General features: G+C 44.1%; 65 protein-coding genes and 1 pseudogene (1 of these 66 running past the window's edge). 12 read left to right on the forward strand and 54 right to left on the reverse strand.

All coding sequences use genetic code 11. The annotated features are described in order from the left end of the window. Positions 1-165: 165 nt before the first annotated feature. From CS921_RS08320 to CS921_RS08330, 3 genes are all read right to left on the reverse strand, one after another. Entirely contained in the window at positions 166-1,197 is a 1,032-nt protein-coding gene (locus CS921_RS08320; protein WP_099222837.1) for an Mrp/NBP35 family ATP-binding protein, read from the reverse strand. A gap of 159 nt (positions 1,198-1,356) precedes the next feature. Continuing rightward, positions 1,357-1,845: a DUF5067 domain-containing protein gene (locus CS921_RS08325; protein WP_099222838.1), complete on the reverse strand. Its 489-nt coding sequence runs from the start codon at positions 1,843-1,845 to the stop codon at positions 1,357-1,359. 78 nt (positions 1,846-1,923) lie between these two features. Further along, positions 1,924-3,039 carry a serine/threonine protein kinase gene (locus CS921_RS08330; protein WP_162921725.1) on the reverse strand — a complete coding sequence of 372 codons (1,116 nt, stop codon included), beginning with the start codon at positions 3,037-3,039 and terminating at the stop codon, positions 1,924-1,926. Between the two features lie 104 nt (positions 3,040-3,143). Between CS921_RS08330 and CS921_RS08335 the strand changes: the two genes are divergently transcribed. Next, positions 3,144-3,584 (forward strand): hypothetical protein, encoded by a 441-nt coding sequence (locus tag CS921_RS08335; protein ID WP_099222840.1) that lies wholly within the window; start codon positions 3,144-3,146, stop codon positions 3,582-3,584. Between the two features lie 301 nt (positions 3,585-3,885). Continuing rightward, complete coding sequence (locus CS921_RS08340; RefSeq protein WP_099222842.1) at positions 3,886-4,587, forward strand: DUF554 domain-containing protein; 702 nt, start codon at positions 3,886-3,888, stop codon at positions 4,585-4,587. A 62-nt stretch (positions 4,588-4,649) separates the two neighbouring features. On the opposite strand, the gene CS921_RS08345 is transcribed toward CS921_RS08340, so the two are convergent. From CS921_RS08345 to CS921_RS08365, 5 genes are all read right to left on the reverse strand, one after another. After that, positions 4,650-5,561, reverse strand: a complete 912-nt coding sequence (locus CS921_RS08345) for a cation diffusion facilitator family transporter (protein ID WP_099222844.1) — start codon at positions 5,559-5,561, stop codon at positions 4,650-4,652. A gap of 139 nt (positions 5,562-5,700) precedes the next feature. Continuing rightward, complete coding sequence (locus CS921_RS08350) at positions 5,701-7,251, reverse strand: hydantoinase/oxoprolinase N-terminal domain-containing protein (protein WP_099222846.1); 1,551 nt, start codon at positions 7,249-7,251, stop codon at positions 5,701-5,703. After that, positions 7,252-8,352, reverse strand: a complete 1,101-nt coding sequence (locus CS921_RS08355; protein WP_099222848.1) for a DUF917 domain-containing protein — start codon at positions 8,350-8,352, stop codon at positions 7,252-7,254. An 18-nt stretch (positions 8,353-8,370) separates the two neighbouring features. Beyond that, a complete protein-coding gene (locus CS921_RS08360) occupies positions 8,371-9,648 on the reverse strand; it encodes a cytosine permease (protein ID WP_099222850.1) in 1,278 nt (425 codons plus the stop codon). Between the two features lie 140 nt (positions 9,649-9,788). Further along, positions 9,789-11,375: a PucR family transcriptional regulator gene (locus tag CS921_RS08365; protein ID WP_099222852.1), complete on the reverse strand. Its 1,587-nt coding sequence runs from the start codon at positions 11,373-11,375 to the stop codon at positions 9,789-9,791. Positions 11,376-11,508: 133 nt separating this feature from the next. Between CS921_RS08365 and CS921_RS08370 the strand changes: the two genes are divergently transcribed. Continuing rightward, positions 11,509-13,851, forward strand: coding sequence for a purple acid phosphatase family protein (locus CS921_RS08370; RefSeq protein WP_099222854.1), 2,343 nt, complete (start codon positions 11,509-11,511; stop codon positions 13,849-13,851). Positions 13,852-13,901: 50 nt separating this feature from the next. Here CS921_RS08370 and xylB read toward each other — a convergent pair whose 3' ends face one another. Both xylB and xylA read right to left on the reverse strand, forming a co-directional pair. Then, positions 13,902-15,386, reverse strand: coding sequence for a xylulokinase (xylB, locus tag CS921_RS08375; RefSeq protein WP_099222856.1), 1,485 nt, complete (start codon positions 15,384-15,386; stop codon positions 13,902-13,904). 14 nt (positions 15,387-15,400) lie between these two features. Further along, entirely contained in the window at positions 15,401-16,708 is a 1,308-nt protein-coding gene (gene xylA / locus CS921_RS08380; protein WP_099222858.1) for a xylose isomerase, read from the reverse strand. A 192-nt stretch (positions 16,709-16,900) separates the two neighbouring features. On the opposite strand from xylA, the gene CS921_RS08385 reads away from it, so the two are divergent. Beyond that, positions 16,901-18,043, forward strand: coding sequence for an ROK family protein (locus tag CS921_RS08385; protein ID WP_099222860.1), 1,143 nt, complete (start codon positions 16,901-16,903; stop codon positions 18,041-18,043). Between the two features lie 335 nt (positions 18,044-18,378). Here CS921_RS08385 and CS921_RS08390 read toward each other — a convergent pair whose 3' ends face one another. Further along, complete coding sequence (locus CS921_RS08390) at positions 18,379-19,143, reverse strand: MurR/RpiR family transcriptional regulator (protein WP_099222862.1); 765 nt, start codon at positions 19,141-19,143, stop codon at positions 18,379-18,381. Between the two features lie 91 nt (positions 19,144-19,234). Between CS921_RS08390 and argF the strand changes: the two genes are divergently transcribed. Continuing rightward, positions 19,235-20,290, forward strand: coding sequence for an ornithine carbamoyltransferase (argF, locus tag CS921_RS08395; RefSeq protein WP_099222864.1), 1,056 nt, complete (start codon positions 19,235-19,237; stop codon positions 20,288-20,290). A 14-nt stretch (positions 20,291-20,304) separates the two neighbouring features. Beyond that, the gene (locus CS921_RS08400; RefSeq protein ID WP_099222866.1) at positions 20,305-21,666 is read left to right on the forward strand and encodes an APC family permease; all 1,362 of its coding nucleotides are present in this window, start codon (positions 20,305-20,307) and stop codon (positions 21,664-21,666) included. Positions 21,667-21,776: 110 nt separating this feature from the next. On the opposite strand, the gene rpsI is transcribed toward CS921_RS08400, so the two are convergent. From rpsI to CS921_RS08440, 8 genes are all read right to left on the reverse strand, one after another. Beyond that, on the reverse strand, positions 21,777-22,169 hold the full coding sequence (gene rpsI, locus CS921_RS08405) for a 30S ribosomal protein S9 (RefSeq protein ID WP_099222868.1): 393 nt from the start codon (positions 22,167-22,169) through the stop codon (positions 21,777-21,779). Between the two features lie 22 nt (positions 22,170-22,191). Beyond that, positions 22,192-22,629, reverse strand: coding sequence for a 50S ribosomal protein L13 (rplM, locus tag CS921_RS08410; protein ID WP_099222870.1), 438 nt, complete (start codon positions 22,627-22,629; stop codon positions 22,192-22,194). A gap of 235 nt (positions 22,630-22,864) precedes the next feature. Continuing rightward, positions 22,865-23,551: a Crp/Fnr family transcriptional regulator gene (locus CS921_RS08415; RefSeq protein ID WP_099222872.1), complete on the reverse strand. Its 687-nt coding sequence runs from the start codon at positions 23,549-23,551 to the stop codon at positions 22,865-22,867. Positions 23,552-23,574: 23 nt separating this feature from the next. Next, the gene (locus CS921_RS08420) at positions 23,575-24,204 is read right to left on the reverse strand and encodes a GntR family transcriptional regulator (RefSeq protein WP_162921726.1); all 630 of its coding nucleotides are present in this window, start codon (positions 24,202-24,204) and stop codon (positions 23,575-23,577) included. Between the two features lie 306 nt (positions 24,205-24,510). After that, entirely contained in the window at positions 24,511-25,272 is a 762-nt protein-coding gene (gene truA, locus CS921_RS08425; RefSeq protein ID WP_099222876.1) for a tRNA pseudouridine(38-40) synthase TruA, read from the reverse strand. 12 nt (positions 25,273-25,284) lie between these two features. Then, complete coding sequence (locus CS921_RS08430) at positions 25,285-26,082, reverse strand: energy-coupling factor transporter transmembrane component T family protein (protein ID WP_099222878.1); 798 nt, start codon at positions 26,080-26,082, stop codon at positions 25,285-25,287. Beyond that, entirely contained in the window at positions 26,079-26,951 is an 873-nt protein-coding gene (locus CS921_RS08435) for an energy-coupling factor ABC transporter ATP-binding protein (protein WP_099222880.1), read from the reverse strand. Before CS921_RS08435 ends, CS921_RS08430 begins: the two co-directional genes overlap by 4 nt. Continuing rightward, positions 26,927-27,766: an energy-coupling factor ABC transporter ATP-binding protein gene (locus CS921_RS08440; RefSeq protein WP_099222882.1), complete on the reverse strand. Its 840-nt coding sequence runs from the start codon at positions 27,764-27,766 to the stop codon at positions 26,927-26,929. The genes CS921_RS08435 and CS921_RS08440 overlap by 25 nt, the downstream gene beginning before the upstream one ends. 134 nt (positions 27,767-27,900) lie before the next feature. Between CS921_RS08440 and CS921_RS08445 the strand changes: the two genes are divergently transcribed. After that, positions 27,901-28,563: an MgtC/SapB family protein gene (locus CS921_RS08445; RefSeq protein WP_099222884.1), complete on the forward strand. Its 663-nt coding sequence runs from the start codon at positions 27,901-27,903 to the stop codon at positions 28,561-28,563. A gap of 874 nt (positions 28,564-29,437) precedes the next feature. Here the strand turns inward: CS921_RS08445 and CS921_RS08455 are convergent. From CS921_RS08455 to rpsJ, 30 genes are all read right to left on the reverse strand, one after another. Beyond that, the gene (locus CS921_RS08455; protein ID WP_162921727.1) at positions 29,438-30,508 is read right to left on the reverse strand and encodes a winged helix DNA-binding domain-containing protein; all 1,071 of its coding nucleotides are present in this window, start codon (positions 30,506-30,508) and stop codon (positions 29,438-29,440) included. A gap of 222 nt (positions 30,509-30,730) precedes the next feature. Further along, positions 30,731-31,138: a 50S ribosomal protein L17 gene (gene rplQ / locus CS921_RS08460; RefSeq protein ID WP_099222890.1), complete on the reverse strand. Its 408-nt coding sequence runs from the start codon at positions 31,136-31,138 to the stop codon at positions 30,731-30,733. Positions 31,139-31,161: 23 nt separating this feature from the next. Beyond that, positions 31,162-32,106 (reverse strand): DNA-directed RNA polymerase subunit alpha, encoded by a 945-nt coding sequence (locus CS921_RS08465; RefSeq protein WP_099222892.1) that lies wholly within the window; start codon positions 32,104-32,106, stop codon positions 31,162-31,164. 108 nt (positions 32,107-32,214) lie between these two features. Next, positions 32,215-32,604, reverse strand: coding sequence for a 30S ribosomal protein S11 (rpsK, locus tag CS921_RS08470; RefSeq protein WP_099222894.1), 390 nt, complete (start codon positions 32,602-32,604; stop codon positions 32,215-32,217). 27 nt (positions 32,605-32,631) lie between these two features. After that, positions 32,632-32,997 (reverse strand): 30S ribosomal protein S13, encoded by a 366-nt coding sequence (gene rpsM / locus CS921_RS08475; RefSeq protein WP_099222896.1) that lies wholly within the window; start codon positions 32,995-32,997, stop codon positions 32,632-32,634. Positions 32,998-33,016: 19 nt separating this feature from the next. Further along, on the reverse strand, positions 33,017-33,130 hold the full coding sequence (gene rpmJ / locus CS921_RS08480) for a 50S ribosomal protein L36 (RefSeq protein ID WP_003156543.1): 114 nt from the start codon (positions 33,128-33,130) through the stop codon (positions 33,017-33,019). A gap of 101 nt (positions 33,131-33,231) precedes the next feature. Next, positions 33,232-33,450, reverse strand: coding sequence for a translation initiation factor IF-1 (infA, locus tag CS921_RS08485; RefSeq protein WP_099222898.1), 219 nt, complete (start codon positions 33,448-33,450; stop codon positions 33,232-33,234). Between the two features lie 356 nt (positions 33,451-33,806). Continuing rightward, on the reverse strand, positions 33,807-34,454 hold the full coding sequence (locus tag CS921_RS08490; protein WP_099222900.1) for an adenylate kinase: 648 nt from the start codon (positions 34,452-34,454) through the stop codon (positions 33,807-33,809). A 63-nt stretch (positions 34,455-34,517) separates the two neighbouring features. Further along, positions 34,518-35,813 carry a preprotein translocase subunit SecY gene (gene secY, locus CS921_RS08495; RefSeq protein WP_099222902.1) on the reverse strand — a complete coding sequence of 432 codons (1,296 nt, stop codon included), beginning with the start codon at positions 35,811-35,813 and terminating at the stop codon, positions 34,518-34,520. After that, on the reverse strand, positions 35,813-36,253 hold the full coding sequence (gene rplO / locus CS921_RS08500) for a 50S ribosomal protein L15 (protein ID WP_099222904.1): 441 nt from the start codon (positions 36,251-36,253) through the stop codon (positions 35,813-35,815). Before rplO ends, secY begins: the two co-directional genes overlap by 1 nt. Positions 36,254-36,305: 52 nt before the next feature. Then, positions 36,306-36,485: a 50S ribosomal protein L30 gene (rpmD, locus tag CS921_RS08505; protein WP_099222906.1), complete on the reverse strand. Its 180-nt coding sequence runs from the start codon at positions 36,483-36,485 to the stop codon at positions 36,306-36,308. A 16-nt stretch (positions 36,486-36,501) separates the two neighbouring features. Beyond that, positions 36,502-37,005 carry a 30S ribosomal protein S5 gene (gene rpsE / locus CS921_RS08510; RefSeq protein ID WP_099222908.1) on the reverse strand — a complete coding sequence of 168 codons (504 nt, stop codon included), beginning with the start codon at positions 37,003-37,005 and terminating at the stop codon, positions 36,502-36,504. 20 nt (positions 37,006-37,025) lie between these two features. After that, positions 37,026-37,385 carry a 50S ribosomal protein L18 gene (rplR, locus tag CS921_RS08515; RefSeq protein WP_099222909.1) on the reverse strand — a complete coding sequence of 120 codons (360 nt, stop codon included), beginning with the start codon at positions 37,383-37,385 and terminating at the stop codon, positions 37,026-37,028. Positions 37,386-37,419: 34 nt separating this feature from the next. Continuing rightward, complete coding sequence (gene rplF / locus CS921_RS08520; RefSeq protein WP_099222911.1) at positions 37,420-37,956, reverse strand: 50S ribosomal protein L6; 537 nt, start codon at positions 37,954-37,956, stop codon at positions 37,420-37,422. A 30-nt stretch (positions 37,957-37,986) separates the two neighbouring features. Next, complete coding sequence (gene rpsH / locus CS921_RS08525) at positions 37,987-38,385, reverse strand: 30S ribosomal protein S8 (protein WP_099222913.1); 399 nt, start codon at positions 38,383-38,385, stop codon at positions 37,987-37,989. Positions 38,386-38,416: 31 nt separating this feature from the next. Next, a complete protein-coding gene (locus CS921_RS08530; protein ID WP_099222915.1) occupies positions 38,417-38,602 on the reverse strand; it encodes a type Z 30S ribosomal protein S14 in 186 nt (61 codons plus the stop codon). A 27-nt stretch (positions 38,603-38,629) separates the two neighbouring features. Beyond that, positions 38,630-39,169, reverse strand: coding sequence for a 50S ribosomal protein L5 (rplE, locus tag CS921_RS08535; protein WP_099222917.1), 540 nt, complete (start codon positions 39,167-39,169; stop codon positions 38,630-38,632). 26 nt (positions 39,170-39,195) lie between these two features. Then, positions 39,196-39,507, reverse strand: a complete 312-nt coding sequence (gene rplX, locus CS921_RS08540) for a 50S ribosomal protein L24 (RefSeq protein ID WP_099222919.1) — start codon at positions 39,505-39,507, stop codon at positions 39,196-39,198. 33 nt (positions 39,508-39,540) lie between these two features. Continuing rightward, positions 39,541-39,909, reverse strand: coding sequence for a 50S ribosomal protein L14 (gene rplN / locus CS921_RS08545; protein WP_036095852.1), 369 nt, complete (start codon positions 39,907-39,909; stop codon positions 39,541-39,543). 56 nt (positions 39,910-39,965) lie between these two features. Beyond that, positions 39,966-40,229: a 30S ribosomal protein S17 gene (gene rpsQ / locus CS921_RS08550; RefSeq protein WP_099222921.1), complete on the reverse strand. Its 264-nt coding sequence runs from the start codon at positions 40,227-40,229 to the stop codon at positions 39,966-39,968. Between the two features lie 26 nt (positions 40,230-40,255). After that, positions 40,256-40,447, reverse strand: a complete 192-nt coding sequence (rpmC, locus tag CS921_RS08555; protein WP_099222923.1) for a 50S ribosomal protein L29 — start codon at positions 40,445-40,447, stop codon at positions 40,256-40,258. Further along, positions 40,437-40,871: a 50S ribosomal protein L16 gene (gene rplP, locus CS921_RS08560; RefSeq protein WP_099222925.1), complete on the reverse strand. Its 435-nt coding sequence runs from the start codon at positions 40,869-40,871 to the stop codon at positions 40,437-40,439. Before rplP ends, rpmC begins: the two co-directional genes overlap by 11 nt. Before the next feature lie 2 nt (positions 40,872-40,873). After that, entirely contained in the window at positions 40,874-41,530 is a 657-nt protein-coding gene (gene rpsC, locus CS921_RS08565) for a 30S ribosomal protein S3 (protein WP_099222927.1), read from the reverse strand. Positions 41,531-41,533: 3 nt separating this feature from the next. Then, positions 41,534-41,890, reverse strand: a complete 357-nt coding sequence (rplV, locus tag CS921_RS08570; RefSeq protein ID WP_099222929.1) for a 50S ribosomal protein L22 — start codon at positions 41,888-41,890, stop codon at positions 41,534-41,536. Between the two features lie 22 nt (positions 41,891-41,912). After that, positions 41,913-42,191, reverse strand: coding sequence for a 30S ribosomal protein S19 (rpsS, locus tag CS921_RS08575; RefSeq protein WP_099222931.1), 279 nt, complete (start codon positions 42,189-42,191; stop codon positions 41,913-41,915). A gap of 92 nt (positions 42,192-42,283) precedes the next feature. Further along, entirely contained in the window at positions 42,284-43,117 is an 834-nt protein-coding gene (gene rplB / locus CS921_RS08580) for a 50S ribosomal protein L2 (protein ID WP_099222933.1), read from the reverse strand. A gap of 40 nt (positions 43,118-43,157) precedes the next feature. After that, positions 43,158-43,442, reverse strand: a complete 285-nt coding sequence (rplW, locus tag CS921_RS08585; RefSeq protein WP_099222935.1) for a 50S ribosomal protein L23 — start codon at positions 43,440-43,442, stop codon at positions 43,158-43,160. Next, positions 43,442-44,065 (reverse strand): 50S ribosomal protein L4, encoded by a 624-nt coding sequence (gene rplD, locus CS921_RS08590; protein WP_099222937.1) that lies wholly within the window; start codon positions 44,063-44,065, stop codon positions 43,442-43,444. The genes rplW and rplD overlap by 1 nt, the downstream gene beginning before the upstream one ends. A gap of 25 nt (positions 44,066-44,090) precedes the next feature. Continuing rightward, a complete protein-coding gene (gene rplC / locus CS921_RS08595; protein ID WP_099222939.1) occupies positions 44,091-44,720 on the reverse strand; it encodes a 50S ribosomal protein L3 in 630 nt (209 codons plus the stop codon). 57 nt (positions 44,721-44,777) lie between these two features. Then, on the reverse strand, positions 44,778-45,086 hold the full coding sequence (rpsJ, locus tag CS921_RS08600) for a 30S ribosomal protein S10 (RefSeq protein ID WP_025729837.1): 309 nt from the start codon (positions 45,084-45,086) through the stop codon (positions 44,778-44,780). A gap of 418 nt (positions 45,087-45,504) precedes the next feature. On the opposite strand from rpsJ, the pseudogene CS921_RS15865 reads away from it, so the two are divergent. Further along, positions 45,505-46,503 (forward strand): annotated as a pseudogene (locus tag CS921_RS15865) (HAMP domain-containing protein); the annotation flags it as partial. After that, a complete protein-coding gene (locus tag CS921_RS15870) occupies positions 46,498-47,463 on the forward strand; it encodes a methyl-accepting chemotaxis protein (protein WP_420843750.1) in 966 nt (321 codons plus the stop codon). The pseudogene CS921_RS15865 and the gene CS921_RS15870, both read left to right, overlap by 6 nt. A 78-nt stretch (positions 47,464-47,541) precedes the next feature. Here the strand turns inward: CS921_RS15870 and CS921_RS08610 are convergent, their stop codons facing one another. The 5 genes from CS921_RS08610 to pplA all read right to left on the reverse strand — a co-directional run bounded on the left by CS921_RS08610 (position 47,542) and on the right by pplA (position 53,020). Continuing rightward, positions 47,542-48,888, reverse strand: coding sequence for an Nramp family divalent metal transporter (locus CS921_RS08610; RefSeq protein WP_099222943.1), 1,347 nt, complete (start codon positions 48,886-48,888; stop codon positions 47,542-47,544). A gap of 175 nt (positions 48,889-49,063) precedes the next feature. Continuing rightward, a complete protein-coding gene (gene fmnA / locus CS921_RS08615) occupies positions 49,064-49,861 on the reverse strand; it encodes an FAD export ECF transporter transmembrane subunit FmnA (RefSeq protein ID WP_099223070.1) in 798 nt (265 codons plus the stop codon). A 24-nt stretch (positions 49,862-49,885) separates the two neighbouring features. Continuing rightward, positions 49,886-50,845 carry a 1,4-dihydroxy-2-naphthoate polyprenyltransferase gene (gene menA / locus CS921_RS08620; RefSeq protein WP_099222945.1) on the reverse strand — a complete coding sequence of 320 codons (960 nt, stop codon included), beginning with the start codon at positions 50,843-50,845 and terminating at the stop codon, positions 49,886-49,888. Positions 50,846-50,861: 16 nt separating this feature from the next. Beyond that, on the reverse strand, positions 50,862-51,947 hold the full coding sequence (locus CS921_RS08625; RefSeq protein ID WP_099222947.1) for an FAD:protein FMN transferase: 1,086 nt from the start codon (positions 51,945-51,947) through the stop codon (positions 50,862-50,864). 173 nt (positions 51,948-52,120) lie between these two features. Beyond that, positions 52,121-53,020 carry an extracellular electron transfer flavoprotein PplA gene (pplA, locus tag CS921_RS08630; protein ID WP_099222949.1) on the reverse strand — a complete coding sequence of 300 codons (900 nt, stop codon included), beginning with the start codon at positions 53,018-53,020 and terminating at the stop codon, positions 52,121-52,123. Between the two features lie 450 nt (positions 53,021-53,470). Between pplA and CS921_RS08635 the strand changes: the two genes are divergently transcribed. The 3 genes from CS921_RS08635 to eetB form a co-directional block, all read left to right on the forward strand. Further along, a complete protein-coding gene (locus CS921_RS08635) occupies positions 53,471-55,357 on the forward strand; it encodes an FAD-dependent oxidoreductase (RefSeq protein ID WP_099222951.1) in 1,887 nt (628 codons plus the stop codon). 158 nt (positions 55,358-55,515) lie between these two features. Next, positions 55,516-55,959: a NusG domain II-containing protein gene (locus CS921_RS08640; protein WP_099223072.1), complete on the forward strand. Its 444-nt coding sequence runs from the start codon at positions 55,516-55,518 to the stop codon at positions 55,957-55,959. 37 nt (positions 55,960-55,996) lie between these two features. Continuing rightward, positions 55,997-56,102 carry the 5' end (the start) of a flavinylation system FAD exporter subunit EetB gene (gene eetB, locus CS921_RS08645; RefSeq protein WP_099222953.1) on the forward strand. The gene runs 437 nt beyond the window's last position, so only the first 106 of its 543 coding nucleotides appear in the window; it begins with the start codon at positions 55,997-55,999; its stop codon lies off the right edge, out of view.

Here is a 56,102-nt window from a genome sequence, read left to right on the forward strand (position 1 = left end):
TTTTATGCATTCGTCAATAGGTTTTTAAAAGTTTTTCAGAAATTATTTTCATGTTGCGTTCTTTTCAACTTTTATTTTAATGACATCCCTTGATAACACACGTTTTTTGGCACAACTGCTTATTTGCATAATTATTACAAAAAAAATCTCTTACATGCTTTCTTACTACACACTGAATCGCTCCGTTAAATTTTCAGCTAGCTTTCTATAGGCTTTTCCTAGTGGTTCATCGTCTTGATAGATCGCGTCGACAAAATGGGGGGCGTTTTGGTTGGGCTGAGCAATTTCAAGTTGGGCGATCAACGGGATGGCTAATTTATCGGCAACTGTTCGACCGCCGCCGGTGCCGAATATTTCTAACCGCTCGCCGTGGATTGGCAAATAGGCCATGTTTTCAATGACGCCTAGGAGTGGGTGACCGTTTTTGCGGGCCATATAGCCGGCTCGCAGGGCAACCTGGGCGGCTGCTTGGTGGGGTGTCGTGACGATGATTTCGTGGCAGCTTGGCAGAAGGGCATGCATATCCAGGGCTACATCTCCGGTTCCTGGGGGCAGGTCGATGAGGAGGTAGTCCAGGTCGCCCCAATCGACTTCTTCAAGGAACATTTTGATCATTTTGCCTAGCATGGGGCCGCGCCAGATGACGGGCTCGTCTTGACCGATGAAATAGTCCATGGAGATGGTTTTGATGCCGTGCGCACTTGCCGGGATGATTCGGCCGCCTGCTTTTTGGGGCGGTTCCGTCAGTCCTAATAGAAATGGGATGCTGAAACCGTAGATATCTGCATCGAGCAGGCCGACGTTTTGGCCCTGTTTAGCTAAGGCGACCGCTAGATTGGCTGCTACTGTGGATTTGCCGACACCGCCTTTTCCACTGGCGATTGCGATGAATGTTGTTTCTTTATTTTCTGATAGGATGTTGTCATGCAGGTGTTCGATGCGGTCAATTACTTCCTGCGGCAAATAACTAAGCTCTAATTCGATATGCTGAAAACCGAATTCGCCTACCATTTCTTTTAGATTTTTGGTGAAGGCTTCCGTTTGATATTCTGGATCTGCCAATGCTAGATGGATGAAGGCCTTGTCCGGCGGTAAAACTTGGATGGCGATAATCCCTTCTGTTTCTTCCAGTGTGACTTCAAGTGTTGGGTCGACTAAACGGTAAATCAGGCGGCTGAGCTGTTGTTCATTCAGCATTTTTGACACTCCCTTTTTGTATTGCAATCGTTTTCTAGTATAACATGTTCAGTTGAGTAGTAGGAAAGGGATTGCTTGGGCGCTTTCTTTTATGAATAAAAAAAATCGCACAGATCTGCTCTGCACGATTTTTCTTCTATCTATCATCCCTGGTATTACTTATTTAAGTTCAAATGTTTTGCTGACTTTGGCATCATCTAGGCTGACTAATTCTGATGCTTCTACATCTACTGGATTTTCTGTATCTTGTAAAAGGTAAAGTGTGGTTACGTCAATGCTTGCGCCTGGTTGGACATCTTTGTCGCTATTTCCTAAGTCCATATTTTCACCCAAAGTTGTTTCCAGTTCCACGCCATTTTGGAAAGCTTTTTGTGTAACGGCAGCCATATAAGAAATGGCTTTATCACTATTATTAGTAAATTTGCTGACGACGGTCAATGTATTTTTACCATCATAGCTTTGAGATAATTCGCCACTGACAAGTTCCACTTGATAGTCGCCTAATTTGGTTGGATTTTTTTCTTTTTTCTCGGCTTTGGCTGTTTCTTTTTTACTGCTATCATCTTCTGTACTGCTACCGCATGCTGCAAGTGAGAATACTGTCATTAAAGCTGCAAACAGTAGAAATATGTTTTTAAATTTTTTCATTTCCTTCTCTCCTTTTTGTTGGTAGCTTTATTAGAACATATCTGCATAAAAAAAGTCCTATGCTCGCTGCATAAGACTTTATTTCGTAAACATGGCCCATATGCCAAATAGGATAAAGGTTAGTAATGCATATAGGAATATACCCGTTATTTTTAGCAGTAGATTCGATGATTTTAATAGTGGGAACTTTTGCCAGACGTGCCCGATATTCGTCAAAATAATATAAAACGGCAGCAGTAAAATCACAAAATCAAGTAAGGTTATTATGCCTATCGGACCTTTTGTAAAAATTTCTACTATACAACCGCTGATGTAAAATATGACCACTGCATAAAACAAACTGGCTGGAATGATTTTCCATGGTTTCATTGTTCGGAAGCCTGGAATGTGTTGATACCACAAGCGGTTGGGTTCAGCTTCTGCTATTGTGGTAGCTTTGGCTGGTGGTGTTTTTGGCTGTCTCACTGGGGGACGGGTGGTTTGCTCGGCTAGTGCCATTTGTAGCTGGGTGATTGTTTGGTAACGCTGGGCAGGATCAAAGGCGGCCGCTTTAAAGGCTATTTTTTTGAGTGGTGTGTTGGCGGCTTCGGAATCGATGAGCGACTGGCCTGTCAGCATTTCCCACATGACGATGCCGCAACTGTAGACGTCTGAACGCATGTCTGTTTGTGCAAAGCCGAATTGTTCTGGGGCCGCATAACCGATTGTGCCTAGATTGATGGTGTCTCGTTCTTTTTGAGCCTGATACTTTCTGGATGCGTCAAAGTCGATCAACTTTAATATGCCATCTGCGGAAATCATGATATTGGACGGCTTGATGTCGCGATGGATAATGCCCTGATCATGGAGTTCCCCTAGAGCGGCTGTCAGCATGGTCATGACTTTAAGCACGCGGCTTTCGGGGAATGGGCCAACACTCGTCAACTCTTTGGCCAGGTCCGTGCCATGAATAAATTCTTCATAGACGATTAGATCGGTGTCTGTTTGGCAGATTACTTCGATCTTGGGCAGATATTGACTGGAAATCTGCTTGATTTTTTCTAAAATGGGCAGATAATTCAGCGGGAGGTGCTTTTTAACGGCAAATTGGCCGGTCAATTTATTCTTGACCAGCTCGACTTTTTTCTCATTATCACTCAAGATGTCGAGGATTTGATATTGATCTTCTAGAAATGCTACCGTTAAATTTCCCATACTTCTGCTCCTTCTTTTTCTTAAAATTATAGCATGCTGCATAAAAGTAAGATAGTAGGTTGTGCTATAATTTATTGGAATGATGGGAAAAGGAGAGAGTTTGCATGAGCGACGCAAAGAAAACGAGTGAATTATTAAATGAACTGAAAAATGCAACCGACCTCAAAACGGTTTTATCGGAAAATGAAGCAGAGTTTCAAGCGAATGAACTGGTGAGCTATCTGAAGGAGCTTCTGGCCGAAAAAAAGGTAACCAAAGCAAGCGTGATTCGTGCTGCACGGCTTCATGAAACTTATGGCTATCAAATTTTCAGCGGTGTACGGAGACCTTCCAGAGACCGCGCCATCGCACTTGCTTTCGGCTTTCGCTTGAATGCTGAAGAAACGGACAAATTGCTAGCAATGACGGAATATCCGAAGCTCTATGCGAAAAACAAACGGGATGCGATCATGATTTTTGCCCTTGATCGCGGTTTTTCATTAGATGAAACGAATGATACACTCTATGAGATGGAAGAAGCACTAATCGAAACTTTTAAGGAATAAAAGAAGCTTAGAAACAAATGGCTTAGCGTCACAGCCTTGTTTCTAAGCTTTTTATTTGCTTTCCATTTCTAGAACGCATTGTGGGATTTTCATTGTGCGGCAATGGCGTGTCGGCTTGTCCGGATTTTTCCAAGGAGTCGGGTCGACTTATTCAAAATGACGCAACAAGGAATTGCACCTTGAGCATTCTCTTCTAACGATGTGAACGGTTGCCTCTAGGCTGCGCCAGTGGTTTATTTACCCTGTCTGGTTTTAGCTAAAACATTTTTCGTGTATACTAGTGGCAGGGAGTTGAATATTTATGATTTTATTTGGCGCTTTGGTCAACGGAATTGGTATTTTGGTGGGGGCGCTTTTAGGGATGCGGCTTCATAAAATTCCCGAGCGTGCCAAAGATACATTGATGAAAGGGATGGGGCTGTGTGTGTCCGTTTTAGGCGTACAGATGGCTTTTGAAACGCAAAACTCTTTGGTGATGATTTTGAGTATCTGTATTGGCGCGGCATTGGGTGAATTTTGGCAATTGGAAGAAAAGTTAAATCAGCTAGGGCACTGGGTGGAGCGCAAAATTGGCGGCCGCTCAGAAAGCAGTGTTTCACAAGGGTTCGTGACGGCTACATTAATTTTCGTCATTGGGGCAATGGGCATTATTGGGGCGCTCGACAGTGGGATTCGTGGCAATCATGAGGTCCTTTTGACAAAAGCGGTCATGGATGGTTTCGTGGCACTGCTTTTGAGCACGACGCTTGGTTTTGGGGTGGCGCTTTCGGCTATTCCGGTGTTTCTTTATGAAGGGGCGATTGCTTTATTTGCTACACAGATCGATCGCTTGGTTCCGGATGCTTTGATGACTGCCATGATTACTGAGATTACTTCGGCTGGCGGAATTATGATTTTGGCAATCGGGCTAAATCTGCTCGGGTTAACAAAAATTCGTGTGGCCAATCTTGTGCCGGGTATACTTGTGGCTGCTCTTTTAGCTACCGGATTATTTTTCTTATAAAAAAGAACCAGAACTCATGGCAGAAATGCTGGGTTTTGGTTCTTTTATAATTCTTGATTCTATTAATTGCAATGATGGTGATGTGCATGACGCTCCATCTGAATGGTCACATGGCCTAAATGATAATGGTCGGCTAGATAATGCTCTATTTCTTCTAGCAAAGCATCACGATCGACTTTTTCTTCGACTTGGATATGGGCAGTCAGTGCCTGAAAATCAGAGGTGATGGACCAGACGTGCAGATCGTGGACGGACTCTACACCTGAAAGTGAAAGAAAATATTTCCGGATTGCTCCGACATCAAGGCTGGCTGGTTTTCCTTCCATTAGTACATGAACTGATTCTCTCAGCACGCGGAATCCGCTGACAAGAATTAAAGCCGAAACAATGACACTGGCAATCGGGTCGGCAATATTCCAACCGAAAAAGATGATCAGCAGTGCGGCAATAATCGCCCCAACCGAGCCGAGCAGGTCGCCGATGACATGGAGAAAGGCGCTACGCATGTTGAGATTGCCGCTTGTGTCCCCTCGCATTAAAATCCATGCGACAAGAATATTGACGATTAATCCCAATACAGAAATCGTCATCATGCCGCTGCCAATCACTGCGGGTGGTGCGAAAAAGCGATGATAGGCTTCATAGAAAATGTACAAAGAGATGATGATCAGTGCCAGTCCGTTTAGGAAAGCGGCTAAAATTTCAAATCGCTTATAACCGTAAGTTTTATCATCATTCGCCGCTTTTTCACCAAATTTAAAAGCCAACAAGCTTAGTCCCAGCGCAACGGCATCGCTGAACATGTGACCTGCATCGGATAGCAGCGCAAGGCTGTTCGTCATGATTCCTCCGATAATTTCTGCAACCATGAAAGAAGCAATCAGTAAAAAACTGATGAATAGTGATTTCTTATTGGCGTTATGTGTATGACTGTGAGAATGCCCGTGCTCATGATGATGATCGTGTCCGCTCATTATTTTCACGTCCCTTTTCAAAGTGTATATGTTTATATTAGCATATAAGCACAGAAAAGGCGACCCTCATTTTGATAAAAGTCAGTGTACCGCCGCGCCGATCGCTGGATGGGCATGCGGCGGTGAATACTGGATTCTTTTAAACTAAATTACCTACTACTTTTACTCGTAGACGTGTGGCATTATCTGGATGATACGCTAATGGGATTTCTTCTACTTCCACCACTTCGATTGTCCGCTCGATTGCACCGGCAAGAATGGCTTGCCTGCGCGCTTTCATTTCAGCGTCGCGCAAAGCTTCGTCGCGTGGTTTCTGTGAATAAATATAAATCTGTTCGTATTGACCGCTGATTTGGGAGATGGAGGCTCCGATGGCATTGGCTACTGCGCCATTTTCATTGCGGATGATTTCTGCCACGCCCTTTAACTCGGCTGGAATAATGACGCTTCCACCGCCTACTAGAACGAGTGTGACATCCTCCGCGCTTGTTTTCATTTTATCGATGGCTTCTTCTGTCATGGCTGCGATTTTTTGGTACGCTTTTTCGGCAAAAGACTGGTCGATATGGGCCACTTTCTCGGGATCCCCAATTTGGGCGTGCCCCAGCCGGACGGCAATATCCGTTGTGGTCAGTGTATCGCCGCCAAAAACGAGCGCTTTTTCTGAAATCAGATAGCCGACACTGTCAGGCCCGATTGTCATTTCCCCGCCCTGTTCGCGCACGATACTGCCACCGCCAAGACCGATTGAGATGATGTCTGGCATGCGGAAATTGGTGCGAACGCCGCCAACATCCACAGCGAGAGAAGATTCGCGCGGGAAACCGCCTGTCAGAACGCCAATATCGGAGGTTGTGCCGCCGACATCCAGGACGACCGCGTTTTCGAGGCCTGCCAGATAGGAGGCACCGCGAATGCTGTTGGTCGGGCCGCAAGCGATGGTCAGAATTGGGAACTCGCGGGCATAGTCGAGCGACATCAGGGTGCCGTCATTTTGGCAGAGATAGACGTCTGCTTTTGTGATGCCTTCTTCTGCAAGTGCCTTTTCAAAACCATTGCTCGTGGCTGCCATGACTTTGAAAAGGGCGGCATTTAGAATCGTGGCATTTTCCCGCTCGATCAAGCCGACTGATCCGATGGTGGAAGAAATCGAAACGGGGACTTGATCGCCAAGAACTTCTTCGGCCAGCTCCTTGACGCGATACTCCTGTTCATTTTTTAAGGAGGAGAAAACTCCCACAACTGCGACCGATTCGACGTGGCCTGCCCACTTCTCTAAAAGGGAACGAATTTCTGCTTCTGAAAAAGTCGAAAGGTGGCTGCCGTCGTATTCAAAGCCGCCATGTGCCAGCTCATACTGACCGGACAGTGCTGCTACCATATCTTCCGGCCATGCTGTATAGGGCAGAACGGAAGCTGTCGCCGGATAGCCCAGCCGGATGACGCCTACTTGGGCCAGCTTTTTCCGCTCGACAATGGCATTTGTGCATTGGGTTGTGCCTAGCATGGCGTGTGTGACAGCCGCTTTGTCAATGGCGGATTCAGCCAGGACTTTATGCAGGGCAGCGCGAATCCCGCTTTCGATGTCCTCGCTGGTTGGATGCTTGACACTGTGAATCAAATTCAATTTTTCATCTAGGATAACGGCATCTGTGTTGGTACCGCCGACATCTATACCGATTTTATACATTTAACGCGCCTCCTTTTGCACAAGTTCTTCAACTGGTACATATTCCAAATCATAGCCAAAATAATGCGGCCCAACGGTTTCCAAGCCTTTCGCTGTGCGCCACTGTGGATCACACGGCAGGGCGAGCACTCGGACACGTTTGCCATATTTCAAGCCTTCTGTTGTCACTGGGGTTAGCGTCTCCAGATCGACGAGGCAAATCAGATCTGGTGTGAGTGCGATTGGCTGTCCATTCTTTTTGGCAATTAAATTTTCATTTTGGAAGAAAACCTGCACCTGCTCGTCGGCAGTTTCGCCCAATCCGTCGATCGTCACGCAACCACGGTTGAAGCCGCCCGTCGTGCCGCGTTCCACGTCGACAATTTTCCCGCTAAAAAGATGATGCCCATTTGTGGCTGCCAATAAGTCTCCCAGCTTGGCCGCATTGGCCGCATCGTCCTGTTCATTCGAGCGGATGATCTGACCGATTTTTTCAGAAAGTGTCACAATGTTGCGCACGCTTGCTGTTTGCAGTTCTTTGCCGGTGCATGGATAAATGCTGACCAGGCTGCTGGCGCCCATTTCAACGGTTGCCACACGCGCCAGCCGTTCTGTCCACCGATTGTCGATCGTTTCCATGATGCCGATGTTGCCTTTTTCATCCGTGATGGCCATTGGTGTGGAGGAAATGCCGTTTAAGTGGAACGTGACCATTTGCAATTCTGGGAAGGCGCGGCCCATTCCGTCACAATCGATTAGCGGAAGTCCCAGCTGAGCGGCTACGACGATTGGAATCATCGAATTGACACCGCCCGCCTCCATGGGAAATGTTCCTTTGACTTCTTTTCCTAGATAGCGCCCGAGTTTTTGAAAGACGCGTACGAATTCGTCGCCTTTTGGAAATTTTTCTACTAGAACGCTTGGTGCCCCCATCATGGCTGCCGGAATGAAAAAGTCATCCTCGTCGATTTCATCTGTTGATAGAAGCTGTACGGGGCCGTGTTCCTTGATAGCCGATAAAGCCATCATCTTGCCGATATACGGGTCGCCCCCTCCGCCAGTGCCTAAAAAAGCGGCTCCAACGGCTATATTTTCAATTGCTTGTTCATCTAAGTAACGCATGATAATCCCCCATCTACTTTAGTAATCTTCATTAAATCGCTTCGTCTTGCTTCTGTCCGTCATTTTACGGCCGATCAAATAAATCGCCAGTGCCAGAACGATCCCGATTAGCGGCTGATTTGGCAGCTGTGGCAGGTTCGGGAAAAAGCTCATGATAACTGGGACGCAGGCAATGACCGCACCGATCAGCCAGGAAAGAACACCCAGCCAATTGATGCCTCGCGTTTCATGCCACTTTGACGGATCGCCTTTTTGGACGAGCCAGTAAGAAGCGATCATGACGCCGGCTACAGGTGGTACCATGGCCGAAAGAACCGACATAATGGGCACAAAATGATTTAAGATGCCAATGACCGCAAGTAGGGTACCCGCTCCACCAGCAATCGCGACGGCTAATTTTTCTTTCTCTTGGGAAATATTGAAAACGTTGACGATCGCAATTCCACCTGAGAAGGCATTGACTGCATTGGTCGTCCATGTTGCCAGAATCAGTGCAATCACGCCTAGGACTGGCAGGCCGAGTTTGGTAAAGACGCTGGTGATGTCGGCTGTTCCGGCGGTAACTGTCAGAATCGCGCCCACTGCAATCATCAATACACCGGATGGCAAAATGCCCAGAATGGCTGCTTTTACAACGCCGGCTCTACTTTTTGTGTACTGCGAATAGTCGCCCGCTATCACTGCCCCAAGCGCAAATGACCCAATCGTGACAGACAGCCCTGTGAGGAATGGCAGCGGTGTTTCCGGTCGATATGCTGCGACTTGCTGCAGCCCGCCATCTCGGAGCGAGACAATCAGCGCGTAAATACACACCAGTAGTAAAATCGGAACAGCCACGTAATTTAAAATATTAAGAATTTTTATTCCATAAATTGCTGAAAGAAGCATGATCACGCCCCAAACGAGCGATGACAGCCACACTGGAAAATCAATGCCATATAATGCCAAAAACTGAGAAAAGGCCACGCCGCAGACATTGGCTTGAATGCCAAACCAGCCGAGGCAGGAAATGGCCAGAATGATTGAAATAATTTTTTTCGAGCCTTGTTCGCCAAAAACTTGTGATGCCACTTTAACGGTTGGACGCTGCAAATCACTGCTCTGCATGCCTTGATAAATCATAAAAACGACAATGATGCCATAGCCGATAAAGGCTGTCAAAAGCGCCTCCCACAGCGGCATTCCTGCAATAAGTGTCCCGCCGATCAATAAGCTGGGAACGCAAATCATCGCACCGGTCCATACAAATGCCAGACTTGCCCACGACTGTGCTTGTTCTTTTTTTACTTCCGCCATTTAAAAGCCCCCTTGTTTTTTGTAATGGGTCTATTATATAAAAAAGGCTTCTTTGTTGTAATTAGCAGAATAGCAAAATAAAAAGGACAATTCTTGTTAAAATAAACAAAAATCATCCTTCTGTCTGCCTTTTTGCCCAATCAGTCGCGCTGTTCCATTTGCTCGAGCAAGCGCCAAATCGCAATAGCCCGGTAATAATGATAGCTTTCTGGCATTTTGGAAACCGGATAAGGGAGCAGTTCATTGATCCGCGAAATCCGATATTTGATGGTGTTGGCATGTAAAAATAGTTTTTTGGCCGTCAGCGGATAATTCATTTCGGCATCCAGCAAAAAAACAGCCAAGGTTTCAAGCAAGTCCTGATTCGCCTTCCGTTCCTTTAAAAGTGGGGCGAGCGGTTTTAAATGCTCGATAATGGCCAGCTCGCCGCTGCTGATCACCTCGTAGCAATGGGCGGCAAATTCGATCCGCTGCAAGGTATAGAGCTGCTTGTCAGGGTACACTTTTTTCGCCTGCGTCAGGTAACTGTCAACTGTCGTGTAGGCCTCCTGCACATCTGTCGTATTTTCCATTCCCAGACATTGCACGATCGTCGCTTCAATATTTCTCGCCTGCGTTTCTGCATAGAAATATTCTGCCAGACTGTCAAAATCTTCCTGCTTGCCGCCTGCATCAAGAAGCACGACGATAAACGCCTCATACATATCCACCAGTGACACTTGAAAACGGCGGGCAACCTCCAGTCGAAGCAGCTTCAACACGTCCGTTTTGTGTACGGGACTTTTCGCCTCGACCAGCCACATATTGGAAATCCGTGCCACATCCACTCCTAGAATTTTGGCTAAGCGGCGCATTTTCACACTTTCATCATTCATAATGGCCTTCACAAGCTCGGCGGTGCTGATTTCCTCGTAGTTGCGCCCCCATAGATTCATGAAAACCTGCACCACTTCCCACATTTGCTGGGCCATTTCTTCCGTCAAAGGTTTCTTTTCCTTGATCAGATAGAGCTGCATGGTGGGGATGCCGTCCTGCGTGATCACCCGCCTAGTCGACCAGATCTCGCTAGACTGATGAATCTCTTCGTCCACCGTCAAGTCAATCTGCTTCTGTACATCGAGCGTGCTAATCCGCGGCCAGGTGACCGCATTGATGATCTGCCCACTTTGATCAGTCAAGAGTGCAGAGGCGCGCGTCCGGTCGGTCAGTATTTTCAGCATCGTGTCGACATTCCGCTGATTGACCGGTACCGCCGAAATCTGTTCCAGCAAGCCTGTCGCAAAATGGGTCTCGCTCATTTCCTGCTTCACAATCGCCTCGACCACTTCATAAATCACCTCGCTGTACCGAAGTGTGGTTTCATTTTCCGGCATGATAATCAGTGTAAAATCCAGCTCATTTGCAAGTTGCACCAGCCGCGTGTCTACCCGGGGCACAAAAACACCCACGTAGTATAAAATCAGACCGATTTCCCCCACCTTGTGCAGCCTGCGAATCATATCACACTGCGCGTCCAGATTATCCTTCACATTGATAAGACCGGAAATGACGATCTCACTGCCATAAAATTCATCATTTTCAAACAAACCATCTTCTAGCGCCTCGACATCCGTATGCTCTAGGACAGAAATCGAGGAAACCTGTTTTTCCAATCCGCCAAAGCCGGCAACAACTTTGGCATCACGAAGCGAGGGCAGCTGCAACAGTTCACGTAATTTTACACTCATTTTTCACACCTCCTTCTGTTAGTATAACAAAGTTTTTTACCATATTTTCACTTATTTTATACAAAAACTCGATTATTCCTTAACAACTTTTGTTTACACTGAATCTGATGTTAAAAATAGGGAGAGTGATTTTGTGAATTGGAAAAAAGTCGGGCTGTTGTGGCTCGCATGTTTGCTTCTCGTTCAGTCGCTTCAATTTTTTATTCCCCATCACGTTCAGGCAGAAGAAAGCGGTACGACACTTCTTGCAACCGAAAGCACTTGGAAATACTTAGACACAGGTACATATCCGGGTGATGGTTGGAACAGCGCGAATTTTGACGATACCACGTGGAAATCTGGTAAAGGCGCGTTCGGCTATAACCCCAAAAATGCGCAAGTTGGCATCAACACGACCCTCTCATACGGAGAAGATGCGCAGAAAAAATATCCCGTTTCTTTTTTCAGAACCCAGTTTGATACGACACATGCAGACACTTATAAACGGCTAAGCTTGAAGCTGAAAGCAGATGACAGTGCGGTTATTTACTTGAACGGCCAGGAAATCAAGCGCGTTCGGCTGGCAGAAGGCACAATCAATTTCACGGATTATTCTGGAGAACTGGGACCGGATGCCGCTGAATATGAAAGTTTTCATATTCCGCTTGCTGACGGGTTACTCAAAAACGGCACAAACACCTTGGCCGTGGCAGTCTTTCAGCAAAAAGGCTCGAGCTCAGATCTGACTTTCGATGCTGGCTTATCCGCCTACACGACCGACGCCCCCGAACAAGAAACCAATATCGTACCGAAAAAAATTGCCGTCACGTTTTACGGGGACACTTTTACCCAGAAAGGCTTTTCTTGGCACACCGAAACCGAAGCCCGTTCTGATTTGGAATATGTGAAAGCGGTGGGCAACACGCCTGATTTCAGCCAGGCACAAACCGTTTCCGGTCAAATGGAAGCAAATGATCCCGCGATCGGCGGCTTTTCCCATCAGGTGGCCGCCAAGTATCTAGAACCCGGCACCACCTACTTTTACCGTGTGGGCGACAAGAGCCAAAATGTGTGGAGCGAGCCAGCCAAGTTCACCACACAGGCACGCGGCACCAACTCCTTTGACTTTCTTTACGTCACCGACTCACAAGGCAGCTCCGAGGAAGAATACACCTGGACAGACGCCACCCTCAACAAAGGCTTTTCCTTATATCCAGAAGCCAAATTTATTTTGCAAACCGGCGACTTAGTGAACACATCCTCCAGCAAAAATGAATGGAACTGGCTTTTCAGCACCTCGCAAAATCTGCTCAGCAATACGACCATCGCAGCCGCTGCTGGCAATCATGATGCATATAACAATACGTTCCGACAACATTTCATGCTTGAAAAGCAGCCGAATGCGAACCATTTGAACAAGGGTGTCTACTATTCCTTCGATTACGGTCCGGCTCATTTCATGATTTTAAATACGAATGATCAGGATCCGCGGCCGCTTGATGCGAACCAGCTAGCTTGGCTGAAACAAGATGCCAAAGCCGCCCGTGCAAATGGAGCCAAATGGCTGGTCGTTGCGTTCCATAAAGGCATCTATTCTGTCGCCAGCCACATGGAAGACGCGGAAATCAAGGACCTGCGGGCACAACTGGCACCAACTTTTGACGAATTAGGCATTGATGTAGTGCTGCAAGGCCATGACCACGTCTACTTCCGTTCCGAGCAAATGAACGGCACTGAGAAAGCGGACGACAGCCAGATTCAAACGATTTCGGAAAACGGCATTGAAACAGATGTTGACCCCGGCGGCCAAAGCTACCATATCATCAATACAAGCGGCTATAAATTTTACCAGCCAAAATCCGCTGACCGAATTGCCGCAGCAAAAGTTTATCCAGCCAAGTACGCCCAGCCCCTGCTGCAAATGTTTGCCGGTATTTCCTTCACACAAGATCGATTTACATTTAAGGCCTACACCTATGATGCCAAAAATAGCGGCGAAGCAACTCCATTTGATTCCTACGCCATTCTAAAGACTGATCGTGCGAAAGCCGTCGAACAGCTAATTGCCGCGATCCCTGCAAAAATCCAACTTTCTGATGAAGCAGCGATCCTTTCCGCTCGAAAAGCCGCTGACCAGCTAGACAGCACCCTACGCGGCTACGTCGGAAACCTCGACTTACTGGCACAGCATGAAGCCACTCTTGCCAAGCTAAAAGAAGAAGCCAATCAGCCACCTGCCCCTAAGCCAGTTCCCGATGTGCAGCCAACGCCAGCCCCGACACCACAGCCTGAAAAGGAATCTGACCATAGCCAGCAACCAGCTGATGCCAGCGCCCAGCCAGAGAAATCTATTTCCGTCACGGCTGACAAAGCGGATCAAAAAATGCCTAAAACTGGCGATCAGGAAATCCCCACCAGCATTTTGGTTATCGGGATTGCCCTGCTTCTATTGGGCACCACCTTGCTAATCGTCCAGCGGCGCAAACGGAAAATCTAAACACGAGAAAAGCCTGACAAGCAGCGCCAAACTGCCAATCAGGCTTTCTTTTATTTCCTCAATTGATGGGATAGCGCGCGGGTGGCAGGATAAATTTGCCGATAAAGCGCATAAACTCGCTGATATTCTTGCACGGCCGCCGCATTAGGCGTGTAGACCTCTGCGTAGGCAACCAACCGTTCCGCCGCCTCTTCCAAAGTTTCATATAGCCCAGCGCCAACAGCCGCAATCATCGCCGCCCCCATTGCAGGACCCTGCTCACTTTTTAGCGTCCGAATTGGCACATTAAAAATATCCGCTTGCATTTGCAGCCAGTCCGAATTTTTAGCCCCGCCACCGACCGAAATGATTTCCGAAAAATGGGCATCCGTGTGCTGCTCCATTAATGCCATCGAATCCCGCAACGAAAACGTGATCCCTTCCAGCACCGCCTTCGCAAAATGGCGACGTGTATGACGACCATCAATGCCAATAAAACTGCCGCGAATCTGGCTGTCTGGATATGGCGTCCGCTCACCCATGATGTATGGCGCAAAAAGCAGCCCATCTGACCCTGGAGCCAGCTCACTCGTATCGGCAAGCAGTTCCTCATAGGTTGATTCTTTGGCAAACTGCTCTTTGAACCAAGATAAACTGTGACCAGCCGCAAGCGTGACGCCCATCGCGTAGAACCGGTCTGCCGCCGCATGGGCAAACAGATGCAGCTTGCCTTGATAAGCCTGTTCAGCACATTTAGCAACCGTTAAAAACACACCGGAAGTCCCGATACTCAGCATGGCACTGCCTTCAGCCAAAATGCCCGCTCCAACAGCCGCGCACGCATTGTCAGCCCCGCCAGCAAAGACTGCGATTCCCTCTGGAAGCCCCCATTCAGCCGCCAGCTCAGGCAAAACAGTCCCAATTCTATCCGTTGACGCCACAAGCCTCGGACAAAGTGTGACCGGCAAGTCGAAGCGCTCCAGCATTTCAGCACTCCATTCCCGCCGTGCCAAATCAAGCAGCAGCGTTCCGGCCGCATCCGAAAAATCCATCTGCTGCTGGCCCGTCATCCGGAACCCCAGATAGTCCTTCGGTAGTAAAAAACGAACTGCCCGCGCCCAGTTTTCCGGCTCATTCTCACGCACCCAAAGCAATTTCGGCAACGTGAAGCCCTCCAAAGCCCGATTTTTCGTAATTTCAAGCAGCCGCTCGCCAAGTGCCTCCGTGATTTGTTCACACTCAGCCGTCGTCCGCACATCATTCCATAAAATCGCCGGCCGCACCACCTGTCCCGCCTGATCAAGCAGCACCAGACTGTGCATCTGCCCTGAAAAACTAATGCCCACAATGTCCTTGCTTTCCGGCCGCGCCGCCATCACCCGCATCACATCCTCGAGTGCCCTATACCAGTCTTCCGGATTCTGCTCACTAAAGCCAGCCCGTTCCTGATAAAGCGGATAAGCCGCCGAACTTTCAGCACAAATCGTTCCATCTTCCGCAACAAGCAGGGCTTTCAGCGCACTCGTCCCCAGATCGATTCCCACAATATATTTCACTCTCAGCCGCTCCTTTAATAAAGATATTCATTCAGCCGCGCTTTCACCATTTCCAAATGACTCGACTTATTTTGAATCTGATCATGACGCACCGCATATGCAGCCAGTTGATGAAAGTCCATTTTGCCAGCCACAATCTCCGCGCCAATCCCCGCGTTAAAACTGTCATAGCGATCCGCAATCAGCTTATCAAAAAAACCGTCTTCCTTCAAACGAGCCGCCACCTTCAGCCCACGCGCAAATGTATCCATCCCAGCAATATGCGCCAGGAACAGGTCGTCCATCTCAAATGACCCCCGCCGAACCTTCGCGTCAAAATTGACCCCGCCGCGCCCGATGCCGCCATTTTCAAGGATCTGATACATCGCCAGCGTCACAGCAGACAAATCCGTCGGGAACTCATCCGTATCCCAGCCCAAAAGCAGATCCCCTTGATTCGCATCGATCGAACCGAGTGCCCCGTAGCAGCGCGCCACATTTAATTCATGCTCAAAGGTATGCCCGGCAAGCGTCGCATGATTGGCTTCCAGATTCAGTTTAAAGTGATCCGCCAAGTCATATTTCTGCAAAAAGGCCATCGTAGTCGCCGCATCAAAATCATACTGGTGTTTGGATGGTTCTTTCGGCTTCGGCTCAATCAAAAACTGGGCATCAAAGCCAATCTCCTTCGCATAATCGACCGCCATATGGAAGAACCGCGCCATGTTGTCCTGCTCCAGCTTCATATCCGTATTGAGCAGCGACTCATACCCTTCCCGGCCGCCCCAGAACACATAGTTTTCCGCGCCAAGCTCTTTCCCGACTTCCAGCGCTTTTTTGACCTGCGCGGCCGCGTAGGCGAACACGTCGGCATTGCTCGTCGAAGCGGCACCGTGTACAAAACGAGGATTCGTGAACATGTTGGCCGTATTCCAAAGTAGCTTCACACCCGTCTCGTCCATTTTCCCCTTCAAAAGGGCTACGATTTCATCCTGATTTTGGAACGTCTCCCGCAGCGTCTCCCCCTCCGGCGCAATATCCACATCATGGAAGCAGTAGTAAGGCACATCCAGCTTCGTGAAAAATTCAAAGCCCGCCTCCACCCGATTCCGCGCCGTCTGCATCGGATCATCCGCCAGCCACGTCCGAATATTCGTCGCCTGGCCGAATGGATCAGAACCGTCCTGTGTCAGCGTGTGCCAATAAGCCACCGCAAAACGCAGATGCTCCTTCATTGTCTTGCCAAGCACCACCTCATCAGGATTATAGTGGCGAAACGCAAACGGATTATCACTCCCCGTTCCCTCAAACCGAACCTTCTCTACATTTGGAAAATAACGCATGATATGGCCTCCTTTAAATTTTGAACGCTTATTTTTAAGTTAGTTCGTACGATGGACTAACTATCAAAAAACATCATAAAGCATCGGTGAGAATTTGTCAAACGCTTTCACAAGGACGAATGGACAAACCCCACCAATCCAGCTAAAATAAAAGAAACGTTTACAGTTGGACTTAAGAAAAGAGGTCATTCCATGCAATACACGGACAAATACGCCATTCGTGAACAAAACGAGCGAATTATTTTACATACAATCATTCAAAACGGCCCACTTTCCCGCGCTGATCTCGCCAAGGAAACCGGACTGAACAAAGGCACCGTTTCAGAAATCGTGCGTGTCTTGCTGGCGCGCAAACTGATCAACGAAACCGGCATTGGAAGTAGCACCGAAGCAGGCGGCAGACGTCCGATCCTGCTGCAATTCGACCAAAAAGCCGCGCTGACCGTCGCGATCGACCTAGGCTACAACTACCTATCGAGCGCCCTGATGTACCTAGACGGCGAAACCATTCACGAAACGCACCGTGAAAATTATCACGTGAACCGCCAAACCATTCTGGCAGAAGTCGAGCGGCTGTTCCAAGATTATCAGTCCCGCGCCCCAGAGACCCATTACGGCATCAGCAGTGTGGCGATTGCCATCCACGGCACCGTGCTGCACCAGCAGATCCTTTTCACGCCCTACTATGATTTGGCGAACCTCGATATGGCCGAGATATTGACCCAGAAGCTAGGCGTCCCCGTCTACCTAGAAAACGAAGCCAACCTGTCCGCCATTGCCGAATTCGCCCAAGACCGCTCCAAACGCGACCTCGTCTCCATCAGCATCCATTCAGGCGTTGGCGCTGGCATCCTACTAGACGGCAAACTGCATAGCGGCAAAAACGGCTACAGCGGCGAAATTGGCCACATGATCCTATTCCCAGACGGCCGCCCCTGTCCCTGCGGCAATCATGGCTGTCTCGAACAATACTGCTCAGAAAAAGCGGTCCTGGAAGAATTCGGTCGGCTAAAAGGTATCACCACTCCAACAATTGCCGATGTAAAAGCCGCCTTTCTGACTGGCGACTCCGAAACGAAAGCACTAGTCGACCAGACCGCCAAATATCTAGCCATCGCGATCAACAATGTCAGCAACACCTTCAACCCGGAAATCATTTACATCAACAGCCGCCTTGTCGACGCGCTCCCAACCATGATCCCGCTGGTAAAAGAAAATCTGACTTCCTTCTTAACAGCCTCCATCACGATCCAGCCTTCGACCCTCGCCAAGCAAGCGATCCTACAAGGCGCAAGCTCCATCGCCGCCCAGCGTTTTTTGAAACTGAATGAATAAAAAAGCGCCCGCAAGTTAAATTCCCATACTTGTGAAATTTTTAGTCATTCTTAAAATCAAAAGGTTGAAGCCTAATGAAACGAACCTAAAATCAAGCAAAAGAAAGCCATTTTTTGAATGGACACTTGCTCGATTTTAGGTTCGTTTATTTTTCATGCATCCCGTCACAACCAGCTTATGTTCCAGCTGCTTATTTCGGGGTGTTCCAAAATTGTTTCAGTTTGCGGAACACTTCTCTATTCTTGTTCCAGTGGTACATTGTGTTTAAAAAGTATAGACGCTCGTGAAAATTGGTGCTAATTTTACTTTATAGAAAGCGCTCTCTATGAAACATTTCAATTTTCTGCCGTTCGTAAATAAAGGATCAATTCCGTAATGGCGATCATTGAAACTCTGGAAGTGATATCCTGCTCATCAAGATGGGTCTCATCCGTGAAAATATAAAAGTCGATATCGCAAAGATTCTGAATGAGGTTATTGTCTGCACGCGTGAATGTCACGACTTTTGCCAAACTATTTTTTCGCACCTGCTCGATCACTTCTACAACTAGCGGATCTTTTCCAGAGTATGCAAAAGCAAACAACACATCCTCGTCCCTCATATGCAAAACAGCATTTTTAGGACAAATCGCTTGTGACAATAGCACGGTTTGAAAATGATAGGCGGAAAACAACCAGTTGACGTAATACAATGCCTGCAAATCTAATGCTTCACCTATTAAGTAAATGGTCGGATTTTTATCCAACAATCGATTAACTGCTTTCATGTTTTCTTCACTCGAAACCCGAATCGATTCAGTAATATTCTTTAAATACTCACCCTTATAATCAAGTTGCTGAATCACTTTTGGTAACGCTTTCGTTTTATCTGACATTGACAGACTGTTCACAAAGTCGCTATAGCCATCAAATTGCAATTTTTTGACAAAACGGAAAATCGTAGAAGAAGACACATAGCATTCAGCGGCCAATTGACGAATGCTCATGCTCTTAACACGTTCAATATTCTTAAGCACATAGTAAAAAATTCTTTTATCCGATTCATTTAATTCTGGTAGTTTCCGATTCGCTATCTCGAGAAAATGATCTTTTTGCACCATGTCATCTCCGCCTTTCACAAAAATTATACTACCGCTTAAAAAATTCAGCAATCAACATTCTAACAATCCATTTCAGAAAGGAAGATTTTCAATGAAACTTTCACATCACACGCACGCATCTGCTAGGCATTTTCTGGACAACTATGACCTTTCTAAAGAAGAAATTCTTAATATTTTAGAGGTCTCCCAATTATTAAAGCAAGCCGCTTCCCAAAATGCCGTACCCAAACTTTTAGACGGCGCCTCCTTAGCCATGATTTTTGAAGAACCCTCAACACGTACACGAATATCTTTTGAAACAGCCATGACTGAGCTCGGCGGCCATGCCCTATATTTAAAACCCGGCGAGATCCATTTCGGCTCACACGAAGCCATACAAGATACGGCAAAAGTCATTTCCAGCATGTGTGACGGAATTATGATTCGCACGGAGGATCACGAAACTGTGCTGCAAGTCGCCAAGTACTCCTCAGTGCCCGTCTTTAATGCCATGACCTACTACATCCACCCTACTCAAGGGCTCGCCGATCTTTTAACCATGATTGAACATATGCCCGAAGGAAAAAAACTTGATGATCTCAAAATCGTATTTATTGGAGATTCTGGTGAAAATGGCATTATGGCGCATGAGCATGCCCATCTTTGCGCTTCTTTAGGGCTAGATTATACCATCGCCTCACCAAAAAAATACTCCATGAGCCCGGAAGAAATTCAAAAAATAGAAGCAAAAATGCAAGAAACTGGCGGTCACTTGACAATCACAGAAGATGTTTTTGAAGCGGTTCGACATGCGGATTTTATTGTTCCAGATGTTTGGTATTACTATGGCTATGAGGACGAAACAGAAGAACGCTTGGCCGCTTTTTCACCCGACTACCAATTGAATATGGGACTACTAGAACTAGCTCCCGATACCTGCAAAGCCCTGCACTGCTTGCCCGCAAACCGCGATGTTGAAATTACTAGTGAAGTGCTAGATCATCCAACTCGGTCCCTCGTTTTTCAAGAGGCTGAAAATCGGCTCCATATTCAGCGCGGCTTGTTAGCTTGGTTTTTATATCCGTTACTTAAACGCCCAGCCAATCTTACCAAGCAACAGTTTGACAGCTCAATTCGTACTTTTCTAGATGAAAATTTAAACTACTAAGGGAGCTGATAATCATGGACCAAATGAAAAAGCTAGGATTTATTGACATTGTTTCACTTTCATTTGCCGCTGTGTTCTCGCTTGAATTGATTGCTTCCCAGGCTTCAATGGGACCCTCACTAATTTTTTGTTTCATCGTATTAGGCGCCACCTTCTTTTTATCACACGGCCTAATCTGCGCAGAGTTAGGTGCAACTTATCCCGACCAAGGAGGCATTTATGTTTGGATAAAACGGGCATTCGGCGATCGCTGGGCAGCTCGCACAACTTGGTGGTACTGGATCAATGTAGCTGGATTTGTCCCCTACACACTTGTTGTAATGGGCTCTGCTCTGCAATTACTCTTCTTCCCTGATTTAAGCGTATGGGAGATGGTACTCTTTTGTGTCATTTGTACCTGGATTGTTGTCGGATTCAACTGCATCGATCTTAAAAATTCCAAGTGGCTCTCTACAATTAGTACCGTTTGCAAACTAGTCGCCTGTCTAGCTCTTATTGCTGGAGCTATCTATGTTTTGATCACGAAAGGTTCCCAAACGATCTTTTCATGGTCAACAATTATTCCAACATTCGATTTGAGCTTTCTAGCCTTGGTTCCTGTATATGTTTACGCACTTACTGGCTATGACCTTATCAGCGTATCAGCAGGTGAAATGAAAAATCCAAGTCGCGATGTTCCTAAAGCCGTTTTTTCAAGTGGTATTACAACAATCATTTTATACATTATTTCGGCAGTTGCAATGCTGATTATTATGCCCGCCGCCGAAATTGATCCTGATTCCGGCCTATTTGAAGCCTTTGGTAAAATTTTTGGCAATGTCTCCGTGACAATCGTTGGTCTCATCTCCTTTGTAGCTTTGCTAGGATATATTTTCAGCTGGTCACTTGCTGGCAATAAAGCAACTTTAGAAGCAGGTCTAGAGGGCGAACTACCAAAAATCTTTGCCAAAACAAATCGCGCCTATGCACCCGTCGGCCCTGCAATTCTACTCGGCCTCTCCTCCACCGCTCTACTACTTTTCTATGGATTCATTTCAACAAGCAACGCAAGCCTATTTTGGACATTGCTGTCATTTACATCCATTATTTTCTTTCTGCCTTATATCGTGCTTTCGTTCGCATATATAAAGCTGCGGAAAATGGATCCCGATATCAATCGCCCTTTTAAAATTCCCGGCAAGCCTTGGGTGGGAACAATGTTTGCGCTCATTCAATTTATCTTTTTCGCTTTTAGCGCTGTTTTCTTCTTAATCCCACCAGAAGGAGAAAATCCAATCAGCTATATTCTATTTCTAATAATAGGCGTTCTTGCCGCCGTCATCTGCGGTGAAATCATTATTGACCGACAGCTTAAGAAAAAAAGCGCACACAAATAAGTCTTTTTCATTTATGAAGTTTCCCAATGAGCAGCCGCTTATTAGGAAAGACTCGGATGGATAACAAAAAAACCTCTCTCCAGATTTGGAGAGAGGTTTTAAACATTTTATTAACGTTTTGAGAATTGTGGTGCGCGACGAGCTGCTTTAAGACCGTATTTTTTACGTTCTTTCATACGAGGGTCACGAGTAAGTAGGCCAGCAGATTTAAGTGCTGGACGGTACTCAGGAGACACTTGTAAAAGTGCGCGTGCTACGCCGTGACGGATTGCTCCGGCTTGACCTGTGTAGCCACCACCATGTACGTTTACTAATACATCATAGTTGCCTAGTGTTTCAGTTGCAACTAATGGTTGTTTGATTACTTCGCGAAGTGCTGCGAATGGGATGTAATCTTCCCAGTCTCTATTATTAATAACTACTTTGCCGTCGCCTGGTACTAGACGTACACGTGCTACAGAGCTTTTACGACGACCTGTTCCGTAATATTGTACTTGAGCCACTTAGATTTCCTCCTTTTATAAATTAACCGCGTAGTTCGTATACTTCTGGTTTTTGTGCTGCATGTTCATGTTCAGCGCCAGCATATACGTGAAGTTTTTTGAATTGATCACGTCCAAGAGAATTCTTTGGAAGCATACCTTTAACAGATAGCTCGATTAATTTCTCAGGATTGTTTGTACGCATTTCGCCTGCAGTACGAGTTTTCAAACCGCCTGGATATTGCGAGTGACGGTAATAGATTTTGTCAGTTGCTTTTTTACCAGTAAGACCTACCTTACCAGCATTAATTACGATTACAAAGTCTCCAGTATCTACATGTGGAGTAAATTGTGGTTTCGTTTTACCACGAAGAATAGATGCTACTTCGCTGGACAAACGACCTAGTGAAACACCTTCAGCGTCGATCACGTACCATTTACGTTCTACTTCGCCTGGTTTCGCCATATAAGTTGTACGCATGAGTTACCCTCCTAAAATCTTTTAAAAAAATTTCAGCGCCCGGAACCGTTCCTTGTTCCGAAACCCTACTAAATAAATTTACTATTGTTTTATTCAACACAACAACCTTCCGGGGCTTATTGTGGGGTAAACAATACCATAGTCCATAATACAATTTTTGACGCTAAAAGTCAATGCGTTTTTCAAAAATATCTCTACACGAATCATCTGGCGAAAAGTTGCGCAACACGATGTTCTACAAATTGATTTCCGCTAAAGAAGCATAGATATTTCTTGTCTTGTTAGCATCTAACACCTTCCACGCTTTCTGCTCTGTATGGATTTGCCCGCCTTCCAACAGCTCAGTAATAATCCCACTTAAATGCTCGCGACTGATGCCCACATAATTAGCAAAAAGCGCCTGCGTAATTTCATTCGGCAAAACCCATTCCGACGCATCCTCATCGCAGTAGCGCGAGGCCAGTTGATATAAGCAAGCAATTACCAGCTTTTCAGCACTGTAAAAACCACGATGATACAAATTTTGTATCACTTCCCGCTCCTGTGAATACTCATTATGATAAAGTCGATTCAGCCAGTTGGATCTGCGCAAATAACGTTCAGCTTCTTTCTTCTGAATCCGCCACATTTTCGTATCTTTCAGCGCATAAAAATATAAGCTAAAACCCGAAAGCGCTTTTTGTCGAAACGGACTAATCATGTCACCGTCCCAGAGAAAAGCCGGAATAATTGTTTTTGATCCACCCTCATATTGATAGCAAACCAAGCCATGCTCAATAAAATAAATATATTCCGTACTGCTGAGTTCTGGAAATTTATCCTCTTTTTGCAATTCAACTACATGACAAAATTTACTGAAATTATCCTGTTTTTGAAAATATGTAAAAACTTCATTCTCTGTCATTATTCCCATCGTTTCCATCTTTCATTCCTCCCATTTGCTCTTCAGAATGCCTCAAGTATCATAAAGCGAATCAACTCTTTTATTGCTTCTTTTGTATCCGCACAGCTTCCACAAGAAAATTGTTTTAAGATAAACATGGCCTTCTCATAGATCAATGGATTTTTAGAATTGAGTAAAACTCTGACCTCATCCGTCGCTTTTTCCTCAAAATCCATCCAAACCGACCTGCTCAACTGGTTAAAGTAATGATTTCCTGAACGTTCAATGACAAAAAGGAAAAATTCTTCCAGATCAAATTTTTCAGGTCCTTCCAGTGCCAATTTCTCCGCATACATCAGCAGAAGCTCTTCATGATGCTCTTTTAATGCAAAAATTTTCTCAACCGAATAAATCGAAAGCAGTTCCATCAATCGTAGACGCGAAATATATTCTGGTAAGCCAATGTCATGTCCGCTGACAAAATTACCTTTATTCGGCTTATAAATTAAGTAATTAGCATGACATAACTGATTGATAGCTTTACGAATCGGCGTTCTGCTCATATTGAGTTCTTCCGACAGTCGTGCTTCAACGACCTTTTCTCCTGGTAAGTATTCGCCACTAAGAATTTTTTCTTTGATATAGTTGTACGCAAGTCTTTCAAGCTTATCTTTTTTGGCGATTTTCGGCACCCTCATCCCTCCAATAATGCACCTGATTTTGTCAAAATTCCTATTAAATTGTCTTATCTATTTATATGTCTATTAGTTTATCAAATGAATCTTCTTACTAAAATCCCTCCTTGCGAAACGAAAAACAATTTTCTTTTATTAAAGTACAAAAATAGCTTAACCGAATTTTAATATGCACAAATATCTCTCTTTTTTCAACTATTTTCTTAGAGAAATGACCTACAAATTGAATTTATGGCAATTTTTTGTCCAAATCTAAAAAACAATTTAATTAACTGTTTTTTTATCAAAAAAAAGAGAGACATTTTACATTGTCTCTCTTGTTTCATATGCAACTTTCCACAAATACAGTCCTTGTGGTGCGACTGTTTTGCTGCTTAACGCCGTTCGTTCTCGTGCTTCTAGTGCCTTTTTAAGTTCTGAAACGGATATTTTATTATTCCCAACGTCCAGCAGTGAACCTGTAAGAATTCTTACCATGTTATATAAAAAACCATTTCCTTTATATCGTAAAACAATTGTTTCATGATCTATTTCCATAATTTCAATCTCATAAATGGTTCGGATTTTATTTTCTCGTTCTGTTTTCGCGGAGCAAAAACTGGAAAAGTCATGCTCACCAATAAGCACCTCTGCCCCTGCCCGCATTTTTTCAAGATCTAAGGGATGAGGATAATGCAACGCAAAATGGCGACTAAACGGATCAAATACCTCGCTTCTCTTCACCACATAGCGATACTCCTTTGACTTGGTCTGGAAACGGGCATGAAAATCATCTGAAACCCGCTCCAACGTCAAAAAGCTGATATCAAGTGGCGTCATGACTTGCAAGGCTTGGCGATAATTCGCAGGCTCAATTGCAAGCGGTGAATCAAAATGGATCACCTGCCCTTTTGCATGTACACCCGTGTCAGTCCGTCCCGAAGCCGTTATTCGCACATGCTCACCTTTGTGCATCTTTTGCAGTGCCTTTTCTATCTCAGCCTGAACCGTCCGACCGTTCGGCTGAATCTGATAGCCATTAAAGCCGCTGCCATCATAAGCAATCGTCGCTTTATAACGCGCCATATACTTCTCTCCTTAATTTTTCAACCATAGCAATACAAGCATCAGCAAACCCAGCGAAATCATCAAAAAGGTATCTGCCCAGCGCCATTTTAAAAGGCGAAACCGCGTTCTTCCCTGATTTCCTCGATAGCCTCGTGCTTCCATTGCAATCGCCAAATCTTCCGCTCGTTTGAACGCACTAATAAAAAGCGGCACCAAAAGCGGCACGATTGATTTGATTCGTTCTTTGACTTTGCCACTTGTAAAGTCAACTCCGCGTGCCTTCTGAGCTTTTAGAATCTTCTCCGTTTCGTCCATCAAAGTGGGAATAAACCGAAGTGAGATACTAAGCATCAAAGCCAGCTCATGTACAGGCAGTCGCACAACTCGAAATGGCGCTAAAATTTTCTCCAAACCGTCCGTCAGCTCGATCGGACTTGTCGTTAGTGTCAAAAGTGTTGTCATAAAGATAATCAAAATAAAGCGGCAAAACATTTTTACTCCGTTAGCAAGGCCAAGCGTGGTAATTTTGATTGGTCCAAATGCCAGTAGCGTATCCCCGCCCTGCGTGAAAAAAATCTGCAAGACGAGCGTCAAAATGATCAGCCACATGATCGGCAATAACCCTTTTAAGAAAAACTTAAAGGAAACCCGCGATGAAAAGACCAAATACAGAACATAGAGAAATAAAATGGTATACGTCTGCCAGTTGTTAGCTAAAAAAACAATCACAATAAAAGCCATGACCGCCGTAATTTTTGCCCGCGGATCCGTACGATGCAACCAAGAATTTCCTGGAATGTAACGCCCCAGGATCATTTTATCCATCATGTCGCGTCTCCACCTTTGTGAAGTTGCGGCGTCATCGCTTCAATCAACTCGTCCATTGTCAGACACGTTTTTTCAAGTTTCGTCTGAAAGCGGCGCTCGAATGCTTTTTGAAAACGAACGACTTCCGGCACTAAGAGTCCCAGCTCTAGCAGCTTGTCGGCCTCACTAAAAATTTCCCGCGGCGTACCAGTCTGCAAAATGGTCCCGTTTTTCATCAACACGATTTTCTCGGCGTAGCGCGCGGCATCCTCCATGCTGTGCGTCACAAGGATGGTCGTCAGTCCCTTTTCCTGATGGAGCCGGTAGAACATCTCCATGATCTCCGTTCGACCGTGGGGGTCAAGGCCGGCAGTCGGTTCATCCAGCACCAGCACCTCCGGATCCATCGCCAAAACACCAGCAATCGCCACCCGCCGCATCTGTCCACCAGATAGCTCGAACGGCGATCTTGTGAGCAGCTCTTCTGAAAGCCCGACTTCCCGAATGACCTCACGCGCTCGTTTTTTGGCATCTTCTTCTGACACGCCAAAATTCATCGGACCAAAGCAAATATCTTTTTCGACCGTTTCTTCAAATAGCTGTGCTTCCGGAAATTGAAAAACAATCCCAACTTTTTCACGCAAGCCCTTTAAGCCGCGCTGCTTTTCGCCAGCCTGAATCACCCGATCGCCAATCGTAATTTTCCCTTCCGTAGGCAACAGCAATGCATTCAAATGCTGCAGAAGGGTCGATTTCCCGGAGCCTGTATGTCCAATAATCGCCGAATAGCTGCCAGAACGAAACGCCACATCGACCTGTTCAAGTGCCCGCTTTTCAAATGGGCTACCCGGCTGATAACTAAATCCTAATTGTTCGAGTGTAATGTCCATAATTGATCGAGTAACGCTCCTTCCGACAGAACTGATTCACCTGACCAGTATCCTTTTTCGGCTAATCGGTTTTCAAGCTCTACTATAAAAGGTACACCCAGTCCGATTTGCGCCATTTCCTGTGCCTCAGAAAATACTTCCTGCGGTGTCCCCGTACGATAGACTTCTCCGTTATTCATCACAATGACCCGATCGGCAAACAATACCTCATCCAAGTCATGTGTGATTGAGATGACCGTGATCTCTTCTTTCTCCCGCAAAATCCGAATGGTTTCCATGACCTCAGCCCGACCGCGCGGATCAAGCATGGAAGTCGCCTCATCCAAAATGATCACATCCGGCTGCAAAGCAATCACACCGGCAATCGCCACCCGCTGCTTTTGACCGCCTGAAAGCCGTGCCGGTTCATGAAGCGCGTATCCGGCCATGCCCACTTCCTCAATGGCATTTTCCACCCGGGTGACCATCGTTTCATGCGGAATGCCATGATTTTCCAGTCCAAAAGCGACATCATCCTGCACAGTTGCACCGACGAATTGATTGTCCGGATTTTGGAAGACCATTCCCACCTGCCGACGAATATCCCAGATGTTCTTTTCCGACAGCACAAAATGACCGATCTTAATCAAGCCATCTTCTGGAAATAATAGACCGTTTAGCAGCTTGGCAATTGTCGACTTGCCTGAACCATTATGACCAACAAGCGCCAGCCATTCGCCTTTTTTCACAGAAAAAGAAACATCCTTCACAGCAAAATCCGGCTCATCTTCATATTTATAAAAAACGTGCTCCAGTCTGATAAAATCTTCCGCCACGCCTTTGCACCTCGCTTTACTAGTTTACACTGCCCTTATTATAGTATAAACCAGTTACAGGTGCAAAGGCTGTTTAATGTTTCTTTTGTTAAAAAGAGGTACAATAAATACGCATAGAAAAAGAGGTGAACAACATGTGGTGGGAATTTTTACTACGCTTATTTGTTGCCAGTCTTTTAGGAGCGGTTATTGGACTTGATCGTGAAATTCGCGCAAAAGAAGCCGGATTCCGCACGCATTTCCTTGTTTCGCTGGGTAGTGCGCTGATCATGATCGTCTCGCAATATGGATTTTCCGAAGTCCTAAATAACCCGAATGTTTCATTTGATCCCAGCCGTGTCGCCGCACAAGTTGTAAGTGGCATTGGCTTTATTGGTGCTGGTACAATTATCATTCAAAAACAATTCGTCCGCGGGTTAACAACAGCCGCCGGTTTATGGGCTACATCAGGAATCGGCCTTGCGATCGGTGCTGGCATGTATGCTCTCGGAATCGGCGCAACCATTTTGACATTGATCGGCCTGGAAGTGTTGAGCTTTGTTTTTAAGTCAGTTAGCCTGCATAGTGTGGCACTCAGCTATTCCACTGATTGCGAAGAAAATTTGACCATCGTAACGGATTATTTGCGCGAGCATCAATACCGCGTTTCCAGCTACACCGCTCAAAAAGAGAAATTTGGTGAAACAACCGTTTTTCGCGTCCAGCTAATTGCCAAAACCAAGCATTACGGTGAAGAAGAAGACTTATTTCACTACATTCAAAAATTGCCCAACATTACATTGGAAAAAATGGAATAATCAAAAGCGCTTCTGNNCAGAAGCGCTTTTGATTATTTGATACTGCTCCTCCATCTTTTGAAGTTGCGCCAATTTTTTCTCATTATCCTTGCCCTTCTGCAAGAGCAAATAGCGCTTCCCCTTCCCCCATGGGAAAATTTGCAGCCGCCCTTTTCCAGCTAGATTCTTTCGCAATTCATTCACTTCTAAAAACGGATGATAGGCATGGTCAAAATTTGTGCTCGTTTTTGACAATTTTCCCGCCAAAACCGCAAATTCTTCCTGCGTGAGTAAACTTTTATCCAAATGACAAATTTTTAGTCCCACAAGTTTTTGAAGCTGCTCACCATCCTTTTGCCTACTCTGCACACGCCAAAGCTGCAAATAAGTCAACTTCTTCATTCTAGTCAGCGGCTCAAAACTTTCCAACTGCCACTTTGCATCTAACCGGTAATCTAGCGTCAACGTTTCAAGCTTTGGCAAAGTTGTCAACGGCTCTAAGCTTTTCACTTTTGAAAAATTAAACAGCGATAGATGGCGAAGATTGGGTGTCACATCTCCAGTCCATAATTCCTTACAGCCACGGTTCCATGAAATATGCAAAACTTCCAAGCGCGGACAATGATGCAGAAAAGAAAACTTCTGTATACTTGGACTACAAACGATCTCCAAAAATAAAAGCTCTTTTCCGATTTCCATCAGCTTTTCCGCAATAAAAGTTTCCGAGCAGTCATAAAAAAAGCAGCCAGCCCCCTGCGCAAGTTGCACTTCTTGGTCATTCTGATAATATGTAAAAACAGTTTGCTGATAGTTTTCCTTCAATTTTTCATCCAAAAGACGTCTATCCAGATAACTCATAAAATAATTTGGTGTAATCGACATTTGCTCTCTCCTTTTATTCCATTATAATTCCTTGCAACTCTTTCCCCATAAATTGCGCAAGCTCCTGACATTTTACTTCGATACGCTTCAAGTCAGGTTTGCTAATTTTTCGATTTGGGAACAGCCTAAATTGAACCTTTCCGCCCTGAATCTGGTACCGCCAAGTCCCCCGAAGTTTCCCATCAATAAGCAGCACGGATTCAATCTGCCCCGCCTTTCGCCAAATCAAGCTAATTTCATCCTCTGCCGCAATCCAGCGCTTATCCGCATAGCATACAAATAACGGATCAAATTTACCAAGCATCATAATCCCTTTTCTTACTTCCGGGAAAAAGTAGTCCGGGTGATAATAAACAACAGATCCCCTTTCATCCGACACTACGGTAAAATCCGCCAGCGCCTCATTTATAAATGGCATAAAATCCGCCGCTTTAAGTCCCGACCAATGCCTGAAATCCCGTAAAGAAGCCGGCCCATAAGCGCAAAAATAGCGTCGCAGCATCTCTATCACAGCCGCATCTTTATCATACTGTGCCGGTGTTGCTTCAAGCAGACGATTGTGTCGATAAAGACGCGTTTTTGGCGTTTCCGGTACACAATAAAGCAGCCCATCCAGTGTTGCCTGTATCAAAATGCCGCCCCACGTCATCAGCTCCTTACTGTTCTCACCTAGGAGCGCCGCAATCTCCCCCTTGTCGACCTGCCCCTTCGTAAGCAGCAACTCCTCCATCTCCGCAAGTAGGATATCCAAATCCAGCTCCCGTTCTGCAAACTGTTTTTTCACCCAGTTGTGCCTTTCTTGATAGAGTGCCTGTAAGATGCCCCAATCCGCCGACTCATACAGATGTACCGTCATCCGCTGTCCCCACAATTTGATTAGCCCGCTTTGCTGATATAAATCCGTCAATCTTTCTTTATCAAGTCCGTCAACACGGTTATACAAATTTATATCGGCGAACTGTTGATATTGCGCCTGTATGCCGAAAAGCCTGCTAGCGGCCTCCTGACAGCTTAAAAACGGTTCATACAAGCCAGAGTTGTAAAAACGTGCATGTCTGATTGCTTCATCGGTCAACTTTTGCATCCAATAGCACTCCTTTCTTTGTTTCATTATAATGGAGCGGCCACCGGGATGCACGCCGAAAACACAAAAAAACTCAAAGCATCAACACTTTGAGTCGAGAAGAAATAAAAAAAGCCTGCGCTCTCCTCAGACCACGGTCAAAGGAGAACACACAGAGCTAGACAAGACCGCCAAAAACGGCGGCTTATCATGACACTCTACTTGCTTCTAGAAAATCAGTTATTAAACTAATTCGATGATTACCATTGGAGCTCCGTCACCACGACGAGGTCCTTTTTTGTAGATACGAGTGTAACCACCTTGACGATCAGCGTACTTAGGCGCGATTTCATCAAAAAGTTTTTGAAGTGCATATACAGGTTGGTTAACTTTGACAGTAGTACCGTCTTTTTTCGTTTTATCAACTTGTTGTACGTCAGCAACTTCATGGCGAATGAACGCTTCTACTTGACGACGAGAATGCAAATCACCTTTTTTACCAGAAGTGATCATTTTTTCTACGACTTTACGAACTTCTTTTGCACGTGTTTCCGTAGTTTCGATACGGCCGTGTACGATTAAATCAGTCGCAAGATCACGAAGCAATGCTTTACGTTGAGAACTTGTACGACCTAATTTTCTGTAACCCATGGATTTCCCTCCTTACGTTTCTATCAGTTTTCGTTTCTTAAAGATAAGCCCAGATCAGCAAGTTTTACTTTAACTTCCTCAAGCGATTTACGGCCCAAGTTGCGGACTTTCATCATATCGTCTTCGGATTTATCAGCAAGCTCTTGAACTGTATTGATTCCAGCACGTTTCAGACAGTTATAAGAACGGACAGACAAGTCAAGTTCTTCAATTGTCATTTCAAGTACTTTCTCTTTATGGCTTTCTTCTTTTTCAATCATGATTTCAGCTTTTTGCGCTTCATCTGTTAGGTTAACGAAAATGCTCAAATGCTCAGAAAGAATTTTTGCACCAAGAGATACAGCTTCTTCCGGGCTGATACTTCCGTCTGTTAACACATCAAACGTTAGCTTGTCATAATTGGTTGATTGACCGACGCGCGTATTTTCCACTTGATAATTCACACGAATAACAGGTGAGAAAATAGAATCGATTGGAAGCACACCAATTGGCATACTTTCACGTTTATTTTGATCAGCTGGTGTATAACCGCGACCACGAGTGGCATTCAAACGAACATGGAATTTTGCATTATCGCTAAGTGTAGCAATGTGCAAATCCGGATTCAAAATTTCAACATCGCTGTCATAGTTGATATCTCCTGCTGTAACAACACCAGGTCCCTGCATATCGATTTCTAATGTTTTTTCTTCATCAGAATATACTTTCAAGGCTAGTTTTTTGATATTCAAAATCATCGTTGTCACATCTTCAACTACACCTTCAATTACAGAAAACTCATGCAAAGCACCATCAATTTGAATTGATGTAACGGCTGCACCTGGAAGTGAAGATAATAGAATACGACGTAAGGAGTTACCCAAAGTTGTACCATATCCACGCTCAAGTGGTTCTACAACAAACTTTCCATACTTGGCATCATCGCTGATCTCAATCGTCTCGATTTTTGGCTTTTCAATTTCGATCATTCAAATTTACCCTCCTTCAAAACGTCTTATTTCTTAAGTCTAGCCGACCTCTCTGCCTGATATTAAGACAGATAACCACGTCTATAAGCAAGCATTAAAAGCGACTACTTATACACGACGACGTTTAGGAGGACGACATCCGTTATGTGGAACTGGAGTTACATCTTTGATTGCTGTAACTTCAAGACCTGCTGCTTGAAGCGCACGAATTGCTGCTTCACGACCAGCACCTGGGCCTTTAACAGTTACTTCCAAAGTTTTAAGACCATGTTCCATAGCTGCTTTTGCGGATGTTTCAGCGGCCATTTGTGCAGCGAAAGGAGTAGATTTACGGGAACCTTTAAATCCTAATGCACCGGCACTAGACCACGCCAAAGCATTACCATGTGTGTCAGTAATCGTTACAATTGTGTTATTAAATGTAGAACGGATGTGAGCAATACCGGATTCGATATTCTTTTTCACACGGCGTTTACGAGTATTTGTTTTACGAGCCATTCACTTACTACCTCCTTTACAAAGTGATTATTTTTTCTTACCTGCAACAGTCTTAGAAGGACCTTTACGGGTACGAGCATTGTTTTTCGTATTTTGTCCGCGAACTGGAAGCCCACGACGGTGACGCATACCTCGGTAAGAACCGATTTCGATAAGACGCTTAACGTTCAAGTTCACTTCACGACGAAGATCACCTTCAACTTTAATACGGTCTACGATTTCACGGATTTTACCTAATTCTTCTTCTGTTAGATCACGAGTACGAGTATCTTCTGAAACGCCTGCTTCTTTCAAAACTTTGATCGCAGTTTGTTTACCAATACCGTAAATGTAAGTCAGGGAAATAACGATACGTTTTTCACGTGGAACGTCCACACCTGCAATACGTGCCATTTAGTCCAGCACCTCCTTATTATCCTTGTTTTTGTTTATGTTTTGGATTTTCACAAATTACCATTACTTTACCTTTACGGCGAATAACTTTACATTTTTCGCAGATAGGTTTAACGGATGGTCTTACTTTCATTCCATATACCTCCTTGTTTACTAGAGAAAGTGTCTCTATAAACCGATAATTACTAAGCTGGCGAACCAGACCGGTATATAAATTCAATTTCGGAGTGCAAATTATTTAAAACGATAAGTGATTCTTCCACGTGACAGGTCGTACGGGGAAAGCTCAACAGTCACTTTATCTCCAGGTAAAATGCGGATATAATGCATACGGATTTTACCAGATACAGTGGCAAGCACAACATGACCGTTTTCGAGTTCTACTTTAAACATTGCATTAGGCAATGTATCCTGTACAACGCCTTCTACTTCAATAACATCCTCTTTTGCCATATCTTCGCTACCTCCTTCTTCATTTACTGGGACCACTTGGTTAACGATTCATTCAGTGTAAATACTTGATTACATGAAAAAACGTAAAACACACCAAAATTCGGCTCCTTTTTTGAAGGAATCGGACCTTGATACATTCATAGACAACCTGAAAAGTGAAATCCGTAAATCCAGAAGAACAGTAATCACTTACAGTTCGGTAGTGTCAAAACGACCTTCGGAAGAGCTACGGGACGGTTCTCTCGTTCATCATGATTTGCTAAGATGCTTTTATTCCACTGCCAATTATCCATTATACTACAAACCCAACAGATTTGCACGTATTATTTTAACAGCTGTGGTCAGCTCGACTCTCCTCAAAAAGAAGCAAGAATTTCATCCACTTCAGTGAAAACAACATCAATGTCCTGTTCACCATTTATGTCATGAAGTTTACCTGTTTCTTTATAAAAATCAAGTAGCGGCTTCGTTTGTTTCAGATTAACAGCTAAGCGGTTTTCAACTGTTTCACGTTTATCATCTTCACGTTGATAAAGCTTACTTCCATCAAGATCACAAATCCCTTCCACTTTTGGCGGATTGAATATGGAGTGATAAGTTTTACCACATGTTGGACAAATAAAGCGTCCAGCCAGACGTTCAATCAGAACATCTTGATCCACGTTGATGTTAATCACAGCATCAAGTTCAGTACCCAGATCACGCAAAATGCTTTCAAGCTCTTTGGCCTGTTCCACTGTGCGCGGAAAGCCATCAAGAAGGAAACCGGCTTTTGCATCATCTTCTGCCAAACGATCACGAACGATACCATTTGTCACTTCATCAGGAACCAAGTCGCCTTTATCCATATAAGATTTAGCTTTGAGCCCTAATTCTGTGCCATTTTTGATTGCAGCACGGAACATATCCCCAGTTGAGATATGCGGGATGTGATATTTTTCTACGATTTTTTCAGCCTGTGTACCTTTGCCGGCACCAGGAAGTCCCATTAATACTAATTTCAACTGATTCGCTCCTTGCATACGCGCAGGCGGCTCTGCCTGGAAACCCAAGCTAGAACCTGCGTGTTATTTGATGAATCCTCGGTAATTCCGTTTTACAAGCTGACCTTCTAGCTGTTTCGTTGTGTCAAGTGCCACACCGATAACGATTAGAAGACTTGTTCCACCAATGGCAAGGGATTGCGGCAAGCTGAACGCCACAGTACCAATCGTTGGCAGAATAGCAACGACCGCTAGGAAAATCGCACCTACAAATGTCAATCGGTAAAGGACTGACGTTAGATAGGCTTGCGTTTCTCTGCCTGGACGCTTACTAGGAATATAACCGCCTTGCTTTTTCAAGTTATCCGCCACTTTTTCAGGGTTAACTTGGATAAAAGCATAGAAATAAGTGAATGCGATAATAAGTGCGACATACAAAATCATACCGACTGGCTTTGTATAGTCGAAGATATTTTTCAAAACGGCCACAACTTGATTGCTACTATCAAAGAAAGTAAGAATCGTTTGTGGTGTAACAATAAAGGCACTTGCAAAGATTACCGGAATAACCCCTGCTGAATTAAGTTTCAGCGGCAAGTGAGTGGACTGTGCGCCACCTTGTTTATTGCCAGCAACACGTTTTGAATACTGCACGGGAATTTTCCGTAGCGCTTGTTGGAAGAAAATAACCGCTACGACAATCAGAAGAGCTGCAAGCGCAATGCCTGCTAGAATCAGCACATGCAAGAATAGCTGATCTCCGGCACCTTCGATTTGTTGAACGTACAACTGACGAAGACCGTCTGGAATACGTGCAACGATACCCGCGAAGATGATAATGGAAACCCCATTACCAATACCTTTTACAGTAATTTGCTCACCTAACCACATTAGGAACATCGTACCTGTTGTCAGAACGATCGCAATCGCAATATATTGAGGAATCGTATCATTGAAAATCAAAAGCGATCCAGACATACGGTTAAAACCATATGCCATACCGAAAGCTTCGATCAAACCAAGTCCGATTGTCAAATAACGCGTAAGCTGATTGAGTTTTTTACGACCCATCTCACCTTGTTTTGACCATTCAGTAAGCTTAGGAACAACGTCCATTTGAAGTAGCTGTACAATAATAGACGATGTGATGTAAGGCATAACGCCCATTGCAAACACAGAAAAGTTTTTCAGCGCCCCACCGTTAAAGGTATTGAGGAAGCCGAAAATCCCACTGTCCATTGTTGATTGTAAAACAGAAGCATCTACCCCCGGCACAGGAATAAATGTTCCGATCCGAAAAATGATCAGCATAGCAAGTGTAAACAGAATCTTTTTTCGGATATCAGCTACTCTAAAGAAGTTGACTAACGTACGAAACATTAGATCACCTCAGCTTTTCCACCGGCAGCTTCAATAGCTTCCTTCGCTGCAGTAGAAAATTTATTTGCTTTCACTGTCAATTTTTTCTCAAGAGATCCATTAGATAGAATTTTGATCCCAGATTTTGCGTTACGCACAATACCAGTTTCGATCAAAAGTTCAGGTGTTACTTCTGTACCTTCTTCAAAGCGGTTCAAAACATCAAGATTCACAACTGCGAATTCTTTACGGTTGATGTTTGTAAAGCCACGTTTAGGTAAACGACGGAATAATGGCAATTGACCACCTTCAAAACCTAAGCGTACACCGCCGCCGGAACGAGCTTTTTGTCCTTTATGACCGCGTCCAGCAGTTTTACCGTTACCAGAGCCTGTACCACGACCAACACGATTACGTTCTTTACGGGAACCTTCAGCAGGTTTGAGTTCGTGTAGTTTCATGTCAAGCACCTCCTCCTATTTCCAATTCTTCGATTGATATCTAAAATAAAGCTTAAACTTCTTTAACGTCCAAAAGATGGCTAACTTTGTTAATCATCCCACGAATTGCAGGATTATCTTCTTTGACAACAACGGAATTTGTTTTGCCAAGACCAAGAGCCTTCACAGTTTTGCGTTGTGTTTCGGGACGACCGATTAAGCTACGTTTTAGAGTGATTTCTAATTTCGCCATAATGATAATTCCCTCCTTATCCTAGCAATTCTTCCACTGTTTTGCCGCGAAGTTTTGCAACTTCTTCAGCTTGTTTAAGTTGTTTGATTCCGTCGATTGTCGCACGAACCATGTTGATCGGTGTGTTAGATCCAAGAGACTTGGAAGAAACATCCGCAACACCAGCAAGTTCAAGTACGGCACGAACCGGACCACCAGCTGTTACACCAGAACCGGCACTAGCAGGTTTAAGAAGGATTTCGCCTCCGCCAAAGCGACCAACAACAGTGTGAGGGATGGTTGTGTTAACTGTTGGTACGAATACCATGTTTTTCTTCGCATCCTCAACTGCTTTTTTGATTGCATCTGGAACCTCTTGTGCTTTACCAGTACCAAAGCCTACATGGCCGTTTTTGTCGCCAACAACAACAAGTGCTGTGAAGCGGAAACGACGACCACCTTTAACAACTTTAGCAACACGGTTGATTGTCACAACGCGTTCTTCTAATTCCAATTTGTTTCCATCAATAAATTCAGGCATCAATTTTCCCTCCTAACCTATTAGAATTTAAGTCCGTTTTCACGAGCAGCTTCAGCCAAAGCTTTTACACGTCCATGATAAAGGTATCCTCCACGGTCGAATACGACAGAAGTAATACCTTTTTCAGCAGCACGTTTAGCAACTAATTCGCCAACTTTGCTTGCAGCGTCAACTTTAGATTCAGCAGAACCAAAGTCTTTATCTAAATTCGATGCACTTACAAGAGTAGCACCATTTACATCATCAATTACTTGAGCATAAATGTTTTTGTTAGAACGGAAAACGTTTAGACGAGGACGGCTTTCAGTTCCGTTAATTTTGGAACGTACACGTGCATGTCTTTTTTTCCGTACTTTATTTTTGTCGATTTTGGTAATCACACGACTCACCTCTTCTCTAATCGCCTATGCGGCATTATTTACCAGTTTTACCTTCTTTGCGACGAACATATTCGCCTTCATAACGAATCCCTTTACCTTTGTAAGGTTCAGGCGGACGTACAGCGCGGATATTAGCAGCAAGTTCACCAACGTGTTCTTTGTTGAAGCCTTTAACGATGATTTTCGTATTAGCAGGAACTTCAATTTCAACACCTTTTGGAGCTTCGAATTCTACTGGATGAGAGTAACCTACGTTAAGAACAAGTTTACTACCTTGTTTTTGCGCACGGTAACCAACACCGACAAGTTCCAATGTTTTTTCGTAGCCTTCAGAAACACCTACGATCATGTTATTTAAAACAGCTCGAGTCGTTCCGTGAAGAGCACGGTGATTTTTATTGTCAGAAGGACGAGTAACGTTGATCTCGCTTCCTTCGATATTGATAGAGATTTCTGGGTTGAACTCTTTTACAAGTTCACCTTTAGGACCCTTAACTGTAGCAGTTGAACCGTCAAGAGTGACAGTCACGCCAGCAGGGATCGTAATAGGTTTTTTACCGATACGGGACATTTAGCGCACCTCCTTGTGTTTTACTAATTCTTACCAAACGTATGCTAGAACTTCTCCGCCCACTTGTTTAGCGCGAGCTTCTTTATCAGTCAAAAGACCTTGAGAAGTAGATACGATTGCGATACCAAGACCGTTAAGTACTTTCGGCACCTCGTTTGATTTTGCGTATACACGCAGACCTGGTTTACTGATACGTTTCAGACCAGTGATTACACGTTCGCCGGATTGACCGTATTTAAGGAAAACACGAATCGTACCTTGCTTGTCATCTTCAATATACTCAACATCGCGGATAAAGCCTTCACGTTTCAGGATTTCAGCGATTTCTTTCTTGATTTTGGATGCAGGCAATTCTAATTTGTCATGTTTTACCATGTTAGCATTACGGATACGAGTTAGAAAATCTGCAATTGGATCTGTCATCACCATGTGTAATTAACCTCCTTCCTTCAACTATTTCTTACCAGCTTGCTTTTTTCACGCCGGGAATTTGACCTTTATAGGCAAGTTCACGGAAACAAATACGGCATAATTTGAATTTGCGAATAACGGAATGCGGACGTCCACAACGTTCACAACGTGTGTAGCCTTGCACAGCGTATTTAGGTTCACGCTTTTGTTTAGCGATCATTGATTTTTTAGCCACGTTTTCGCCTCCCTACTTAATTAGTGATTACTTTTGAAATGGCATTCCTACGAGTGTTAACAACTCACGGGATTCTTCATCAGTTTTCGCAGTTGTAACGATAACAACGTCCATACCACGAACTTTAGAAACTTTATCGTAATCAATTTCAGGGAAAATCAATTGTTCTCTCACACCCAACGTATAGTTACCACGGCCGTCGAAAGCTTTTTTCGATACACCACGGAAGTCACGTACACGTGGAAGTGAAACAGTAATTAATTTATCTAAGAAATCATACATGCGGTCACCACGAAGCGTTACTTTCGCACCGATTGGCATTCCTTCACGAAGACGGAAACCAGCGATAGAATTTTTTGCTTTTGTGATAACAGGTTTTTGACCAGTGATTAGCGCTAGCTCTTCAACTGCGTCATCTAAAACTTTCGCATTCGCTACTGCGTCACCAACACCAGTGTTGATTACGATTTTTTCGATTTTTGGTACTTCCATTACGGAAGAATAGTTAAATTTGCTCATCATACCAGGAACAATTTCCTTAAGATAGCGATCTTTAAGGCGATTCATGTAATGTTGCCTCCTTCCTCACTTAATTATTTATCGATTACTTGACCGGACTTTTTAGCAACACGCACTTTTTTGTCGCCTTTTACTTCATAACCCACACGAGTAGGTTCACCGGATTTCGGATCAATTAACATTACGTTAGAAACGTGAATTGGTGCTTCCACATTCAAAATTCCGCCTTGCGGATTGATGTTGGATGGTTTAGTGTGTTTTTTCACCATGTTGATACCTTCAACAATTACACGATCTTTTTTAGGAAATGCAGCAAGCACTTTGCCTTCTTTTCCTTTGTCTTTACCAGTAATAACTTTTACTTTATCACCTTTTTTGACATGCATCTTTTAGCACCTCCTTGGATTGAAACTGATTTTTTAAAGAACTTCTGGAGCTAAAGAAACGATTTTCATGAAGTTGTTTTCACGAAGTTCGCGAGCCACAGGTCCAAAAATACGTGTTCCACGAGGACTTTTATCATCACGGATAATGACACATGCATTTTCATCAAACTTGATGTAAGAACCATCTTGACGACGTGCTCCACTCTTAGTACGAACGATTACTGCTTTGACAACTTCGCCTTTTTTGACAACGCCGCCTGGTGTTGCTTGTTTGACGGTACAAACGATAACATCACCGATATTAGCAGTTTTGCGTCCTGATCCACCTAGCACTTTAATTGTTAGTACTTCGCGTGCGCCAGAGTTATCAGCCACTTTCAAACGACTTTCCTGTTGAATCATTAGGACACCCTCCTTCCAGATTTACGAGAGATGGGAATTGCTCCCCAAAAATTGGTTTAGATAATAACTGCTTCTTCTACAACATCTAGCAAACGGAAGTGTTTAGTTGCAGACAATGGACGAGTTTCCATGATACGAACGATGTCGCCAGTTTTCGCAGTGTTATTTTCATCATGCGCTTTGAATTTTTTAGAGTATTTCACGCGCTTGCCGTACAAACCATGTTTTTTGTGAGTTTCAACTACAACTGTAATGGTTTTATCCATTTTGTCGGATACGACGCGGCCAGTGTAAATTTTACGCTGATTACGATCAGTCATGCTTCATAGACCTCCTTATTGATTTTTTAAGCAAGTTCTCTTTCTTTAACAATTGTTTTCATACGAGCAATTGCTTTACGCACTTCTCTAATACGTGCGGTATTCTCTAATTGTCCAGTAGCTAACTGAAAGCGCAGGTTGAAAAGCTCTTCTTTTAGCGCTTTTTCTTGGTCCATAATTTCGGTAGTGGATAATTCACGAATATCCTTAGCTTTCATTTGCTTCACCACCAATTTCTTCACGTTTAACGATCTTCGTTTTGACCGGCAGTTTGTGTGCTGCAAGACGTAATGCTTCACGCGCTACTTCTTCAGGTACACCTGCGATTTCAAACATAATTTTGCCACGTTTAACTGGAGAAACCCAGCCTTCCGGAGCACCTTTACCTTTACCCATCCGAACACCGATTGGTTTAGATGTGTAAGATTTATGAGGGAAAATTTTAATCCAAACTTTACCGCCACGTTTCATGTAACGAGTCATTGCAATACGGGCTGCTTCGATTTGACGGTTTGTGATCCAAGAAGCTTCTACTGCTTGAAGACCATATTCACCAAATGCTACTTCAGTGCCGCCTTTCGCGCGTCCACGCATGTTACCACGGAACTCACGACGGTATTTTACACGTTTAGGGACTAACATTATTATTTTCCTCCTTCCACATTGTTTTTCTTCGTAGGAAGGACTTCTCCACGATAAATCCAAACTTTAACGCCTAGTTTACCGTAAGTTGTGTCAGCTTCTTCCCATGCGTAGTCGATGTCGGCACGCAATGTATGAAGAGGTACTGTTCCTTCACTATAATGTTCAGCACGAGCGATATCAGCTCCGCCTAGACGACCAGATACTTGAGTTTTGATTCCTTTCGCACCGGCACGCATTGTACGTTGGATTGCTTGTTTTTGCGCACGACGGAAAGATGCACGACCTTCAAGTTGACGAGCGATATTTTCAGCAACCAATTTAGCGTCAAGATCAGCACGTTTGATTTCAACGATGTTGATATGAACACGTTTTTTCGTTAATTCATTCAGGCTCTTACGAAGTGCTTCAACTTCGGAACCACCTTTACCGATAACCATACCAGGTTTAGCAGTATGAATTGTAATGTTTACGCGGTTAGCAGCACGTTCGATTTCCACACGGGAAACAGAAGCATCAGCTAAGCGTTTGAAAATGTAATCACGGATGCGTAAATCTTCATGTAAGAAGTCCGCATAATCTTTTTCAGCGTACCATTTGGAATCCCAATCACGGATGACACCGATACGCATACCTATAGGATGTACTTTTTGACCCACGTATTATCCCTCCTTCACTTCAGATACCACAACTGTAATGTGGCTAGTACGTTTATTAATTGCACTTGCACGACCTTGTGCACGTGGACGGAAGCGTTTCAATGTTGGACCTTCGTCAACAAAAGCTTCAGATACCACTAGACTGTTTACATCTAAGTCATAGTTATGTTCTGCATTTGCAATAGCAGATTTGAGTACTTTTTCAATGATTGGAGAAGCTGCTTTTGGAGTGTACTTCAAGATAGCGATTGCTTCACCGACTTGCTTGCCTCGGATTAAATCAATAACGATTCTCGCTTTACGAGGAGCAATACGTACCGTTTTGGCAACGGCTTTAGCACTTGTTACTTCATTTGCCATTGGGGATTATCCTCCTCTCGAATTAGCGTTTAGTTTTTTTATCGTCGCCCGCGTGTCCGCGGTACGTACGAGTTGGTGCGAATTCACCTAGTTTGTGTCCTACCATATCTTCTTGGATATAAACAGGAACGTGTTTGCGGCCATCATATACTGCGATTGTTTGACCAACGAATACTGGGAAAATTGTGGAACGGCGAGACCAAGTTTTGATCACTTGTTTCTTTTCGCTAGCATTTGCAGCTTCCACTTTTTTCATCAAATGGTCATCGACAAAAGGTCCTTTCTTCAAGCTACGACCCATGACGGAACCTCCCTTCGCATAGTCAGGATGCAGCCCGGAACTTACTTCCGTGCTGACCTGCTACCAAATTTATTAGATTTAAGATCCGATGCTTATTTACCTTTACGACGACGTACGATAAATTTATCGGAGTTATTGTTTTTCTTACGTGTTTTGTAACCAAGTGTTGGTTTGCCCCATGGAGACATTGGAGATTTACGTCCGATTGGTGCGCGTCCTTCACCACCACCATGTGGGTGATCGTTAGGGTTCATTACAGAACCACGAACTGTAGGGCGTTTACCCATCCAACGGGAACGACCAGCTTTACCGATGTTGATTAGTTCGTGTTGTTCGTTACCAACTTGACCGATAGTTGCGCGGCAAGTAGCAAGAATCATACGAACTTCACCGGAGTTAAGACGGATTAGTACGTATTTGCCTTCTTTACCAAGCACCTGAGCACTTGTTCCAGCAGAACGTACAAGTTGTCCACCTTTTCCTGGTTTCATTTCGATATTGTGGACAACAGTACCCACAGGAATATCTTTAAGTTCTAGTGCATTACCAACTTTGATGTCGGCATCTGCTCCAGAGTAAATTGTTTGGCCAACTTCAAGGCCTTTAGCAGCGATGATGTAACGTTTTTCACCATCAGCATAGTTAATCAAAGCAATATTAGCAGAGCGGTTAGGATCGTATTCGATTGTTGCAACACGACCTGGAATGCCGTCTTTATTACGTTTGAAATCGATCACGCGGTATTGGCGTTTATGGCCACCGCCGTGATGACGAACAGTCAACTTACCTTGGTTGTTACGGCCAGCTTTTTTCTTCATAGGACGTAGTAAAGATTTTTCTGGAGTACTTGTCGTAATCTCAGCGAAATCAGAACTTGTCATATTACGGCGGCCGTTTGTGGTAGGTTTATACTTTTTAATCGCCATGTTTTTCCCTCCTCATTAGAATTTTATTCTAAACGTTCAATTAAACTTCAAAGAATTGAATTTCGTTACTGTCAGCTGTAAGTGTAACAATCGCTTTACGACGTTTGTTTGTATAGCCAACATAACGGCCCATGCGTTTCTTTTTACCTTTGTAGTTCATGATGTTGACTTTAGCAACTTTCACATCAAAGATTTCTTCAATCGCATGTTTTACATGAGTTTTAGTCGCGCGAGTATCTACTTCAAAAGTGTATTTCTTGTCATCAAGAATACTTGTAGATTCTTCTGTTACGACTGGGCGCTTAATGATGTCGCGTGCATCCATTATGCAAGCACCTCCTCTACTTTTTCGACAGCTGCTTTCGTGATAACAAGTTTATCATGGCTAGCAACTTCTAGTACTGAGATACTTTCAGCTGGGATAACTGTAATGCCAGGAAGATTGCGTGCAGATAGTTCTACATTTTCGCTTTCGCCTGCTACTACAACAAGAGCTTTCGTATCAACAGAGATATTTTTAAGGAAAGCCGCGAAGTCTTTTGTTTTTGGCGCTTCAAAAGCAAGATTTTCAAGAACAATGATGTTCTCGTCATTCACTTTAGTAGAAAGAACTGATTTAAGCGCTAAACGGCGAACTTTCTTCGGTAATTTGTACGCATACGAGCGAGGAGTTGGGCCAAATACGATACCGCCACCACGCCATTGCGGGGAACGAATCGAGCCTTGACGAGCACGACCAGTACCTTTTTGACGCCATGGTTTACGTCCACCACCACGTACTTCAGAACGATTTTTAACTTTATGAGTTCCTTGACGTAAGGAAGCTCTTTGGCTCAAAATCACATCAACAACAACGTTTTCGTTTGGTTCGATCCCGAAAACCGCATCATTCAAAGTGATTTCGCCTGCTTTAGATCCGTCTTGTTTAAGTAAACTTAATTTTGGCATTCGTTAGTCCTCCTTTCCAGAATAATTATTTTGCTTTAATAGCAGTTTTAATTTGAACTAATGATTTTTTCGCACCAGGAACATTGCCTTTAACTAGAAGCAAGTTCTTTTCTACATCTACTTTCACGATTTCAAGGTTTTGAATCGTGATTTGTTCGCCACCAGTACGACCTGGCAAACGTTTATTTTTGAATACACGGTTAGGCGCTACAGGACCCATAGAACCAGGGCGACGATGGTAACGAGAACCGTGAGCCATTGGTCCACGAGATTGTCCGTGGCGTTTGATAACACCTTGGAATCCTTTACCTTTCGATACGCCAGTTGCGTCTACGATGTCACCTTCTGCGAATACATCTACTTTTACTTCTGCACCAATCTCATACTCGTCTAAGTTTACATCGCGGAATTCGCGAATGAAGCGCTTAGGAGCAGTATTGGCTTTTGCTACATGACCTTTTTCGGGTTTGTTTGCCAGTTTTTCACGTTTGTCTTCAAAGCCGATTTGTACCGCTTCGTAGCCGTCCGTGTCAACAGTTTTCTTTTGAAGTACGACGTTTTGTCCTGCTTCGATTACTGTTACTGGAATAAGTTCACCACTTTCAGTGAAAACTTGTGTCATCCCTACTTTTCTTCCTAAGATTCCTTTGGTCATGAGTCACACCTCCTGTTAATTGAAATTTTTAATTTGGCTTTTATAGAAGCCTTGGATTTATAGTTTGATTTCGATATCCACACCGCTTGGCAAGTCTAAACGCATCAAGCTATCCACAGTTTGTGGTGTTGGATTAACGATGTCGATTAAACGTTTGTGTGTACGCATTTCGAATTGCTCACGAGAATCCTTGTATTTGTGGACCGCACGCAAAATCGTGTAAACAGATTTTTCTGTTGGAAGCGGAATCGGACCAGATACAGAAGCACCAGAACGTTTCGCAGTTTCTACGATTTTTTCAGCAGATTGATCCAAGATACGGTGATCATAAGCCTTCAAACGAATACGAATTTTTTGTTTTGCCATTATTTTCCCTCCTTCTCGCCTACTTTTAAAATAGACATTCTCCATGGAAATTACCTGAGTGCCCCGCCATGGCAAAGCGGCCGGGCGTGTCAGCAACCTTCCACTTCATCACATCTACAACCCCAACGTATTGGGGGTGTCATGGCAAAATGGACAGACGTATACCTCCCCATTTGCACCTTATCTATTATACACGGGTTGCCGCCTATTATCAACCGCTTTTTGAAAAAAGTTTGCGATTATTTTCATGGATGATTTTCATAAAATCCGCCCAGACTTCATTATCAGGAAAACTAATTATTTTATTAAAAAATATATTAAGTTTTTTAATAAAATATGATACTATGAAAACAAGAATTACATTTTATAAAAAAACGGAGGATTCGTCATGAGATTCAAACCAAAAACCCGACACTCGATGTCACTTGGGAAAAAATTACTTTTTTCCTTCCTTATTATTTTAGTTTTAGCGTTAGCCGCTGCATCACTTTTCGCCTTTATCACTTCCAGAGCCAATCTAAAAGAGCAGACCACCTCAAACTCTTCCACGATTGCCAATGGCGTGAGTAGGCTTGTAGATGGAGAAATCCAGCCCAAATGCGATGTGATTAATTATTTTATCGCACACGGAACTATTAATTTTGAACAGCCAGAGGTGATACAGAAGCAAATTGCTCCATTCGTCACCAGCTTCCCTGATATTGAGAGCATGATTGTCGCTAATGATACGAAGCAATTTGTTAACTATCCCACATCTGACATGACTGACTACGACCCCACTTCCCGCTTCTGGTACCAACAAGCCCAACTCGCAAATGGAGAAACCACGATTACCTCCCCCTATTTTTCTAAAGTCACCAATTCTATGACCATCGCTATTGCCAAAACCAGCCCGGATAAAAGAAATATCGCATCTCTTTTCCTTAGTTTAGAAGATTTGTCTAATATGGTTAAAAATACGAAAGTCGGGAAAAACGGCCACGCCTTTATCATTACTTCTGATGGGCACGTTGTAAGTGACAGTAAATGGGAAGCAGGGACAGATAATGATCTGACAAAAGAAATTGCTAACCAGAAGAAAGACCATCATACTTTTGAAACAAAAATCGAGGGCGAACCATTCCACATTACTTATGTCACAAATAAACTGACCGGTTGGAAAGTCGCGACTATGGTGCCAGATAAAGAAATTTCTGACGCATCACATGCACTGCTTTACCAAAATATCATTGTTCTGGTGATTGCAAGTGTGATCGGTGGCATTATTATTTGGCTGATTACACGCATGATCGCACGGCGCTTGAACAAACTGGTTAAAGCTGCTGAAGCGATCAGTACTGGGGACTTAACTGTAAAAATCAAAATCGAAAGCAATGATGAAATTGGTCGAATCGGTGATGCTTTCAACCAAATGAGGCAGTCTCTAAATGGGCTTATTCAATCCATTCACCGTTCAGCGGATGATATTGCTGCTTCTTCCGAGGAATTAACGGCCAGTGCAGAAGAAACAAGCAGCTCGACAAATGAAATCACCCATGCCATCAGCCGCTCTGCCCAGCAAACGGAAGAAAACAGCCAAATCATTGGGGAAAATGCTGAGCAGCTAAAAGAAGTCAACACATGGCTGCAAATGGCTTCGACCAGTGCGACCAATTTAGCCGAGCTCTCCCGCAACTCCGATAGCACCGCCAAGGAAGGCAATGAGCTGGTTCAAAAAGCGGTCAACGAGATGAATCAAATTGATACTTCCGTCACAACGGCAAACGGGGTCGTTCAAGGGCTGGCTAAAAAATCCGGCGATATTCAGACAATCTTGCAGACGATCAATCAAATTTCCGATCAGACGAACCTTCTGGCGCTAAATGCTGCTATCGAAGCGGCCCGTGCCGGCGAATCAGGAAAAGGCTTCAGCGTGGTAGCTGAGGAAGTTCGCAAACTAGCCGAGCAGTCCAGCGAAGCCGCTAAAAACATCGAGGGCCTCATTCGCGAAATCGTTGAAGAAATCCATGCCTCGCTGAAAACATTCGACAATATACAGTCCTCTGTTGCCGGTGGCTATAATGCTGTTCAGAAAACAGCTGAAAACTTCCAAGAGTTGCAAAAAGCGGCCGATTTGATTGCGACGGATTTAAATGGCATGAATAATCTGTTGGCCGAGGTCAGCGAAAACTCAGATCTAGTGTCAAGCGCCATGGAAAAAGTGAAGTCCAGTTCGATTGAAAGCACCCAGCATAACGCTGAAATTGCGGCATCCGCCGAAGAACAGCTGGCAGCCATGGAAGAGGTAACTGCCGCTTCCGAAAGTTTAGCCAAGCTTGCAGAAGACTTGCAAAAAGAAATCGAACAGTTTAAAACAGATGAGGAAATCAGGGCGTAATACAGAAAGCCCAATAAAAAAGCAGCGATCAAATGGGAGATCATTCCTGTTTGATTGCTGCTTATTTTTGATATTTACTTAACCTGTGAACGTTGAGATGATCAGCCAGACATTTAGCACGGTCAGCAGAATCGAAATGCCCCACGCGAGGATGATCACCCAAATTTTATTACGAAATTCGCCCATTAATTTCTTATTGCTGGTAAAAATCGTCAGCGGGATAATCGAAAATGGCAATGCAACACTCAAAAATACCTGCGAGTAAATGAGCAACTGTTCAACAACTGCCTCCGTGTCACCAAATACAAGGATACAAATTACCACTGGAATGATGGCAAGCACCCGCGTGAACATTCGTCTTGCCCACATTGGCATTCTCATGTGGATGTAGCCTTCCATAATAATTTGCCCCGTAAGCGTCCCTGTAATGGTTGAATTTTGCCCGGACGCTAGAAGAGCTACTGCGAACAGCACGCTTAGCACTGGGCTGGCAATCGCACCGACAATGCTCGAATCGTTCAAGGCGCGATATAGCTGCCCTAACGTATCCAAATTCCCTGTGTAGCCAAAGAATAAAGAGGCCCCTAGAATGAGCAGCAAGCAGTTGACAACAAATGCTACCGAAAGCTGGATGTTAGAGTCGATAGTGGCAAAACGGACGGCTTCCTTGATGGATTTTCGATCAGATCGATTGTACTGGCGGGCCTGAACGATTGACGAATGCAAGTACAGATTGTGTGGCATCACTGTCGCCCCCACAATCCCTAATGCAAGAAACAGCGCGCCTTTGTCTGTTACAATTTCCGTTTGTGGAACAAAGCCGCCAAGGATGTCGGCCATTTGTGGATTCGACACAATGACTTCATATAAAAAGATTACCAAGATAGTCGCAATTAGCGTGGCCACAATGGCTTCTATTTTACGAAAGCCGAAACGCGCCAGCAAAAGCAGCAAGAAAACATCGAAAACGGTGATAAAGACCCCTAATAATAGCGGGATATGAAATAACAGATTCAAAGCAATCGCACTACCGATAACTTCTGCAATATCGGTGGCCATGATGGCTAGTTCCGTGATGATCCACAGTACGAATCCCCATTTTTTCCCAGCTTTGAGCCGAGTCGCCTGCGCTAAGTCCATTCCTGTCACAATGCCCAATTTCGCCGACATACTTTGCAAGAGCATCGCGATCAAGCTGGACATCAAAATAACGGTCAAAAGTAAATAACCATACTGTGCGCCGCCTGCTATTGAAGTTACCCAGTTGCCCGGGTCCATATAGCCAACTGCCACCAGCGCCCCCGGTCCGGAAAACGCCAGCAGTTTGCGCCAAAAGCTGCCCTTTTCGGGAATCGGCACAGTATTGTTGATTTCTTCCAGGCTGTGCCCGTTTTCAGTTTTATACAGCAGCTTGTGTTTCTCCATATATATCCTCCTATTGTCGCTCGACTAAAAAAGTTTCCCTAATACAACTTTACGCTTTTATTGTACTCCGATTTTCAGAAAATGCAATGGTTTCGTTTTATTTTTTATCAATCTATTTGTGAAAAGGCGAAAAATGGCGCAAAAAAAGCCTGGCACCCAAGTAGTGCCAAGCTTTCTATACACGTAAAAAAATTAATGAGGCCGTTAGCAGAATCATGATCGAAAAGGCAAGGAAATCATCACTGTGCCAATGAAGCACTTTGAATTTCGTTCGGCCTTCGCCGCCTTGATAGCCTCTTGCTTCCATGGCATCCGCTAACTCTTCCGCCCGATTGAATGTCCCGACGAACAGCGGAATAAAAATCGGTACGACAGCTTTCATTTGTTCAAAAATATTCCCTTCGCCGAATTCCACACCACGTGCGCGCTGGGCTTTCATTATTTTATCTGTTTCTTCCATTATAGTTGGAATAAAACGGAGCGCCACTGTGATCATCAAAGCAATATCTTGAACTGGCATTTTAAAGATTTTGAACGGCCGCAACAAATATTCGATCGCATCTGTCAAATCCATCGGTGTCGTGGTTAGCGTGATTACCGCTGACATTATCGTAATCAGTGTGAAACGAATAAAGGTATAAAGCCCATTTTCAAGTCCAAATGCAGAAATCGTAAACGGGCCCCAATCAAAGTAGATCGTCCCGCCGCTTGTAAAAAGCACCTGCATCAGCACGGCAAACAAGATTAACCAGATCAGCGGCTTAACACCTTTGATATAGACCTTGGTTTTGATACCTGAAAGCAGAATGACCAGCCAAGTAAACAGGACTAGTAACAAATTCGTCTGCCAATTGTTTGCGAGAAACAAAATAAATATAAAATAGATGCCGCTTAGCAGCTTTGTTCTGGCATCAAGCTTGTGAATCAGAGACGCTCCAGGAACAAAACGTCCTAATATCAACTTGTCGATCATTTTCCCGGTCAGTCCCTTCAATCCTTAGATAAACTGCTGAAACAGCAAGCTAACTGCCATGAGTATCACAAGCGAAGCATTGATCACGAGGAAATTCTGGATACTGACAGCGAATGTTTTCGCCTTGACTTGCTCTTTGTTGAATCTTGTTAAATTTTTATATACTGGATAAATCGCCACAAGTGAAATCAGCATGATCGGGCTTAAATATCCCACCGCCACTGCAATAACCACGGCAGCAAAAGAGCCGTAATAAAGCCCGTTGAAAAGCAGGACGCCAATTTTTCTGCCGATATAATAAGGAAGTGTGTAGCGATGATTCCGAATATCCTCATCTAAATCGCACAGGTTATTCGCAAGCATGATGTTTGCGATTGTAAAAATACACGGTAAGGAAACGACGCCGATTCGGATGATCTCAAGCAGATTGAAACGAATGTCCACCCATTCTCCTTGCCAAATCAAATTAGCAATCCCGGCATCATAGGCGTTGACATAGACCGCTAAAAAGAATATTCCAAAGCCCATCGTCACGCCGGAAAAAATTTCTCCGAGTGGCATGCGGGAAAGCGGTACTGGTCCAAATGTATAAAGAATCCCTATGCAAAAGCATACAAAGCCGATCAATAGAACCAGCAGATCCGTGCGAAACACTAGCCAGATACCCAGACCGGTCGCAATGAAAAACATGATAAAAATCAGCGTGATCACATTGCGTTCTGGTATCTGCTCCTGCCCGATCACATTCTTCATCGCTCGGTAATCATAATCATGATTGTTCGTCGCCTTGCGATAGTCCATATAATTGTTGATTGCCGTGGTGGTCAAATCAAAAATCAGCATGGCACTAAAGAAAATCAGCGTGTTGCCCCATTTGAATTCACCGTACTGGTATACGACAAATAATGTCCCCAGCATAAACGGAAAAACACTGGCAATCTTCGTCCTGATTTCGACCAAATTTAGAAAAGTTGAAATCGACACTTTTCCAACCTCCCCTTTACTTCATCTCCGCCATTTCAAAATCATCATTTGTTAGTTTGAATGTATCTTTCAATCCGGAAGTCACGTAAACCTTCTTCTCTTTGCTGACAAAAATAGCTTCTACGCCATCAAATTGTTCAATGTAGTCCATGCCGCCTTCAATCCCTTTCGAGAATGTAGCCGTTGAAAGTCCGTCTCCGTCGATCGACTTATCTGAAATTATGCTGACACCTGCAATGTCATTATCATACGGATAGCCTGTTTTTGGATTGAGGATATGGTGATATTTTACACCATCTACTTCCACATAGCGTTCATAAATGCCTGAGGTAACAATCGAACGGTTCTTTTCAGGAATTGTCCCAATGATTTCTCCGCGTGGCGAAAATGGATCCTGAATGCCAACTGTCCATTTGCCATCATCCGCTTTTGGACTGTTTCCGCGCACGTAAATGTTGCCGCCAAGGTCGATAATGCCTGTCGTGACATCATTTTCTGCAAATATTTTATTGACTTCATCCGTGATGTAACCTTTGGCAATCCCGCCAAGGTCAAGCTCCATGCCTTCTTTTGTCAGGTAGACGGTTTGGGCATCTTCGTCCAGCTCGACATTGTGGTAATCAATCAGCGGCAAGACAGCATCAATTTCTTCCTGCGAAGGTTTTCTCGCATCTGAAAAACCGATATGCCACAGACTCGTTAGCGGTCCAATCGTAATATCAAAGCTGCCACCTGAGTTTTCACTATATTCCAGACCTTTTTTGACTAGATAGAAAACGTCGTCCGAAACCTTCACTGGTTCTTTGCCTGCCGCTTGATTAATTTTATCTACTTCCGAGTCTTTACCGTCATCATTAACGGTGATTTCTTTGTCCATTTGTTCCACACGATCAAAAGCTTTATCAAGAACATCTTCTTTGCCTTTATCGTAAATCTTAAGGGTTACTTCTGTTCCCATCAAAAATTCCGTCTTGGAGTACGGGGTGTCAAGAAGTGTTGTTTTAGGTTTATCCTTACTATTACTGTCGCTTGAGCTACCGCCGCATGCAGTTAGTGATAGTACAAGTGAGCACGCAAGCAGTAACAGAAACCATTTTTTCATTTAGTTCACCTTTTCTGTCAGTTACTTTACTTTGTAACTATAGCGTAAAATGGGTAGGCTGGCTATAGTTCAGATTTCATATTTAAACGGTCATTATTTGCGAGAAAAAAAGCTGACCCAATCAATGCTTGGGTCAGCTTGGGTATTGTTACTTCATCATAACTGTTTCTGAATTATTCAGCTTTGTTGTAAACTTTGATTGTTTTAGTGTCGCCGTTTTGAGCTGCATTTTCAAGTTGAGCTGCATAAAGTTTGAATGTTTCAGAAGAGTGAGTTGCACCAGATACTGTATCAACAGATGCTGGATCTTGTTTTTCTACTAGAGATTTGTTTAGTGCTGGGATGTATTCTTGTGGACCAGTACCAGATTTAGCTTTCATGTTCTTTTCATAGTCAGCGTCATCTGTTTTCTTGTCGCCATCTTTGTTTACATAGTTGTAATCAGAGTTAGTGATTTTGCCATCTTTTACATCAATGGAGAATACTACACGATAGTCGTTAGAGTAGTTTTGTTCCTCTAGTGTGTAAGTACCGTCTTGCATGTCAGCACCATTGTTGATTTTGATTGTAGAAGTATCGCCAGCTTGAGAAGCTTCGATCAATTGGTTTGCATAGTTAATGAAAGAATCAGAAGAGTGAGTTGCACCAGATACAACTTCTACGCCAGAAGCAGCTTGTGCTTTTACTAGAGAATCTTCAAGTTCTGGAATGTATTCTTGTGGACCAGTACCAGATTTAGCTTTCATGTTCTTTTCGTAGTCAGCGTCTTCAGATTTCAATTCGCCGTCTTTGTTTTTGTAGTCATAGTCAGCTTTTGTAATCTTGCCGTCTTTTACTTCGATGCTCATGAAGCCTTTCCAGCCATTGTCATCGTAGTTTTGTTCTTCCAATTTGTAAGTACCGTCGTTCATTGTACCGTCAGTTTTGATATCCTTCTTAGCAGTTTCCGTTTGCTTAGAATCAGAATCTTTCTTGTCAGAACTTGACGAAGAATCACTGCTGCCACAACCTACTAGCAAGATACTTGTAGCTGCTACTGCAGTAACACCCATTGCAATTTTTTTCAGTTCCATAATTTTGCTCCCACCTTTTAATAAAATAAAATGATTGTGAAATCGCGAACATAGATTTTCATACGATGAAAGCGACAACACTTTTTTACATATCAAATGATACCATCTAGCCCTGCTTTTGTCTAGGTCTTTCCTAAAGACAAAATAAGAAAAATATTCTAAAAATGACCATTGAATTAGCTAAAATGACATTTTTGTTGAAAAAATACTTCCATTATAAGGAAATTATAATCAAAATAGATATTCTGACAATTCAATCGGGTATTTTTGCCCATAAAAATACGCCATTATAATAGAAAGAACCATTTTTTTCTTTTAGCCTATTATCTATGTAAATCATCTAGACATTTACCCCTGAAATCTGTTACACTATGTTAGGTTATTAGTATACTTTTATAATTGGACTGATACTATTTTTGTGAATAAACTTACAAGGAGTTGAGAAAGCATATGCCTGAAAAAAATATTGTTCTAATAGGGGCAGGGTATGCAGGTGTACATGCGGCTAAAAAATTAGCCAAGAAATATAAGAAAGATAAATCTGTCAAAATTACTTTGATCGATCGTCATTCTTATCACACCATGATGACAGAATTACATGAAGTTGCTGGTGGTCGGGTGGAACCTACTGCGATTCAATACGATTTACGTCGTTTGTTCAATCGCTCAAAAGTCAACCTGGTAACAGACAATGTAACAAAAGTCGATCATGAAAAGAAAGTGGTCACAACTGAACATGGAAGCTATCCGTTCGACTATCTCGTACTTGGTATGGGTGGTGAACCGAATGACTTTGGTACACCTGGAGTCGGTGAACACGGTTTTACATTATGGTCTTGGGAAGATTCCGTTCGTTTACGTCGTCATATTGAAGACATCGTAACACAAGCAAGCCGTGAGCAAGATGTTGAAAAACGCAAAGCCATGCTTCGCTTCGTTGTCTGTGGTTCTGGATTTACTGGAATCGAAATGGTCGGCGAACTAATCGACTGGAAAGCGCGTCTTGCAAAAGACAATAAGATTGATCCTGACGAAATCGAATTGATGGTCGTTGAAGCAGCACCAACCATCCTTAACATGCTTGAACGTCGTGATGCTGATAAAGCTGAAAAATTCATGAACAAAAAAGGTGTTAAGATTGTTAAGAACGCAGCGATTGTTGAAGTTAAACCTGAAAGCATCGCACTAAAATCCGGTGAAGAAGTTCCAACTCATACACTGATCTGGACTGCCGGCGTTCGTGCTAACTCTGATACAAAAGATTACGGAATGGAAACTGCTCGTGCCGGTCGTCTTAAAGTCAACCAGTACATGGAAGCAGAGAAATTCGAAAACACATATGTCATTGGGGACCTTGCTTATTTTGAAGATGACGGCAAGCCAACTCCACAAATCGTTGAAGCTGCTGAGCAAACTGGTATGACTGCTGCTAAAAGCATTATTGCCGAAATCAGTGGTGGCCAAAAAGAAGCCTTCCAAGGTAAATATCATGGTGTAATGGTTTCTATTGGTTCTAAATACGGGGTTGCTCACTTATCCAGCTTGCATCTGTCCGGCTGGTTCGCAATCTTTATGAAACACATGGTCAACCTGTACTACTTCTTCGGTATTCGCAGCGGTTACTACATGTGGCAATATATCATGCATGAATTCTTCCACATTAAAGATCACCGCAACATTTTCCGTGGCTGGTCTTCCCGTTATGGAAACGTTCTTTGGAGCTTGCCGCTTCGTGTTTATCTCGGCTGGTTCTGGATTGATGAAGCTCTTGCCAAAATCTACGGCGAAACTACTTGGGACAAAGTCAGCTTGACAAACTTGAGCCCATTATTCAATGGTCTTGGGGATGATTCCTGGCTTACAGCTACTACTTCTAAAATGCCGTTCGACTGGTTGCAAACTGCTGCTACTTCCGGCGCAAGTCAAGCTGCCGGTGATGCTGCTGGGGCTGCCGCTCAAAACGTAACAACACCAATTTTGAGCCATATGCCTGGTTGGTTTGAATGGATTATGAAGCTAATCATGCCAAACCAAGACGTTGCTCTTTTCATGCAAAAAGTGGTTCCATTTGTTGAACTTGCAATCGGTCTTGCACTGGTTGTCGGTCTCTTCACTTGGCTTGCAAGCATCGGAAGCATTGGTTTCCTTGCAATGTTCACACTTAGCGCTATGCTTGGTTGGGACAAATTCTGGGCGCTTCCTGCATCGATCGCTATGCTAAACGGTGCTGGACGTACATTCGGTCTGGATTACTGGGCTGTTCCTTGGTTCCAAAAACATTTGGGCCACTGGTGGTACGGTAAGCCTCGGTCGATTTATCGAGACTCTAACAGATAACAACCTTGAAAATACCAGATAAGCGGAAGGGCTGCTGCTCTTTCGCTTATCTTTTATTATCTACCCTTTTCGAGTGAAAAAGAGATGTATTTTTTAATTATTTCCTTTACAATAAGGGAAGTGAAGAAAATTTTTAGAGAGGAAGAAGAAAGATGGGCATCAAACCTTATTTAAAAATGATCCGCCGCTGGGATATTGTGATTATCATCATGCTGACGCTGCTTTCTTTTTTGCCTCTAGTAATTTTCACGGTCGTAAATGCCAATCAGGATAGTGAAACTGCTTCAAAAGGCAAAGCGTATGTTGCGGTCATCAGTGTGGACAACAAAGAATACAAACGCGTAAAGCTCACCGGCCACAAAGGTACCGACACCTTTACAGTCAAGCAGGACGACGGAGATTATAATACGATTGAAGTCAAAGATGAACAGATTCGGATTAGTGGGGCCAATTGTTCCGATCAGGTTTGCGTCAGAATGAACCCGATTAGTAAACCTTCTGATAACCCGATTATCTGTATCCCGCACAAACTCGTTATTCAAGTGGAAAGTGAAAACGACAGCTCTGATGATGATGGCGAAGACGTGATTTTATCTTCTTAAGTAAAGAAATTTTTAACAGTAAGGACAGTGACCTTTTATGACAAAAAATAAACGCTTGGTCTATATTGCGCTTCTTGCCGCACAGGCAGTTGTCCTGAGTCTTGTCGAGCGGGCAATCCCCTCACCTTTCGCCTTTGCACCGG

It is taken from the genome of Listeria costaricensis (genome assembly GCF_900183385.1).
GTDB classification, from domain to species: Bacteria; Bacillota; Bacilli; order Lactobacillales; family Listeriaceae; genus Listeria; species Listeria costaricensis.

What these genes read in the sequence shown, in the direction of transcription:
- CS921_RS08320 (WP_099222837.1), bottom strand. Translation starts at nt 1,197, where the DNA reads ATGCTGAATGAACAACAGCTCAGCCGCCTGATTTACCGTTTAGTCGAC.
- CS921_RS08325 (WP_099222838.1), bottom strand. Translation starts at nt 1,845, where the DNA reads ATGAAAAAATTTAAAAACATATTTCTACTGTTTGCAGCTTTAATGACA.
- CS921_RS08330 (WP_162921725.1), bottom strand. Translation starts at nt 3,039, where the DNA reads ATGGGAAATTTAACGGTAGCATTTCTAGAAGATCAATATCAAATCCTC.
- CS921_RS08335 (WP_099222840.1), top strand. Translation starts at nt 3,144, where the DNA reads ATGAGCGACGCAAAGAAAACGAGTGAATTATTAAATGAACTGAAAAAT.
- CS921_RS08340 (WP_099222842.1), top strand. Translation starts at nt 3,886, where the DNA reads ATGATTTTATTTGGCGCTTTGGTCAACGGAATTGGTATTTTGGTGGGG.
- CS921_RS08345 (WP_099222844.1), bottom strand. Translation starts at nt 5,561, where the DNA reads ATGAGCGGACACGATCATCATCATGAGCACGGGCATTCTCACAGTCAT.
- CS921_RS08350 (WP_099222846.1), bottom strand. Translation starts at nt 7,251, where the DNA reads ATGTATAAAATCGGTATAGATGTCGGCGGTACCAACACAGATGCCGTT.
- CS921_RS08355 (WP_099222848.1), bottom strand. Translation starts at nt 8,352, where the DNA reads ATGCGTTACTTAGATGAACAAGCAATTGAAAATATAGCCGTTGGAGCC.
- CS921_RS08360 (WP_099222850.1), bottom strand. Translation starts at nt 9,648, where the DNA reads ATGGCGGAAGTAAAAAAAGAACAAGCACAGTCGTGGGCAAGTCTGGCA.
- CS921_RS08365 (WP_099222852.1), bottom strand. Translation starts at nt 11,375, where the DNA reads ATGAGTGTAAAATTACGTGAACTGTTGCAGCTGCCCTCGCTTCGTGAT.
- xylA (WP_099222858.1), bottom strand. Translation starts at nt 16,708, where the DNA reads ATGCGTTATTTTCCAAATGTAGAGAAGGTTCGGTTTGAGGGAACGGGG.
- CS921_RS08385 (WP_099222860.1), top strand. Translation starts at nt 16,901, where the DNA reads ATGCAATACACGGACAAATACGCCATTCGTGAACAAAACGAGCGAATT.
- CS921_RS08390 (WP_099222862.1), bottom strand. Translation starts at nt 19,143, where the DNA reads ATGGTGCAAAAAGATCATTTTCTCGAGATAGCGAATCGGAAACTACCA.
- argF (WP_099222864.1), top strand. Translation starts at nt 19,235, where the DNA reads ATGAAACTTTCACATCACACGCACGCATCTGCTAGGCATTTTCTGGAC.
- CS921_RS08400 (WP_099222866.1), top strand. Translation starts at nt 20,305, where the DNA reads ATGGACCAAATGAAAAAGCTAGGATTTATTGACATTGTTTCACTTTCA.
- rplM (WP_099222870.1), bottom strand. Translation starts at nt 22,629, where the DNA reads ATGCGTACAACTTATATGGCGAAACCAGGCGAAGTAGAACGTAAATGG.
- CS921_RS08415 (WP_099222872.1), bottom strand. Translation starts at nt 23,551, where the DNA reads ATGGAAACGATGGGAATAATGACAGAGAATGAAGTTTTTACATATTTT.
- truA (WP_099222876.1), bottom strand. Translation starts at nt 25,272, where the DNA reads ATGGCGCGTTATAAAGCGACGATTGCTTATGATGGCAGCGGCTTTAAT.
- CS921_RS08430 (WP_099222878.1), bottom strand. Translation starts at nt 26,082, where the DNA reads ATGATGGATAAAATGATCCTGGGGCGTTACATTCCAGGAAATTCTTGG.
- CS921_RS08435 (WP_099222880.1), bottom strand. Translation starts at nt 26,951, where the DNA reads ATGGACATTACACTCGAACAATTAGGATTTAGTTATCAGCCGGGTAGC.
- CS921_RS08445 (WP_099222884.1), top strand. Translation starts at nt 27,901, where the DNA reads ATGTGGTGGGAATTTTTACTACGCTTATTTGTTGCCAGTCTTTTAGGA.
- CS921_RS08455 (WP_162921727.1), bottom strand. Translation starts at nt 30,508, where the DNA reads ATGCAAAAGTTGACCGATGAAGCAATCAGACATGCACGTTTTTACAAC.
- rplQ (WP_099222890.1), bottom strand. Translation starts at nt 31,138, where the DNA reads ATGGGTTACAGAAAATTAGGTCGTACAAGTTCTCAACGTAAAGCATTG.
- CS921_RS08465 (WP_099222892.1), bottom strand. Translation starts at nt 32,106, where the DNA reads ATGATCGAAATTGAAAAGCCAAAAATCGAGACGATTGAGATCAGCGAT.
- rpsK (WP_099222894.1), bottom strand. Translation starts at nt 32,604, where the DNA reads ATGGCTCGTAAAACAAATACTCGTAAACGCCGTGTGAAAAAGAATATC.
- rpsM (WP_099222896.1), bottom strand. Translation starts at nt 32,997, where the DNA reads ATGGCACGTATTGCAGGTGTGGACGTTCCACGTGAAAAACGTATCGTT.
- rpmJ (WP_003156543.1), bottom strand. Translation starts at nt 33,130, where the DNA reads ATGAAAGTAAGACCATCCGTTAAACCTATCTGCGAAAAATGTAAAGTT.
- infA (WP_099222898.1), bottom strand. Translation starts at nt 33,450, where the DNA reads ATGGCAAAAGAGGATGTTATTGAAGTAGAAGGCGTTGTACAGGATACA.
- secY (WP_099222902.1), bottom strand. Translation starts at nt 35,813, where the DNA reads ATGTTTCGTACGTTAGTCAACTTCTTTAGAGTAGCTGATATCCGAAAA.
- rplO (WP_099222904.1), bottom strand. Translation starts at nt 36,253, where the DNA reads ATGAAACTACACGAACTCAAACCTGCTGAAGGTTCCCGTAAAGAACGT.
- rpmD (WP_099222906.1), bottom strand. Translation starts at nt 36,485, where the DNA reads ATGGCGAAATTAGAAATCACTCTAAAACGTAGCTTAATCGGTCGTCCC.
- rpsE (WP_099222908.1), bottom strand. Translation starts at nt 37,005, where the DNA reads ATGCCTGAATTTATTGATGGAAACAAATTGGAATTAGAAGAACGCGTT.
- rplF (WP_099222911.1), bottom strand. Translation starts at nt 37,956, where the DNA reads ATGTCCCGTATCGGTAAAAAACCTATTACGATCCCTGCTGGCGTGACT.
- rpsH (WP_099222913.1), bottom strand. Translation starts at nt 38,385, where the DNA reads ATGGTGATGACAGATCCAATTGCAGATTTTCTAACTCGTATCCGTAAT.
- rplE (WP_099222917.1), bottom strand. Translation starts at nt 39,169, where the DNA reads ATGAATCGCCTTAAAGATCGCTATCTTAAGGAAATTGTTCCTGGTATG.
- rplX (WP_099222919.1), bottom strand. Translation starts at nt 39,507, where the DNA reads ATGCATGTCAAAAAAGGTGATAAAGTAAAAGTTATTACTGGTAAAGAC.
- rplN (WP_036095852.1), bottom strand. Translation starts at nt 39,909, where the DNA reads ATGATTCAACAGGAAAGTCGTTTGAAAGTGGCTGATAACTCTGGCGCA.
- rpsQ (WP_099222921.1), bottom strand. Translation starts at nt 40,229, where the DNA reads ATGACTGATCGTAATCAGCGTAAAATTTACACTGGCCGCGTCGTATCC.
- rpmC (WP_099222923.1), bottom strand. Translation starts at nt 40,447, where the DNA reads ATGAAAGCTAAGGATATTCGTGAATTATCCACTACCGAAATTATGGAC.
- rplP (WP_099222925.1), bottom strand. Translation starts at nt 40,871, where the DNA reads ATGTTAGTCCCTAAACGTGTAAAATACCGTCGTGAGTTCCGTGGTAAC.
- rplV (WP_099222929.1), bottom strand. Translation starts at nt 41,890, where the DNA reads ATGGCAAATGAAGTAACAAGTGCTAAAGCCGTTGCCAAAACGGTACGT.
- rpsS (WP_099222931.1), bottom strand. Translation starts at nt 42,191, where the DNA reads ATGGGTCGTAGCTTGAAGAAAGGACCTTTTGTCGATGACCATTTGATG.
- rplB (WP_099222933.1), bottom strand. Translation starts at nt 43,117, where the DNA reads ATGGCGATTAAAAAGTATAAACCTACCACAAACGGCCGCCGTAATATG.
- rplW (WP_099222935.1), bottom strand. Translation starts at nt 43,442, where the DNA reads ATGGATGCACGCGACATCATTAAGCGCCCAGTCGTAACAGAAGAATCT.
- rplD (WP_099222937.1), bottom strand. Translation starts at nt 44,065, where the DNA reads ATGCCAAAATTAAGTTTACTTAAACAAGACGGATCTAAAGCAGGCGAA.
- rplC (WP_099222939.1), bottom strand. Translation starts at nt 44,720, where the DNA reads ATGACCAAAGGAATCTTAGGAAGAAAAGTAGGGATGACACAAGTTTTC.
- rpsJ (WP_025729837.1), bottom strand. Translation starts at nt 45,086, where the DNA reads ATGGCAAAACAAAAAATTCGTATTCGTTTGAAGGCTTATGATCACCGT.
- CS921_RS15870 (WP_420843750.1), top strand. Translation starts at nt 46,498, where the DNA reads ATGAGGCAGTCTCTAAATGGGCTTATTCAATCCATTCACCGTTCAGCG.
- CS921_RS08610 (WP_099222943.1), bottom strand. Translation starts at nt 48,888, where the DNA reads ATGGAGAAACACAAGCTGCTGTATAAAACTGAAAACGGGCACAGCCTG.
- fmnA (WP_099223070.1), bottom strand. Translation starts at nt 49,861, where the DNA reads ATGATCGACAAGTTGATATTAGGACGTTTTGTTCCTGGAGCGTCTCTG.
- CS921_RS08625 (WP_099222947.1), bottom strand. Translation starts at nt 51,947, where the DNA reads ATGAAAAAATGGTTTCTGTTACTGCTTGCGTGCTCACTTGTACTATCA.
- pplA (WP_099222949.1), bottom strand. Translation starts at nt 53,020, where the DNA reads ATGGAACTGAAAAAAATTGCAATGGGTGTTACTGCAGTAGCAGCTACA.
- CS921_RS08635 (WP_099222951.1), top strand. Translation starts at nt 53,471, where the DNA reads ATGCCTGAAAAAAATATTGTTCTAATAGGGGCAGGGTATGCAGGTGTA.